General features: G+C 62.0%; 56 protein-coding genes and 1 riboswitch (1 of these 57 running past the window's edge). Of the genes, 38 read left to right on the top strand and 18 right to left on the bottom strand.

What is annotated here, in order from left to right; all coding sequences use genetic code 11:
• On the top strand, positions 1 to 679 hold the 3' portion of the coding sequence (locus VHE12_11840; GenBank protein ID HVZ81469.1) for a hypothetical protein. It extends 2 nt beyond the left edge of the window; the window shows 679 of its 681 coding nt (coding positions 3-681); the start codon is cut by the window's left edge — 1 of its three bases falls inside, at position 1; it ends in the stop codon at positions 677 to 679.
• Between the two features lie 112 nt (positions 680 to 791).
• On the opposite strand, the gene VHE12_11835 is transcribed toward VHE12_11840, so the two are convergent.
• From VHE12_11835 to VHE12_11825, 3 genes are all read right to left on the bottom strand, one after another.
• Entirely contained in the window at positions 792 to 1724 is a 933-nt protein-coding gene (locus VHE12_11835) for an MBL fold metallo-hydrolase (protein HVZ81468.1), read from the bottom strand.
• A gap of 135 nt (positions 1725 to 1859) precedes the next feature.
• Positions 1860 to 2108, bottom strand: a complete 249-nt coding sequence (locus VHE12_11830; GenBank protein ID HVZ81467.1) for a hypothetical protein — start codon at positions 2106 to 2108, stop codon at positions 1860 to 1862.
• Positions 2109 to 2181: 73 nt separating this feature from the next.
• Positions 2182 to 4170, bottom strand: coding sequence for an aconitate hydratase (locus VHE12_11825; protein ID HVZ81466.1), 1989 nt, complete (start codon positions 4168 to 4170; stop codon positions 2182 to 2184).
• A gap of 218 nt (positions 4171 to 4388) precedes the next feature.
• Between VHE12_11825 and VHE12_11820 the strand changes: the two genes are divergently transcribed.
• The 8 genes from VHE12_11820 to VHE12_11785 all read left to right on the top strand — a co-directional run bounded on the left by VHE12_11820 (position 4389) and on the right by VHE12_11785 (position 11855).
• Complete coding sequence (locus VHE12_11820) at positions 4389 to 4598, top strand: heavy metal-associated domain-containing protein (protein ID HVZ81465.1); 210 nt, start codon at positions 4389 to 4391, stop codon at positions 4596 to 4598.
• 28 nt (positions 4599 to 4626) lie between these two features.
• Complete coding sequence (locus VHE12_11815; GenBank protein HVZ81464.1) at positions 4627 to 6771, top strand: cation-translocating P-type ATPase; 2145 nt, start codon at positions 4627 to 4629, stop codon at positions 6769 to 6771.
• Between the two features lie 77 nt (positions 6772 to 6848).
• Positions 6849 to 7517 (top strand): DedA family protein, encoded by a 669-nt coding sequence (locus VHE12_11810; GenBank protein ID HVZ81463.1) that lies wholly within the window; start codon positions 6849 to 6851, stop codon positions 7515 to 7517.
• Between the two features lie 358 nt (positions 7518 to 7875).
• Entirely contained in the window at positions 7876 to 8382 is a 507-nt protein-coding gene (locus tag VHE12_11805) for a hypothetical protein (protein HVZ81462.1), read from the top strand.
• A 24-nt stretch (positions 8383 to 8406) separates the two neighbouring features.
• Positions 8407 to 8553, top strand: a complete 147-nt coding sequence (locus tag VHE12_11800; GenBank protein ID HVZ81461.1) for a lmo0937 family membrane protein — start codon at positions 8407 to 8409, stop codon at positions 8551 to 8553.
• 25 nt (positions 8554 to 8578) lie between these two features.
• Entirely contained in the window at positions 8579 to 8956 is a 378-nt protein-coding gene (locus tag VHE12_11795) for a rhodanese-like domain-containing protein (GenBank protein ID HVZ81460.1), read from the top strand.
• Positions 8957 to 9222: 266 nt separating this feature from the next.
• Positions 9223 to 10356: an ABC transporter substrate-binding protein gene (locus tag VHE12_11790; protein ID HVZ81459.1), complete on the top strand. Its 1134-nt coding sequence runs from the start codon at positions 9223 to 9225 to the stop codon at positions 10354 to 10356.
• Between the two features lie 212 nt (positions 10357 to 10568).
• The gene (locus tag VHE12_11785; protein HVZ81458.1) at positions 10569 to 11855 is read left to right on the top strand and encodes an EAL domain-containing protein; all 1287 of its coding nucleotides are present in this window, start codon (positions 10569 to 10571) and stop codon (positions 11853 to 11855) included.
• Between the two features lie 39 nt (positions 11856 to 11894).
• Here the strand turns inward: VHE12_11785 and VHE12_11780 are convergent, their stop codons facing one another.
• Positions 11895 to 13067 carry a metallophosphoesterase gene (locus tag VHE12_11780; protein HVZ81457.1) on the bottom strand — a complete coding sequence of 391 codons (1173 nt, stop codon included), beginning with the start codon at positions 13065 to 13067 and terminating at the stop codon, positions 11895 to 11897.
• Between the two features lie 254 nt (positions 13068 to 13321).
• On the opposite strand from VHE12_11780, the gene VHE12_11775 reads away from it, so the two are divergent.
• Both VHE12_11775 and VHE12_11770 read left to right on the top strand, forming a co-directional pair.
• Entirely contained in the window at positions 13322 to 14224 is a 903-nt protein-coding gene (locus tag VHE12_11775) for a branched-chain amino acid ABC transporter permease (protein ID HVZ81456.1), read from the top strand.
• Between the two features lie 33 nt (positions 14225 to 14257).
• Positions 14258 to 15217 (top strand): branched-chain amino acid ABC transporter permease, encoded by a 960-nt coding sequence (locus VHE12_11770; protein HVZ81455.1) that lies wholly within the window; start codon positions 14258 to 14260, stop codon positions 15215 to 15217.
• 143 nt (positions 15218 to 15360) lie between these two features.
• Here the strand turns inward: VHE12_11770 and VHE12_11765 are convergent, their stop codons facing one another.
• From VHE12_11765 to VHE12_11745, 5 genes are all read right to left on the bottom strand, one after another.
• Positions 15361 to 15795 carry a DUF1569 domain-containing protein gene (locus VHE12_11765; GenBank protein ID HVZ81454.1) on the bottom strand — a complete coding sequence of 145 codons (435 nt, stop codon included), beginning with the start codon at positions 15793 to 15795 and terminating at the stop codon, positions 15361 to 15363.
• A 164-nt stretch (positions 15796 to 15959) separates the two neighbouring features.
• The gene (locus VHE12_11760; GenBank protein HVZ81453.1) at positions 15960 to 16958 is read right to left on the bottom strand and encodes an RsmB/NOP family class I SAM-dependent RNA methyltransferase; all 999 of its coding nucleotides are present in this window, start codon (positions 16956 to 16958) and stop codon (positions 15960 to 15962) included.
• A gap of 95 nt (positions 16959 to 17053) precedes the next feature.
• On the bottom strand, positions 17054 to 17740 hold the full coding sequence (locus tag VHE12_11755; GenBank protein ID HVZ81452.1) for a DUF2461 domain-containing protein: 687 nt from the start codon (positions 17738 to 17740) through the stop codon (positions 17054 to 17056).
• Positions 17741 to 17840: 100 nt separating this feature from the next.
• Positions 17841 to 18056, bottom strand: a complete 216-nt coding sequence (locus VHE12_11750) for a hypothetical protein (GenBank protein HVZ81451.1) — start codon at positions 18054 to 18056, stop codon at positions 17841 to 17843.
• Positions 18057 to 18156: 100 nt separating this feature from the next.
• Entirely contained in the window at positions 18157 to 18816 is a 660-nt protein-coding gene (locus VHE12_11745; protein HVZ81450.1) for a YceI family protein, read from the bottom strand.
• Between the two features lie 145 nt (positions 18817 to 18961).
• Between VHE12_11745 and VHE12_11740 the strand changes: the two genes are divergently transcribed.
• From VHE12_11740 to VHE12_11730, 3 genes are all read left to right on the top strand, one after another.
• On the top strand, positions 18962 to 19354 hold the full coding sequence (locus VHE12_11740; GenBank protein ID HVZ81449.1) for a helix-turn-helix domain-containing protein: 393 nt from the start codon (positions 18962 to 18964) through the stop codon (positions 19352 to 19354).
• A gap of 67 nt (positions 19355 to 19421) precedes the next feature.
• Positions 19422 to 20309: an RnfABCDGE type electron transport complex subunit D gene (locus tag VHE12_11735; GenBank protein HVZ81448.1), complete on the top strand. Its 888-nt coding sequence runs from the start codon at positions 19422 to 19424 to the stop codon at positions 20307 to 20309.
• Complete coding sequence (locus VHE12_11730; GenBank protein ID HVZ81447.1) at positions 20272 to 21597, top strand: DUF2330 domain-containing protein; 1326 nt, start codon at positions 20272 to 20274, stop codon at positions 21595 to 21597. The genes VHE12_11735 and VHE12_11730 overlap by 38 nt, the downstream gene beginning before the upstream one ends.
• 55 nt (positions 21598 to 21652) lie before the next feature.
• Here VHE12_11730 and VHE12_11725 read toward each other — a convergent pair whose 3' ends face one another.
• Positions 21653 to 22642 carry a 6-bladed beta-propeller gene (locus tag VHE12_11725; GenBank protein ID HVZ81446.1) on the bottom strand — a complete coding sequence of 330 codons (990 nt, stop codon included), beginning with the start codon at positions 22640 to 22642 and terminating at the stop codon, positions 21653 to 21655.
• A gap of 222 nt (positions 22643 to 22864) precedes the next feature.
• Here VHE12_11725 and VHE12_11720 point away from each other — a divergent pair, with 222 nt between their 5' ends.
• Positions 22865 to 23326 (top strand): cyclic nucleotide-binding domain-containing protein, encoded by a 462-nt coding sequence (locus tag VHE12_11720; protein ID HVZ81445.1) that lies wholly within the window; start codon positions 22865 to 22867, stop codon positions 23324 to 23326.
• Between the two features lie 3 nt (positions 23327 to 23329).
• On the opposite strand, the gene VHE12_11715 is transcribed toward VHE12_11720, so the two are convergent.
• The 5 genes from VHE12_11715 to VHE12_11695 all read right to left on the bottom strand — a co-directional run bounded on the left by VHE12_11715 (position 23330) and on the right by VHE12_11695 (position 29813).
• On the bottom strand, positions 23330 to 24493 hold the full coding sequence (locus VHE12_11715; GenBank protein ID HVZ81444.1) for a zf-HC2 domain-containing protein: 1164 nt from the start codon (positions 24491 to 24493) through the stop codon (positions 23330 to 23332).
• Between the two features lie 112 nt (positions 24494 to 24605).
• Positions 24606 to 25295 (bottom strand): sigma-70 family RNA polymerase sigma factor, encoded by a 690-nt coding sequence (locus tag VHE12_11710; protein ID HVZ81443.1) that lies wholly within the window; start codon positions 25293 to 25295, stop codon positions 24606 to 24608.
• Positions 25296 to 25440: 145 nt separating this feature from the next.
• A complete protein-coding gene (locus VHE12_11705; protein HVZ81442.1) occupies positions 25441 to 27492 on the bottom strand; it encodes a tetratricopeptide repeat protein in 2052 nt (683 codons plus the stop codon).
• Positions 27493 to 27598: 106 nt separating this feature from the next.
• Positions 27599 to 28609 (bottom strand): trypsin-like peptidase domain-containing protein, encoded by a 1011-nt coding sequence (locus VHE12_11700; GenBank protein ID HVZ81441.1) that lies wholly within the window; start codon positions 28607 to 28609, stop codon positions 27599 to 27601.
• Between the two features lie 88 nt (positions 28610 to 28697).
• Positions 28698 to 29813: a TIGR04053 family radical SAM/SPASM domain-containing protein gene (locus tag VHE12_11695; GenBank protein ID HVZ81440.1), complete on the bottom strand. Its 1116-nt coding sequence runs from the start codon at positions 29811 to 29813 to the stop codon at positions 28698 to 28700.
• 98 nt (positions 29814 to 29911) lie between these two features.
• On the opposite strand from VHE12_11695, the gene VHE12_11690 reads away from it, so the two are divergent.
• The 21 genes from VHE12_11690 to VHE12_11590 all read left to right on the top strand — a co-directional run bounded on the left by VHE12_11690 (position 29912) and on the right by VHE12_11590 (position 51149).
• Complete coding sequence (locus tag VHE12_11690) at positions 29912 to 30364, top strand: hemerythrin domain-containing protein (GenBank protein HVZ81439.1); 453 nt, start codon at positions 29912 to 29914, stop codon at positions 30362 to 30364.
• 246 nt (positions 30365 to 30610) lie between these two features.
• Positions 30611 to 32794: a molybdopterin oxidoreductase family protein gene (locus tag VHE12_11685; protein ID HVZ81438.1), complete on the top strand. Its 2184-nt coding sequence runs from the start codon at positions 30611 to 30613 to the stop codon at positions 32792 to 32794.
• 87 nt (positions 32795 to 32881) lie between these two features.
• On the top strand, positions 32882 to 33229 hold the full coding sequence (locus tag VHE12_11680; protein ID HVZ81437.1) for a P-II family nitrogen regulator: 348 nt from the start codon (positions 32882 to 32884) through the stop codon (positions 33227 to 33229).
• Between the two features lie 109 nt (positions 33230 to 33338).
• Positions 33339 to 35030 carry a nitrite/sulfite reductase gene (locus VHE12_11675; protein HVZ81436.1) on the top strand — a complete coding sequence of 564 codons (1692 nt, stop codon included), beginning with the start codon at positions 33339 to 33341 and terminating at the stop codon, positions 35028 to 35030.
• A 119-nt stretch (positions 35031 to 35149) separates the two neighbouring features.
• Positions 35150 to 35467 (top strand): P-II family nitrogen regulator, encoded by a 318-nt coding sequence (locus VHE12_11670; protein ID HVZ81435.1) that lies wholly within the window; start codon positions 35150 to 35152, stop codon positions 35465 to 35467.
• A 19-nt stretch (positions 35468 to 35486) separates the two neighbouring features.
• A complete protein-coding gene (locus VHE12_11665; protein HVZ81434.1) occupies positions 35487 to 35963 on the top strand; it encodes a nitrate reductase associated protein in 477 nt (158 codons plus the stop codon).
• A 213-nt stretch (positions 35964 to 36176) separates the two neighbouring features.
• Positions 36177 to 37625 carry an MFS transporter gene (locus VHE12_11660; GenBank protein ID HVZ81433.1) on the top strand — a complete coding sequence of 483 codons (1449 nt, stop codon included), beginning with the start codon at positions 36177 to 36179 and terminating at the stop codon, positions 37623 to 37625.
• 90 nt (positions 37626 to 37715) lie between these two features.
• The gene (locus tag VHE12_11655; GenBank protein HVZ81432.1) at positions 37716 to 38813 is read left to right on the top strand and encodes a hypothetical protein; all 1098 of its coding nucleotides are present in this window, start codon (positions 37716 to 37718) and stop codon (positions 38811 to 38813) included.
• 215 nt (positions 38814 to 39028) lie between these two features.
• Positions 39029 to 39195: riboswitch (molybdenum cofactor riboswitch) on the top strand.
• A gap of 66 nt (positions 39196 to 39261) precedes the next feature.
• Positions 39262 to 40236 carry a GTP 3',8-cyclase MoaA gene (gene moaA, locus VHE12_11650; GenBank protein ID HVZ81431.1) on the top strand — a complete coding sequence of 325 codons (975 nt, stop codon included), beginning with the start codon at positions 39262 to 39264 and terminating at the stop codon, positions 40234 to 40236.
• Positions 40237 to 40466: 230 nt separating this feature from the next.
• Positions 40467 to 41213, top strand: coding sequence for a sulfite exporter TauE/SafE family protein (locus VHE12_11645; GenBank protein HVZ81430.1), 747 nt, complete (start codon positions 40467 to 40469; stop codon positions 41211 to 41213).
• Positions 41213 to 42157 carry a bifunctional molybdenum cofactor biosynthesis protein MoaC/MoaB gene (moaCB, locus tag VHE12_11640; GenBank protein ID HVZ81429.1) on the top strand — a complete coding sequence of 315 codons (945 nt, stop codon included), beginning with the start codon at positions 41213 to 41215 and terminating at the stop codon, positions 42155 to 42157. The genes VHE12_11645 and moaCB overlap by 1 nt, the downstream gene beginning before the upstream one ends.
• A gap of 102 nt (positions 42158 to 42259) precedes the next feature.
• The gene (locus VHE12_11635) at positions 42260 to 43441 is read left to right on the top strand and encodes a molybdopterin molybdotransferase MoeA (protein ID HVZ81428.1); all 1182 of its coding nucleotides are present in this window, start codon (positions 42260 to 42262) and stop codon (positions 43439 to 43441) included.
• Entirely contained in the window at positions 43438 to 43677 is a 240-nt protein-coding gene (locus VHE12_11630) for a MoaD/ThiS family protein (protein ID HVZ81427.1), read from the top strand. The genes VHE12_11635 and VHE12_11630 overlap by 4 nt, the downstream gene beginning before the upstream one ends.
• Before the next feature lie 56 nt (positions 43678 to 43733).
• Positions 43734 to 44171 carry a molybdenum cofactor biosynthesis protein MoaE gene (locus VHE12_11625; GenBank protein ID HVZ81426.1) on the top strand — a complete coding sequence of 146 codons (438 nt, stop codon included), beginning with the start codon at positions 43734 to 43736 and terminating at the stop codon, positions 44169 to 44171.
• Positions 44172 to 44216: 45 nt separating this feature from the next.
• Positions 44217 to 44804 (top strand): molybdenum cofactor guanylyltransferase, encoded by a 588-nt coding sequence (locus VHE12_11620; GenBank protein ID HVZ81425.1) that lies wholly within the window; start codon positions 44217 to 44219, stop codon positions 44802 to 44804.
• 372 nt (positions 44805 to 45176) lie between these two features.
• Positions 45177 to 45608, top strand: coding sequence for a PIN domain-containing protein (locus VHE12_11615; GenBank protein ID HVZ81424.1), 432 nt, complete (start codon positions 45177 to 45179; stop codon positions 45606 to 45608).
• A gap of 253 nt (positions 45609 to 45861) precedes the next feature.
• Positions 45862 to 46905: a LacI family DNA-binding transcriptional regulator gene (locus VHE12_11610; GenBank protein HVZ81423.1), complete on the top strand. Its 1044-nt coding sequence runs from the start codon at positions 45862 to 45864 to the stop codon at positions 46903 to 46905.
• A 523-nt stretch (positions 46906 to 47428) separates the two neighbouring features.
• Entirely contained in the window at positions 47429 to 48787 is a 1359-nt protein-coding gene (gene hflX / locus VHE12_11605) for a GTPase HflX (protein HVZ81422.1), read from the top strand.
• A gap of 116 nt (positions 48788 to 48903) precedes the next feature.
• A complete protein-coding gene (locus VHE12_11600) occupies positions 48904 to 49398 on the top strand; it encodes a DUF4375 domain-containing protein (GenBank protein HVZ81421.1) in 495 nt (164 codons plus the stop codon).
• 54 nt (positions 49399 to 49452) lie between these two features.
• Positions 49453 to 49899, top strand: a complete 447-nt coding sequence (locus tag VHE12_11595; protein HVZ81420.1) for a hypothetical protein — start codon at positions 49453 to 49455, stop codon at positions 49897 to 49899.
• A gap of 224 nt (positions 49900 to 50123) precedes the next feature.
• Positions 50124 to 51149 carry a hypothetical protein gene (locus VHE12_11590; GenBank protein HVZ81419.1) on the top strand — a complete coding sequence of 342 codons (1026 nt, stop codon included), beginning with the start codon at positions 50124 to 50126 and terminating at the stop codon, positions 51147 to 51149.
• A 135-nt stretch (positions 51150 to 51284) separates the two neighbouring features.
• Here the strand turns inward: VHE12_11590 and tmpT are convergent, their stop codons facing one another.
• Complete coding sequence (gene tmpT / locus VHE12_11585) at positions 51285 to 51923, bottom strand: thiopurine S-methyltransferase (protein HVZ81418.1); 639 nt, start codon at positions 51921 to 51923, stop codon at positions 51285 to 51287.
• A 100-nt stretch (positions 51924 to 52023) separates the two neighbouring features.
• Between tmpT and VHE12_11580 the strand changes: the two genes are divergently transcribed.
• A complete protein-coding gene (locus tag VHE12_11580; GenBank protein HVZ81417.1) occupies positions 52024 to 52818 on the top strand; it encodes a TIGR00730 family Rossman fold protein in 795 nt (264 codons plus the stop codon).
• A gap of 1 nt (position 52819) precedes the next feature.
• Here VHE12_11580 and VHE12_11575 read toward each other — a convergent pair whose 3' ends face one another.
• Positions 52820 to 53830, bottom strand: coding sequence for a hypothetical protein (locus VHE12_11575; protein HVZ81416.1), 1011 nt, complete (start codon positions 53828 to 53830; stop codon positions 52820 to 52822).
• A gap of 79 nt (positions 53831 to 53909) precedes the next feature.
• Positions 53910 to 54290, bottom strand: coding sequence for a PilZ domain-containing protein (locus VHE12_11570; protein ID HVZ81415.1), 381 nt, complete (start codon positions 54288 to 54290; stop codon positions 53910 to 53912).
• 126 nt (positions 54291 to 54416) lie between these two features.
• On the opposite strand from VHE12_11570, the gene VHE12_11565 reads away from it, so the two are divergent.
• On the top strand, positions 54417 to 56465 hold a 2049-nt coding region (locus tag VHE12_11565; GenBank protein HVZ81414.1), incomplete at its 3' end, for an HAD-IC family P-type ATPase.

Genomic DNA, 56465 nt, shown 5'->3' with positions numbered 1-56465 from the left:
GGAAGAGATCACGGCCGAACAATTCCTCCAAAGCACCCAAGCCTGGAAACCCGAGGGTCATTTCCTCGAGAAGGTCGAAAAGCAACTGAAAGCGGGCCATGCCCCCGCCGAACAGGTCCCCGGATTGGCGAAAGCCTTCCAGGAATGTTCCCAGGCGACCTATGCCTATATCCAGTTCATCCATGAACTGGCCACCACGAAGGTCATCGACCGCAGCAACTTCCTGCCCCAAGTGGCCCAGTTGGTGGGCCTCGTCCACGCCGTCCAGCGGGCGGGCCGCCAGTACAAAACGGTCTTCCAGGCTTACGACGAGGTGACCCGCTCGGCCCTCACCCAGGACCAGTTCGATACGGTCTATTACGACGCCATCCAGAACATCGAATTGCGGGAACTCCTGAAGAAGATCATCGAGGAAGTGGAGGTCGTCCTGCAGTCCTTTTCCCTGGTGAGCGGGGACCTGTCGGGCATCCAATGCGTGGACCTCTATGAGGCCTGCATCCGATTCCAGCTTTTCCTGCAATATTTCATGGTGAAAAAGAGTTTTTCGAACGAGGAACTTTGGTCCATCCTCTTCGACGTCTACAACCAAGTGGGGGAGATGGAGAGCCTGTCGATCGAGCCCACGGCCGATGAGCTGCGGGACCTGCACGAGAAGATTCAAAAATATAAGAACAACTGACGGGAAGAACGGGGAAGGGCCCGGGCCTTTTTGCGCCCCGGAGGTCCTTAAATGGCAAGGATAAGACCCTCGCCCATTGAGCTGCGCTCAAGGACAGAGGGGTCTTTTATACCTAAATGGTGAGGATGAGACCCTCGGCCGCGGTGATGGTGTTGGTGAAGAGGGCCTTGGCCTTCTCCTCCTTCTGGGCCAGGAAAGCGTCGTCGTGGTTGGGATCGTGATGGTAGAGCGCCAATTGCTTCACGCCCGCCTCCTTGGCGACCAGGCAGGCCATCTCGGGAGTGGAATGGCCGAAGCCCTGGGTGGAGACGGGGCCGGTGTACTGCTCCTGGGTGTATTGGGCGTCGTGGATCAGGAGGTCCGCACCCTTGGCGAACTGGATCAGCCGGCGGTCGCCGTCCACATAGCCTTCCAGGTCGGTGGCGTAAACGATGGATTTTCCCGCGTACTGGAGCTTATAGACCAGGGTCCCGTTCTTGGGGTGGTTGTAGGCCCGGTACTGGCTGATGATGACCTTGTCCTTGAAGGTGGCCCTAAAGTCGGTCTGCAGGTTCACCACTTCCGCTTCGCCCCCCTCCGCCAAAAGCACCTGGTCGAAGGGCTTCAAGGTGGTGATGCGCTTGATCGAATGGGTCTCCTTGAGGTCGATGGGGAAGAACATCTGGTCCATCATCATGGCCAGCACGTATTCCAGGCCGGTGTCCGCGCCCACGGGGCCATAGACCGAGGGGCCGAAGATGGAAAGGGCGGAGTCGCCGATGTAGAGGGGCGGGAAGAAGGGAAGCCCCATGATGTGGTCGTGGTGGGTGTGGGAAATAAGGATGGTCGCCTTGAGGCGCTTGATCTTGTCGCGGTTGGAGAAAAAGTTGCGCACCATCTGCTGGCCCGCGGCCACGATGCCCGTGCCGGCGTCCAAGAAGATGTCATGGTCCAGCACGTTGACCTGGACGCAGGAAGAATTGCCCCCGATCTTGAGCGTGGACGGGCCGGGCACGGGGATGCTCCCCCGGACCCCCCGGAAGGTGACGGTGAAATCGTGAGCCATTCGACCTCTTTTGGCGTATTACAGCGTTGCGTCGTGATTATTATTTAAGAAAAGACACCCAGTTTCAACGAAAAGGCCCGTTCTAAACCGGCGTAAAACGCTTTCAGCACCCCCATTGGTGGGGGCGTCAAGAGATCAGGGCTCCCAAAGGGCCCGGGGACCGCAGTGGGGGCATTCGGGAGCGGTTTCACCCGCCGTGAAGTGGCGGTTCATGATCCGGTCCTCGCCCGCGCAGGTCACGCAGAGATGGGGACCCGTGTAGAGGAACTTCTCGCCGGGCTTCCGGGCGGAGATGTCGATGTTCATGCGGGCCGCTTCCTTTCCCCTGGAAAGGGAAGGGTCGCTTTGGGGGTCCAAGGGCGTTCCCGAGGGCAGTGTTTCCAAGTTCCCGTTTTCCTTAGCTTCTTAAATAAAAAAGCCCCGCCCTGGAGGGGCGGGGCCGGGTTCAGCTTTTCGCTTACTTTACTTTTTCTTTTTTACCGGCCTTGGCCTTGGGAGCGCCTGCGGCGCCCTGTTGCTTGGTCCAGTTGAGGAGGCCGCCGGCCAGGATGATCTCCTTCTGCCGGGCGGAAAGACCGTGCACCACCTGGAAGGTCTTGCCGTTGGTGACATCCTTCACCGGGAAAGGATGGTCCACCTTCATGACCTGTTTGAGGTCCGGGATCTCCAATTGGTCGCCCTGGTTCACCAGATCGTATTCGGCGGCCTGCACGAAGGTCAGCGGCAGGATGCCGAAGTTGATGAGGTTGGCCCGGTGGATGCGGGCGAAGCTCTTGACGATGACCGCCTTGAGGCCCAGGTACATGGGGGCCAGGGCCGCGTGCTCGCGGCTCGAGCCTTGCCCGTAGTTCTCGCCGCCCACCACGAAGCTCTTGCCCGCGGCCTTGGCGCGGTCGGGGAAGGTCTCGTCCACCTTATTGAACACGAATTTCGAGATGGCCGGGATGTTGGAACGAAGGGGCAGCACCTTGGAGCCGGCGGGCATGATGTGGTCGGTGGTGATGTTGTCGCCGACCTTCAGGATGGCCGGGCCGGAGAGCGAATCGGCCAGGGGCTCGTTCACCGGGAGAGGCTTGATGTTCGGTCCGCGGACGACCTCCACCTTCTTGGGGTCCTTGGCGGGGGGGATGATGCCCTCGTCGTCCCACACGAACTTGTCGGGGATCTCGATCTTGGGGGCTTTGCCCAGGGTGGCCGGATCGGTGATCTTGCCGGTCAGGGCGCAGGCCACGCAGGTCTCGGGGGAGGCCAGGTAGACCTTGGCGTCCTGGGTCCCGGAACGGCCCTCGAAGTTGCGGTTGAAGCTGCGGATGGAAACGGCGCCCGAGGAGGGGGCCTGGCCCATGCCGATGCAGGGTCCGCAGGCGGATTCGATGATGCGCGCGCCCGAGGCGATGATGTCGGCGAGCGCCCCGTTCTTGGCGATCATCTCGAAGACCTGCTTGGAACCGGGGGTGACCGTCATGGACACGCTGGGGTGCACGTGCTTGCCCTTGAGCATCTTGGCCACCATCATCAGGTCGCTGTAGGAGCTGTTGGTGCAGCTTCCCACGCAGACCTGCTGGACGTCGATGTTCTTGAGCTTGGAGACCTCGATCACGTTGTCCGGGCTGTGGGGCTGGGCGATGAGGGGCTGGAGCTTGTTGAGGTCGATGATGAGCTCCTCATCATAGGTGGCCCCGGCGTCGGCGGCCAAGGGGGTCCAGTCCTTGCCCCGGCCCTGGGCCTTCATGTATTCGCGGGTGTTCTCATCCGACGGGAAGATGGAGGTGGTGGCGCCCAGTTCGGCCCCCATGTTGGTGATGGTGGCCCGGGCCGTGGCCGACAGGCTCTTCACGCCCTGGCCGGTATACTCCAAGATGCGGCCCACGCCGCCCTTCACGGTCAGCTTGCGCAACACTTCCAGGATGATGTCCTTGGCGGTGACCCAGGGCTGGAGCTTGCCCTTGAGCTCCACCCGGAGCACCTTGGGCATGGTCATGTAAAAGGGACCGCCGCCCATGGCGACGGCCACGTCCAGGCCGCCCGCGCCGATGGAGAGTTCGGCCAACCCGCCGCAGGTGGGGGTGTGGGAGTCGGAGCCCAAGAGGGTCTGCCCGGGGATGGCGAAGCGCTCCAGGTGGACCTGGTGGCAGATGCCGTTGCCGGGACGGGAGAAGTAGATGCCGTGCTTGGCGGCGACGCTTTGCAAGTAGCGGTGGTCGTCGGCGTTCTCGAAGCCGGTCTGGAGCATGTTATGGTCCACATAGGAGACCGAGAGCTTGGTCTTGACCTGGGGCACGCCGATGGCCTCGAATTGCAGGTAAGCCATGGTGCCGGTGGCGTCCTGGGTCAGGGTCTGGTCGATGCGGATGCCGACCTCCTCGCCGGCGACCATGTTGCCGGAGACCAGGTGGGCTTGGATGATCTTCTGGACCAGGTTCAATCGCTTTTCGTTCGCGGCCATGACAACCTCCGAAGGGTTTTGGGTATATATAAGAAGAAAGAGAGGCGAAATGAGGGGGTATTTTCCTCCCCGGCGCATTTCAATGCAACCCCTATGAGGTTTCATGGGGAGGGGTTGGTTTCACGTCTTCCAAAAAAGCCGGGACCCCTATGATCTGCGGGCTTTTCTTTTCAAACCCGCCTGTTTATGTTTGGAAAGAGGCCCTGGGGAGGTTTGTCATGAAAGAAACCGTTTTAAGCGTGGATGGCATGACCTGCAACCATTGTGTCCGGTCCGTCGAGAAGGCCCTGTCCCGATTGCCCGGGGTCACCCGCGTGAAGGTCCAACTGAGCCCCGGCCGGGCGGTCGTGACGACCGAACAGGACCTGGACCTTCCCACCGCCTTCCAGGCGGTGGAGGAAGAGGGATACCACGCCCACGTCCCCTGAGGCCCCGGCGGGCCCGGCCGATTCCGCCATCCTTTCCATCGAAGGCATGACCTGCGCGTCCTGCGCGGCCCGCATCGAACGCAAGCTCCGGAAGGTCCCGGGGGTGAAGGAAGCCACCGTCAACTTCGCCGCCCAAAGGGCCTACGTCCGCACCCAAGGGACCGTCGATCCGGGCCGGTTGGAAGAGGCGGTCCGCGAGGCCGGCTATTCGGCCCAGCCCTACCAACCCACGGCCAAGACCCAGGCGCTTTACGAGAACGAGAAGATGCGGCTGGGTTGGCGCCTCGGGCTCGCCGCCCTTTGTTCGCTCCCCTTCCTGTTGGAACACTTGAGGATGGGGCATATCCCCATGCTGTCCCCGGGCCTGCAACTGGCGCTGGCCGCGCCGGTCTTCCTTCTCGCCGGGTCCCCGTTCCACCGGGCCGCCTTCCGGGGCTTGATGAAGGGCGAGGTCCTCATGGACAGCCTCGTCTCGCTCGGGTCCGGGGCCGCCTTCTTCGCGTCCCTGGCCGCCTTCCTGACCCGCTCCGGGGAGACCTATTTCGACGCGGCGTCCCTCATCATCCTTTTCGTGACCCTGGGCCGCTACCTCGAGATCCTCGCCAAGCGGAGGGCCAACCGGGCGCTCGAGCTCCTGATGGACCTCCAGCCCCGCGTCGCCCATGTGATCAAGGAGACCCACCAGGAGGACCTGCCGGTGGAGATGGTGGCGCCCGGCGATACTTTGAGCGTGCGCCCGGGAGAGGCCATCCCCGTGGACGGCTATATCAAGGAAGGGAAGGGATGGGCCGACGAATCCCTGCTGACCGGGGAATCCCGTCCCGTGGAGAAACGTCCGGGCGAGCCGGTCTATGCGGGGACCGTGAACGGGAACGCCACCCTGAGCATCAAGGCCCGGGAGGTGGGAGAACATACCGCCCTGGCCCAGGTCATCCGCATGGTGGAAGAGGCGCAGGGGTCCAAGGCTCCCGTCCAGCGCTTGGCGGACCGGGCGGCTTCGATCTTCGTGCCGATCGTGCTCTTTTTGGCACTCTTGACCTTCGGGGCCTGGATGGCCTGGGGCCATTCCACGACGGCCTTTGCCCTGCAGCGGGCCGTGGCGGTGCTGGTGGTGGCCTGTCCCTGCGCGCTCGGCCTGGCGACCCCCATCGCCCTCATGGCCGGGTTGGGCGTGGCGGCGCGGCGGGGCATCCTGATCCGCCGGGCGGAGGTGCTGGAAAGGACCCAGACCCTGGACGTCCTGCTTTTCGACAAGACCGGGACCTTGACCGAGGGTAAGCCCCGCCTCGTGGACCTGCTGGTCTTCGAGGGCGCGGAGGAGGAGAAGATGCTCCGCTATGCCGGGGCCCTGGAACTGGGGAGCAATCACCCGCTGGCATCCGCCGTCCTGAAGGAGGTGATGGTCCTGGACCTCATCCTTCCCAAGGTGGAGGGCCTGGAGGAGGTCCCCGGGGCGGGTTTGAAGGGGATGGTGGAAAGCCACGAGGTGGCCATAGGCACCAAGGCCTTCGTCGAATCGCTCGAAGGGGTGGTGCCCTCGGCCCAGGTGCGGTCCAATGTGGAAGCCTACCGGCAGGGGGGCCAGACGGTCTCCTTGATGGCGGTGGACCGGAAGATCATGGCCATCCTGGTGATGGAGGATCCCCCCCGGTCCGATTCGAAGGAAGTGGTCCAGGGCCTGAAGGGCCTGGGGCTCCAAGTCCACCTCTTGACCGGGGATGGGGAAGTGGTGGCCCGGCGGGTCGCGGAGCGGGTCGGGGTCGATGTGGTGAAGGCGGGCATGGCCCCGGAAGGCAAGCTCCAATACCTGCGGGAGCTGCAGGCCAAGGGCCTCAAGGTGGCCATGGTGGGGGACGGTTACAACGATGCGGCGGCCCTGACCGCGGCGGACTTAGGGATCGCAGTGGGATCGGCGGTGGACGCGGCCAAGGAAGCGGGGGACATGGTGCTCACCCAAGGGGGACTGCATAAGGTCATCGAGGCCATCCAGCTTTCCCGGGGCGTCTTCGCCGTCATCCGCCAGAACCTCTTCTGGGCCTTCGCCTATAACCTGCTGGCCCTGCCCCTGGCGGCCCTGGCCCCGGTCCCTCCGGCCTTGGCCGCGGGGGCCATGGCGATGTCCTCGGTCACGGTGGTGTTGAACGCCTTGAGGCTTTACGGGAAGAAATTTTAAGACCTCCCGCCTGTCCTGTTTCCCTGGGTGGAATGGTAATTTAGTCCCAGGTCCATAATGCCCGGAAAGGGTCCCCGATGTTCCATTGGTTCCAAACCATGCTGGCCCAATATGGTTATGGGGCGGTCTTCCTGGTGGTGTTCCTGAACAACCTTCTGCTCCCGATCCCCGGGGATTCCACCTTGGTGGGAGCCGGCTTCCTGGCCCAAAAAGGGGTCCTCGCCTTCTGGGGCGTGGTGGCGTCGGGTACCGCGGGGTGTTTCCTGGGAGGGTGCGGGGGCTATTGGATCGGTTTTCGGTTCGGCCGGAGGTTCTTGGCCCGGAACCGGTGGCTTCCCATCACGCCGCGAACGGCCAGGCACTGGGAACTTTTCTTCGAAAGGTTCGGCCCCAAGTTCGTCTTCTTCGCCCGTTTCGTGGCCCTGCTCCATCCCGTGACCGGGCTTTTGACGGGCATCTGGCGGACACCCCTGCGGCCTTTCCTGGTCTACAACCTCGCCGGGGCCTTCGCCTATTCCACGCTCTACGTCCTGTTGGGATATTTTTTCGGGCAAAAATGGGAGTTGTTCAAGACCTGGATCGGTCCCGTGGCCCTCTACGGGATCCTCATCGTCGCCGCCTTGGGGATCCTGGGCCTGTTCCTGCGCGGATCCCTCAAGAGTTTTTTCGGCGGACCCGCTCAACGGGGACTGGTCCGGAAAAAAAGACGACCCATTCGATCCCGCCGGCCCGCCCAGAGCAAGTGAGCGGGAGAAGGCCGTTGTTGATCCTCGAGATGGCCGGGACTTTATTTTGCGCCAGCCCTTGAAAAGCCGATTAGTCCGGTCGGCGGGAAAAGGCACCGCGACAAGGCTCCGGATAAAAATAAAACTATTCCCCTTTTGACGCCCAATCTCGAGTAGGGTGGAAGCGTTCAGTCGGTCCATAACCGCTGTCCCACGGCCGGGGAGAATGTCCTCCTCGAATCCGAACCAAGATCCAACCCCTATTTGGTTCAACCCACCCGGCCCCTTCAAAAAACCATCCAAATCCATTTGTTCTCCATCCAAAGGGCCCTTGAGGGCCGTTTTGAATGAATTCGTACTCGAAAAGGGAGATCTGTCCATGACGATGAAAAAATGTTTTTTGTTCGGTCCGATGCTGGTCGGTCTGTTGTCGTTGCCGGTCCTATCCAAGGCGGATACGGGATATCATCCCACGAACGACGGGGGTAATTTCGGCTTGGGGCTTGAGGTCGGTGAGCCGGGTACCTGGGGAGCGACCGGGAAGATCTGGGTCGACCGGGCGAATGCTTTCCAGCCGGCCGTGAAATTCACCGCCGCCAACGATGCTCTCCTGCAGTTGGATTATTTATGGCACAACTTCGACATCATCCGGATGAAGGGGACCGACGGTGAAATGCCGCTTTATATCGGATTGGGGGGCGACCTGCTCCTTCAAAACACGGTCCAGATCGCCGGGCGGGTGCCCGTCGGCATTTCCTACATTTTCGATAAGAAGAACGTCCCGGTGGACATTTACCTGCAGGCGGTCCCGACCCTTTGGTTCTTCAGCGGCGGGCTGACCTCCTTCGATGTTTACGGTGAATTGGGCGCCCATTATTACTTCTGATAAGCGGGCCGAAAGGAAGAGCGAATGTTCTACACGATAGCGGCAGTCCTATTGATCCTCTGGGCCCTGGGTTGGGTGAGTTCCTATACCCTGGGGGGCCTTATCCATCTGGTCCTTGTGGTCGCGTTGATCGTCCTGGTCGTTGGTTTTCTCCAAGGTCGGCGGGGCTGATCCGGACCCCGGAAAGAAGGTTTTGATGTCACTGAACCAACAAGATGTGCTCGAGATCATGAAGAACCGCCATGCCGTGGCTTTGAACGTCCTGCCCAAGGAAGAGTTCCAACGTCTTCATATTGAGGGGTCCAAGAACGTTCCTTGGACCCTGGACCGAGGGGCCTTCGTCCAGGAAGTGGAAAAACAGTTCGGTAAGGAAATGTTTTTAATCGTTCATGGTTCCAATATCACCAGTCGCGCGGGGATCGACGCGACGGAGGCTTTACGCAGGGACGGCTTCAAGGGCGATGTTTTCCTGAGCGGCATGAAAGGCTGGGTCGAGGCGGGCCTCCCCACGGCGGGGACCCAATCCCGGCCGCCCCTATCGACCAGGCCTCAAGCCGTTGTTCGCGATCCTTGAACTGGAGAAAAACGGTCGGGGGAAGATGGGGCTCCATTCCCAAGAGGGTTCTTGGATCCGCTGGGGAGGGCCAAGGGTCTGGGATGTTCCCAGCGGAGTGTTGTTCCATCCTCTTTCCTTGTCCTCTCCTAGTACTTCCATCGCCCTTCCCGTGCGTTGGTGGCGTCCCCATGGACCATTCTTGACGCTCCCCGTAACCTTGCTATCCTAACTGCCGGCCCGCGGCTTCATGGCCCCGGCCCATCCCGTGCTTTTAGGAGAACCTCATGCGTAAGAATTTCTGGACCGCCACGGTCCTGGCGACCCTTTGGCTTTTCGCGTCCTGCGGCCCCAAGCTCGATCCCAACGAGATCCGCGTCGGGGTCTACGGCTCCCTCACCGGCGCCCAGGCCACCTTCGGGGTCTCCACCCAGAACGGCGTGCAGCTCGCCATCGACGAGGCCAACGCCGCGGGGGGGGTGAACGGCAAGAAGCTGCGCGTCATCGCCCTGGACGACCAGGGAAAACCCGAAGAGGCGGCCCTGGCGGTGACCAAGCTCATCACCCAGGACAAGGTGCAGGTCGTGTTGGGCGAGGTGGCCAGTTCGCTTTCCCTCGCCGCCGCTCCCATCTGCCAGGAACGCAAGGTCCCCATGATCTCGCCCTCCTCCACGAATCCCAAGGTCACCCAGATGGGCGACTATATCTTCCGCGTGTGTTTCATCGACCCCTTCCAGGGACAGGTCATGGCCGACTTCGCCATGGGCCACCTGAAGGCCAAGAGGGCGGCGGTCCTGCGCGACCAGAAGAGCGATTACAGCATGGGCCTGGCCGAATTCTTCATCAAACGCTTCCAGGAAAAGGGCGGGACCATCGTGCTGGACCAGAGCTATGTGGCGGGTGATGTGGACTTCAAGAGCCAGCTCACCACCATCCGGGAAAAAAAGCCCGACGTCATCTTCGTGCCGGGTTACTACGGTGAGGTCGGCCTTATCGCGAAGCAGGCCCGGGAACTGGGGATCAAGGCGCCCCTCTTGGGCGGCGATGGTTGGGATTCCTCCAAGCTCTACGAGATCGGTGGAAAGGCCCTGGATGGTTGCTACTTCTCCACCCATTATTCCTCCGAATCGAACGATCCGAAGGTGAAGGATCTTGTTGGTAAGTACAAGGCCAAGTACGGTGAGGTGCCCGACGCCTTGGCGACGCTCGGCTACGACGCGGGCGGGGTGCTGGTGGCGGCCTTGAAGAGCGCCAAAAGCCTGGGCGGAGCCGATATCCGGGACGCCATCGCGGCCACCAAGAACTATCCGGGCGTCACCGGTTCCATCAGCCTGGACCAGGACCGCAACGCCGTGAAGCCGGCGGTGGTGCTCAAGATCCAGGGCGGCAAGTCCTCCTTCGTGACCACCGTCAATCCTTAAGTTGACCGGCTTTTTTATCGGACTATATTTAGGCTTTTTTAAGAGGCCCGGGCATCCCGGGCCTTTTTCTTTTTGGCGGGTTCACGTTCGTGGACCTATCATGAGGGGCCCGGAACCAAGGGTTTAAGCCCCATTTAACTTGCACGGACCCAAGATCGATGGATTATCCTGATTCCCCGGTCCTCCGTCGGGACCGAAAAAGCGGAGCACGAATGAAACCAGGACCTTCATCCCGGAACACCCCCAAGCCATCTTTCGACCTGCGGGAGATCCTGCTCAACGAGAGCGTCCTGGCCTATTTCCAACCCATCGTTTCCATCGACCGGCGCACCATCGCCGGCGTCGAAGGCCTCAGCCGGGGCCTCCTGCCCGGGACCCAACAGATCATCCCGCCCGTGGATCTTTTCCATCAGGCGGCCATCGAAGGTTATTCCCTGGAGTTGGACCGTCTTTGCCGCAAGAAGGTCCTGGAGGGCTTCAGCCGTGCGCGGGCGGAGAATCCCGACCTGTTCCTGACCCTCAACCTGGATTCGGCCAATTTCGACCCCGGGGTCGTGGGGTCCGGTTACCTCAAGACCCAGGTGATGGAACTGGGCCTGGAGCCCCGGCATGTGGCCCTGGAGGTCATCGAATCGGCCGTGCGGGACCTGGACGAACTGCGGCGCTTCGTGGACACCTACCGGGGCCTGGGCTTCCTCATCGCGCTCGATGACGTGGGCGCCGGCCACTCGAACCTCAACCGCATCCCCCTCATCAAGCCCGACATCCTCAAGGTGGACCGCTACCTGGTGCAGGGCATCCAGGATGATTCCTACAAGCAGGAGGTCCTCCGGTCGCTGGTGAACATGGCCCGGCGCCTGGGCACCCTCATCATCGCCGAGGGCGTGGAGGAGGAGAGCGAGGCCCTTTGCCTGTTGGACATGGACGTGGACATGATCCAGGGCTATTACTTCTCCAAACCCTTCCCCTTCGAAAAGATCGAGCGCGAGACCATCCATGGACAGGTGGAGGGGCTGGTGAAGTCCTTCAAGGAGAAGCGCCTGAAGAACGTGGGGATCCGGCGTTCGCGCATCTCCCGCTACTACGCGGCCCTGATGGAGATCCAGATCGAGCTGGCGAAGAAGGACGAAGAGGCCCTGGACGAGGGGTTGAAGGCGGTGGCCGCCAAGTTCCCCGGGGTGGACAGTTTCTACGTATTGGACGAGGGGGGGCTCCAGGCCTCCGAGTGCCTGACCCAGGCCCTGGGGCGGTCCCACCGCAACGCCATCGTCTTCCGGCCGCCGCCGAAGGGGACCGACCATTCGATGAAGGACTATTATTATTTCCTCACCGAGCCGGGCCAGAACAAGACCAGCTTCGTGACCGATCCCTACCTCTCCATGGTCACGGGCCGAAGCTGCGTGACGCTCTCGGCGCCCTTCAAGGGCAAGGGCGGGAAGAAGTACATCCTTTGCCTGGACCTCAGCACCGAGGCGCTCTCCCAGGAATCTGTCGAATGACCAAAGGTCATTCGACAATTTAGAGTTCTAAATTCTTAATTATTGAGCTGGAACCTGCAGCTCAATGAGGGAAACCTCGGGGCTTATCCCGAAGCGCACCGGCAGGGCCCAATAGCCCGTGCCCGGCGTCACATAGAGATGGCTTTCCCCTTCCTTGAACAATCCCATGTGGTATTCCATGAAGAGCTTGGCCAGGGACCAGTCCAGGGACTTGAAGCCCACTTGTCCCCCGTGGGTGTGGCCGCTCAAGGTCAGCTGCACGTTCCTTTTCAGGGCTTCCTGGAAGCCTTGGGGCTGATGGCACAGGAGGACCACCGGAGCCCCCTCGGGTTTCCCCTCCAAGGCCTTGTCGAAATCCGGGGCCATGGAGCCCCATTTGCCGATCCGGCGCGCGCCCGCGTCGCCGACCCCGGCCAGCCAAAGCTTGGCTTTCCCCCGTTCGATCGTCATCCCCTCGTTCACGAGCATCTGGAGGCGGCTGTCCTCCAGGACGTGCAGGGTCTTTTCGGGATCGGCGTAGACGTCGTGATTGCCCAGCACCCCTATGGCGGGCAGGTAGGGGTCCAACACCTCCAGGCTCTCCAGGTATTTGGGCAGATAGATGGGGTCGTCATCCGTGATGTCGCCGCAGACCACGAAGAGGTCGGGCTTCGCTCCTTGGGCCGCGCGGGCGAATTGCTTCAGGCGGGACCGCCGGGAGAAAAGGCCCACGTGCAGGTCCGAGACCATGGCGATCCTGAAACCGTCGAATTCCTTGGGGAGGCCGGGGATGGGCACTCGGACGTGTTCCAACTTGAGGGTGAAAAGGTTCTGGAACAGGCCCCAAAGGGTGACGGCCCCGATGAGCCCCAAAAAGACCGTGGAGGGGATGATGGCGAAAGAGGTGAAGGGCACCCAGCGCCAGGCGAAGGCCAGGGCCCAGAGGACGACCAGAAGCACCATGAAGGAGGAGTAGAGGAAGATCAGCAGGTTCCAGAAGACCCAGAAGGGGGCCAGGACCGCCCGGGCCAAGCGGAAGGGTCCGGAGGAGTGTCGGGTGAAGATGACGGGGATCAGGAGCCAGAGCAGGTTGCCCAGGATGGCGGAGGCGAAGAGGACGAAATGCCATTGGGAGGGATAGATGGAATAGCCCGCCCAGATGAAGACCACGTTCATCAGGAAGAAGAGGCTCAGGACGAGGTTGACGACGAGGACGGTGCGCCGGGTTGCCACGGTTATCCTTTCAAGGCCAAGGGGCTCGGGATCTTTAGTTTAAGCCACCCTCTGCCGGGAGGGGAGAGGGCAGGGTGAGGACGCCGTTTTAGTTCATGGCGGGAAAAGGAAACATCACCCTCATCCCGACCTTCTCCCTCGAGGGAGAAGGCGAGAGCGACCTCAATATTCAGGGGGAGAAAGGGGAAGTCAAGGGCGGGGGTCATGCTTGTTTTTGTGTTTAGCGCTTTGGGGTCCTTGGGTAGAATCGCCCCATGGAAGGTTTTTTCCAACTGCTGCTCAACGGCACCGCCCTCGGGTCCATCTACGCCCTGATCGCCCTGGGTTACACCATGGTCTATGGCATCCTGAGGCTCATCAATTTCGCCCACGGCGACATCGTCATGGTGGGGGCCTATGTGGGCCTCTTCGCGGCCCTGGGCTTGAACGCCCCGGACCATCCCAACGTCCTTACCTTCCTGCTCGTCCTCCTGGCCGCCATGGCGGCCTCGGCCCTGCTCGGATACGTCATCGAAAGGTTCGCCTACCGGCCCCTGCGGGATGTGCCGCGCCTGAACCTGCTCATCACGGCGGTGGGGGTCTCCCTCCTTTTGGAGAACCTGGGCCAGGTGATCTTCGGGGCCACGCCCCGGGTCTTTCCCGACATCCTGCCCAGCGTCACCCTCTTCCGAACGGGCGACGTGTCGGTCACGAACCAGCAAGTGACGGTGTTCGGGACCTCGATCTTCCTCATGGTGGTCCTGGAATGGATCGTCCAGAGGACCAAACTGGGACGGGCCATGCGGGCCGTGTCCCATTCCCACGAGACCGCCGCCCTGGTGGGCATCCCCACCAACCTCATCATCAGCTTCACCTTCGTCCTGGGCTCCGCCTTGGCGGCCGCCGCGGGGATCCTGGTGTGCATCTCCTATCCGAAAGTGGAGCCCCTGATGGGCGTCATGATCGGGATCAAGGCCTTCGTGGCGGCGGTCCTGGGGGGCATCGGCAGTATCCGGGGGGCGGTGGTGGGCGGGTTCCTGATGGGCATCTCCGAATCCATGGTGGTGGGTTACGGCTCCTCCACCTACCGTGACGCGCTGGCCTTCGGCATCCTGATCCTCATCCTCATCTTCAAACCCGCCGGATTGTTCGGCAAATACCAGCCGGAGAAGGTCTAAGGCAGTCAGGAATTAGGAGCGAGGAGTTGGAAGTTGAAAAACAACCTTAAATGGACCCTCATTCTCATCGTCGTTGCCGGAGCGGCCCAAGGGCTCTCCATGGTCCTGCCCGATTATTTCTCCCAGATCCTGGTCTATGGCTGCATCAATGCCATCCTGGCGGTGGCGCTCAACTGGGTGAACGGCCTCTCGGGCCAGTTCTCCCTGGGGCCCGCCGGGTTCATGGCGGTCGGGGCCTATACGGCGGCCTCGGTGAACGTGTTCCTGCTCTCCGGCCTTCACGGCACCTTCCTGGGCGACCAAACGGCGCTGGTGATCTCGCTCCTGGCGGCCGCCTTGGTCAGCGCCGGGGTCGGCTACTTGGTGGGCCTCCCGACCCTCCGCCTGCGGGGGGATTACCTGGCCATCGTGACCCTGGGGTTCGGGGAGATCATCCGGGTCGTCATCCTCAATATCCAGTCGGTGGGCGGGGCCAGGGGTTTCATCGGGATCCCGGGCACCACCACGGCCTTCCTGGTGATCTTCATCCTGGGGCTTTGTGTGCTGGCCACCCACCGCTTCATCCATTCCTCCCACGGGCGGGCGCTCTTGGCGGTGCGGGAGAACGAGATCGCCGCGGAGGCCATGGGGGTCAACACCACCGCCTTCAAGGTGAATATCTTCGTCATTTCCTCGGCGGTGACCGGGGTGGCCGGCGGGCTCTTCGCCCACTACCTGCAATACATCAATCCCAGTTCCTTCGATTTCATGAAATCGGTGGAGATCGTCATCATGGTGGTCCTGGGCGGGATGGGGTCCATCTCGGGTTCCATCCTGGCGGCCTTCCTGCTGACCCTTTTGCCGGAGGCCTTGCGGCCCCTGCAGAACTGGACGGGCGTGGACCTTCGGATGGTGATCTATTCCTTGGCGCTCATCCTCATGATGATCTGGCGGCCGAAAGGGTTGTTCGGACGTAAGGAATTGTGGGAGATGGTCCAAAAGAAAAAGGCCTAGTTGTCATTGCGAGGAGCGAATTTGGCTCCGAAGCAATCTCAGTTCCTGGGTGGGTTCAGGTGTATGGGGAAGATGCATATTAAGACTGGGATTGCCACGTCGTAACCGTCCCGCATTCGCGGGCCACTCCTCGCAATGACATCCTACTTCGTGTTGCTCACATGGTTGTTGAAATGCATCCGGTGGAATTGGGCCCATTGGGTCTTGGTCAAGGCCCCCAACAAGGGATGGTCGCTCCAGGGGCCATGGTGCCTCTCGAAATCCTCCAAAGCCTTCCGTAACCGCGCGACGGCGACCGCCGCGTCCCCCTCGATCCTCTCGGGCGGGCGCCCCTTGATGCCCCGGGGGATGTAGCCCCGAAGCACGAAGAAGAAGTGGGCCAGGGGCCCGACCAGGCGTTTCTTCCACCAAGGCATTTCCCGTTTCACGCCCTTCATGCTGCCTTCCACGGCCTGGGCCAAATGGTCGATGATCTGGAAATAGGACCAATTGCCGGTGGTCTCCACGACGCCGGTCCCCAAGCGGTCCAGCTCGGCGCGGATGTCCTGGATGTTCTTACAGCGCAGGTCCCGGGGCATGAGAGTCCTTTTAGGTCTTTCTGTCATTGCGAGGAGTGGCCCGCGACTGCGGGACGTTTACGACGTGGCAACCTCAGTCCAAATAAACATCTTCCCCGAACATCGCAAACCCACCCATGAACTGAGATTGCTTCGCCGCAAGATTCGCGTCTCGCAATGACAGCTTAATTCTTGCTACTTGGCACAAAGGGTTCGGGGGCTTCCACGCTCTTCAGCTTCGTCAATTTGGCGACGAAGAAACCTTCCATATCCTGATTGGGAAGCACCCGCAGCGAACTTAGCACCTGCGGGTCGAAATTCAAATCCCCCCAACGGGCCAGCCCTCCGGTCATGGCGGGCAGGGGCATGGATATCTTCTCCAACTTCAGGGCGTCGCCGTAGGTCTCCAGGGCCCATTGGAGGACCATTTCGTTCTCCTCGGGAGCGAAGGTACAGGTGGAATAGACCATGGTCCCGCCGGGTTTCAGGGCGAGGAAGGCGGACTTGAAGAGCCGCCGCTGGTCCTTGGCCATCTTGCGGTTGGTGTCCTCCCGCCAGTAGCCGTAGGTGGAGGGAACCTCCACCAGGAACCGGCCTTCCGAACTGCAGGGCGCGTCCAAAAGCACCTTGTCGAAGGCCTCGAAGCGCTCCTTCCAGACCAGGCCCCCATCGCCCGCGGGCAGGACCTCCACGTTGGAAGCGCCCTGGAGGGCGGCGTTGGCCTTGAGCTTCTCCACCCGGATGGGGTTGTTGTCGTTGGCGGTCACCGAACCCTGGCCCTTCATCAGGGCCGCCATCTGGGTGGTCTTACTGCCGGGCGCGGCGGTGAGGTCCAGCACCCGGTCGCCGGGTCTCGGGTCCAGCACCAGGGGCGGGATCATGCTGGAGAGGCCCTGCACATAGATCTCGCCGTTCTTATAGAAGGGGGTCTTTTCCAGGTCCTTTTGTTCCCCTTTGCGAAGCAGGAAAGCGTCCCGGTACCAGAGGACGTTCTCGACCTTGAAGCCCAGGGGTTCCAGCCTTTCCTTGAGCGAAGAGGAAGCGAGCTTGAGGGCGTTCACCCGGAAGGTGCAGGGTTTTTCCTGGGAGAAGGACTTGAGGACCTTGGACCAGTGAGGGGCCGGAACAAGGTTTTTCAGCTTTTCCGTGAATTCGCCGGGAAGTTCGCGTTTTGGTTTGTTCATGGGGAAGGACCGGAATTTTTATTTTTGAATGTTAAATTCTTAATGATCGAAGTTTTCGGCATTAAAAATTAAGAACTAAGAATTGAGAATTGCCTTTACCACGCCACCATCAAGGCTTGGCAGAGGAACTCCATGTAGGGCGCGGCGGCGGCGCAGGATTCCACATAACGCTCCATGAAATCCGGGGAACCCGCCTGTTTCTCCGTGAACTGCGTGAAGAAGATGTAATCCTTGTATTTGACGTATTCGATGAGCTCATGGTCGGGGTCGTAGCCCTTGGGCGGGCGCACAAGCTTCTCTCCCTCGATCTTGCAGTGCTTGTTGAACTTCTTGTCCTTCAGCACCGCTTTCCAGGCGGCGGGGTGGTGGACCAGGTAATCGCGGATTTGGCCCAGCACGGGGGGCTCGGGGCGCCAGATGCCGCCACCGGCGAAGACCTCGTCGGGGGCCAGGTGCAGGTAAAAGCCCGGGGTATGCACGTCCTTGGAGCGGCCGAGGCGGAATTGGGCGGCCACGTGGGTCTTGTAGGGGGATTTGTCCTTGGAGAAACGGGTGTCCCGGTAGATGCGGAACATGGAGCCGCCCGAGGGACTGTTGTCCACGATGAGGTTCTTGCTGATCTTCCTTAACGAAGGTCCCAGGTCGCCGATGAAGTCGAGCAGTGGGTCCCGGACCTCGCGCTCATAGCGTTCCTTGTTGGCCTGGAACCAGGCCCGGTTGTTGTGGGTCTTGAGCTGGCGCAGGAACTTGAAGAAGGGCGGTTGGAAGTAGGAACGTTTCATAGGTCCGATCTCACCGCGAAGATCGCGAAGTTAAAGGATCTTGATGGAACGACAGGAAGATCTTCCTGAAACCTGGGACCTGACAGCTGACACCTGCTTTTCATTCTTCCACCATCATCCTTCGCTGGCGGTTCCAGAGGCAGGTCTCGTCCTCGCTCCAGATCTCATCGGGAAGGTGGGGAAGGATATGGACCCGGACGTAGCGCTTGCCCCGGGCCACGGACGAGGAGATCTCCTTGGCGTTGATGACGACCCCCACCTTGCGGGTGAGGATGTTGAACACTTCGTCGTTCGCTTTGTACTGTGATTCCGACATGACCGCTCCTTTCCCTCCGCCCATAGTTTATCGCAGGAGGGGAGGACCCCAATAAAAAAAGGCCGTGGCGGTGGCGCCACGGCCTTGAGCGGGTTTCTTGTTATTTTTTCTCGTCCTTCTTCTTGCCCATCATCTTCTTCATGCCGTCCAGGCTGGCCTTGTCCATGCCGGCGATGTCCAATTGGACGTTGACCTCGTTGGCGACCATCAGGTTCCCGGCGGCGGTCAGCTTGTCCTGGCCCCAGGACAGGCCGAAATCCCGGCGGTCCAGGGTGGTGGTGGCGGAGAAACCGGCGACCTTGGCCGTGGGGCCGTCCTTGCCCATCTGCATCTTGTCCTCGCCCATGTAATCCACGTCCAGGGTGACGGACTTGGTCACGCCGTGCATGGTCAGGTCCCCGACGACCTTGTAATGGTTGTCCCCGGTCCCCTTGGCGACGCTGGTGCTCTTGAAGGTGAGGGTGGGGTACTTCTCCGCGTCGAAGAAGTCCTTGGACTGGAGATGGTGGTCCCGCATCTCGTTGTCCGTATTGATGCTGGAAGCCTGGATGGTGACATCGATCTTCGAGGCCTCCGGCTTGGCCGGGTCGAAGCTGAAGGTCCCATCGTAATCCTTGAACTCGCCCGGGACCTTGCTGAGGATATGCTTCACCGAGAAACCGATATGGGTATGGGCTTTATCGAACCCGTACTCGGTGGCGTTCACGGCGGAGGCGGACAGCAGTGCGGCGGCGGCCAGACCCAACAGTATCTTCTTCATGGCGAAGCTCCTTATTGATTTGTAAGCGGACCAGGTCTATATATACGAACGTGATTACCAAAAGAAAGTAGATACCTTTTGGTAACCAGTTGCCGGTTGGTCAACCCAGGACGGGGTTTGGACGCCCCAGCAAAGGAAACTTCCCATGATCCGCCATCGCGCCAACAAATCCGGGCCCGTCCCGCAAGGCTGTCCGCTGGAATCGAGCCTCAAGCTCCTCGCCGGGGCCTGGACCCCCCAGATCCTCTGGTACCTACGGGTGGAACCGCGCCGCTTCGGCGACCTGAAAAGGGACTTGGGGAACGTGTCCGCCAAGGTCCTGACCACCCGCCTGAAAGAACTGGAGAAGCGGGGGGTGCTGACCCGCGAGGTGAAACACACCTCACCCCCCACGGTGGAATATGCCCTGACGCCCCTGGGCCTCAAGCTGGACCCCATCCTGAAGTCCATCGCCGACGTGGGGGTCGAACTCCAGCGCCATTCGGTCTCCAAGCGCGGCTCCGAACCCGCCCGTTCCGAGGCCCTTTCCCTGGGCTGACCGATGACCTGATTTTCCGGGAACCGATCCCTTCCGCCCGTGTCCTAAGGGCGAAAGGAAGGTTCCCGTGGATATCATCCCCAAGCCCCGCTCCAAAGACCCCAGGGTCTACCAGATCCTCTTCCTCGGCATCCTGCTCCTCTCCGGGGCCCTGCTCAGGGATTTTTCCATCGGCTTCCCGCAGGTCCTGCTGACCTTCGCGGCGGGCCTCGCCACCCAAGGCCTTTTCCTCCGCCTCCTCAAGATCCCCCAAGCCGGTTATCTGAGCGCCTTGGTCACCTGCCTGGGCGTCGCCACCCTGCTACGGGCCGACAACCTTTGGGTCCATCCGCTGGCCGTCTTCCTGGCCCTCTCGGCCAAGTTCCTCCTTCGCGTCCGGGGCAAGCACGTTTATAACCCCACCAACCTGGCGGTGATGCTGGGTCTCACCCTCCTTCCCGGGGCCTGGGCCTCGGCGGGGCAGTGGGGCAACGACATGGCGCTGGCCGCCTGGATCCTCACCCTGGGCGGCACCGTGGTCAATCGCGCGGGAACACGGGACATCAGCTGGACCTTCCTGGGCTTCTATTTCCTCCTCCTAAGCGCGCGGGTCCTCTACCTGGGCCAGCCCGCGTCCGTCCTCCTGCACGCCCTGGAGACGGGCTCGCTCATCCATTTCGCCTTTTTCATGATCTCCGACCCCGTGACCAGCCCCAACCACCGTGCCGCCAAGGTCCTCCATTGCCTGCTGGTGGCGGCGGGGGCCTTCCTTTGGCAATACGGCCTCTACCGCGTCAACGGCCTCTATTGGGCCCTCTTCGCGGCGACCACCCTCGTGCCCCTGTGGGACCTGCTCCTGCCCGGGCCGAAATATCAGTGGAAGAAGGAGAAGGAAGATGGAAAGGTTCAGGAAAGGCAAAAGAACGTGGGGGGCGGTCTTGTGCCTGCTCCTCTTGGCGGCATCACTCCCCGATAAAGGGCGGGCTTTCTGCGGTTTCTACGTGGGGAAGGCCGACGGAGCGCTGTCCAACGAGAAGTCCCAGGTGGTGCTGGTGCGCAAGGACAACCGAACCGTCATCAGCATGCTCAACGAATTCAAGGGGGACCTGAAGGACTTCGCGCTGGTGGTGCCGGTCCCGGTGTTGCTCAAGAAGGACCAGATCCATATCGGCGACCGGGATCTTTTCGAGAAACTGGACGCCTACAGCACGCCCCGGCTGGTGGAATATTTCGACCCGGACCCTTGCGGTGTCCGATATGACGGGTTCGATATGAGGCTAGGGGCCGCCGCGCCCAAGGCCCAAATGGCCAAGGAATCAAGGAACGAGGAGAGGGACAAGGCCCTGGGGGTCTCCATCGAGGCCAAATACACGGTGGGGGAATACGACATCCTCATCCTCTCGGCCAAGCAGTCCGACGGCCTGGAGACCTGGCTCCATGAGAACGGCTACAAGCTTCCCAGCGGCATCGGCGGATCCCTCAAACCCTTCATCAAGCAGGACATGAAGTTCTTCGTGGCCAAGGTGAACCTGGGCGAACAAGCCAAGACCGGGGCCAAATACCTGCGGCCCCTTCAATTCGCCTTCGAAAGCCCCCGTTTCGGCCTGCCCATCCGCCTCGGCATGGTGAACGCCCATGGGCCCCAGGACCTGGTGGTCTACGCCATCACAGCAGGAGGGCGGGTGGAGACCACCAACTACCGCACCGTGAAGATGCCCAGCGGCATGAACATCCCCGAGTACGTCCAGGGGAACTTCGGGGACTTCTACCGGGACACCTTCCTTCGCCAATGGGAGAAGGAAGGGCGCAACACCGCCTTCACCGAGTATTTCTGGAACATGAACTGGTGCGATCCTTGCGCGGGAACTCCCCTGACCCCGGAGGAGCTCCAAAAGCTGGGGGTCTTCTGGCTGGGCGACGCCCAGACCAACGCGAGCTACGGTATCGCGGGCGGCAGCCAGGAGGTCTTCCTCACCCGCCTGCACATCCGCTATAGCCGCGCCACCTTCCCCGAGGACCTGGTCTTCCAGGAGACCAAGGACCAGGAGAACTTCCAGGCCCGTTATATCCTCCAGCACGCCTTCAAGGGCCGCGAGGATTGCGCCGAGGCCAAGGCCTACTACAAGCAAGTGAAGCAGCGGCAGGAGACCGAGGCGGTCACCTTGGCGGGTTTGACGGGCTGGGACCTGGACAAGATCCGGGACAAGATGGGCCTGGAAAAGGGGCAGGGCCACCAGTGGTGGAACAAGATCTGGACGGAATGAGCGAGGAACAAAAAAAGGCCCGCCTTTCGGCGGGCCTTTTTTATTTTCGGAAGGATCAGTGGGTGGGCTTGAAGGCCTCCACCCGGTGGTTGCCCGAGTCGGCCACGAAGACCTGGCCGTTGGGGATGAGGGTGATCCCGGTGGGCTGGAGGAGCATCTGGCCCTGGGTGGGATCCCCGGTCCATTGGGTGACGAAGGCGCCCGCGTTGTCGAAGACCTGCACCCGGCGATTGCCCTGGTCCACCACATAGAGGTTGGCCGAGGCGTCGGTCGCCACCCCGTAAGGCCAGTTGAACTGCCCGGCGCCGGTCCCCGCCCCGCCGATCTGGCCTTGGTAGGTCCCGCTGGTCGTGAAGTTTTCCACCCGGTTGTTGCCTGCGTCCGCCACATGGACGGTGTTGTTCTTGTCCACGGTGATGCCGATGGGCTCGTGCAGTTGGCCGTCGCCGCTCCCATTGCCGCCCCATTGGGCCTGGTAGGTCCCGGTGGCATCGAACTTCTGCACGCGGTGCAGGGTGAAGTCGGTCACATAGGCGTTGTTGGAGGCGTCGAAGGCGACCCCGTAGGGGTAGCCGAACTGGCCGTCGCCGGATCCCAGGGAACCCCAGGCGCCCACCAGGGTCCCGGTGGGGGAGAAGGTGATGATCAGGCCCCGGGCCCCGTCGATGGCCACCACGTTGCCGTGGGCGTCCACCGCGATGTTGCTCAGGTTCACGAACTGGCCCTCACCGGTGCCGTAGGAGCCCCATTGGGTGAGGAAGGTGCCGTCGGACGAGAACTTCTGGATGCGGCTGTTCAGACAGTCGGCCACATAGAGGTTGCCGGAGGCGTCGGAGGCGATGCCCCAGTTGCCGTTGAACTGGCCGGCGGCGGAACCCGCCGTGCCGAATTGGGCCTGGTAGACGAAGGTCAGGGGGCCGGTCGGGGTCGGTTCGGGGGCCGCCGGGGAAGGGCTGGTCGGGTTCATCTGTTTCCCGCACCCCGACAGGACCAGGAAGGCCCCCATCAGGATCCCCGCGTGCATTTTGAGGGAAAGGTTCGTCATGGCCAGCCTCCTTGGATGATCTGGCATTGAATAAGGCAGGAGTGGTGCCAAGAGGGGGCCGGAAAATCCCTTTGTTCAGGCGGGTTTTAGGGGCGGGAAAAAGCGGGAAGTGGGTCGTTCGGGACAAGTGGGTAAAAAGGGAACGGCCCATGACCCGGGTCATGGAGGCGGTCCGGGAGGACCCCTAGGGTGGGAGCGTGGGATCCCTGAAAGGAGGCCATGATGAAAGCCATCGCGACGGTGTTGAACGACAACCCGGTCTTGAAGGGGATGACCCCCCGCAGTCTCGAGATCCTGGGCGATTGCGCCCGGAACGTTTCCTATGAGGAAGGGCAGGTGCTTTTCGGCCCGGGGGAGGAGGCGGACAGCTTCCATATCCTACGGGCCGGGGAGGTCGGATTGGTGGTGCCCTATGAACACGGCGCCATCGAGGTCCAAAAGCTCTACCAGGGGGATCTTTTAGGCTGGTCCTGGATGCTCCCACCCTACCGTTGGGTGCTGAAGGCCCGGGCCCTGACCCATGTGGATGCCGTGAAAGTGGACGCGAAGCGCCTTCGGGGACTTTTCACGACCCATCCGGCCTTCGAGCACGAGGTCCTGAAGCACCTCATGCCCATCGTGATCCAGCGCCTGAACGCGCTCCAACTGCAATTGGTGGATGTCTATAAAGCCCAGGCAGAGTGACCGTCAGTCCTTCTGGAAAAGCACGGGCAAGGAAGGCTTGGGGATGACCTGGAGGCTCCAGGGATGGGTCAGGACTTGGGTGGCCCGACCCACCGGGGGCTCGATGCGATAATGAAGCAATAGGTCATTCCCCTTGTCCTCCATTTGGGCCAGGGAGACCTTGTAGCCGCCCGTCGGTTCCTCCCCCGCCTCCAAGAGAACGACCGCCTGGGTGGTGAAGTCCACGGTCGGCACCGTTTCATTGGGCCGTAGGGTCTTCCAAAGGGCCTCGAATTGGGCCGCGTCGGTGACCAATCGGCCGCCCTCGACCGAGGAGGGCCCGTTGTCCCCCGACCAGGTGGAAGCGGTGATCTGTTTTGAGAAGGCGATGTTGGCCATGGAGCCTTCGGTCGGGACGGGGGTGGGAGGGGCCAGGGCGGATCGGGCTTCCGGCGCCGCTTTCGCCGGGGCTCCCGCGCTCATCAGACCCAGGTTGGCGGATCCAGTTTCCGACAAGGTTTTCTTGAAGTCGGCCTGGGTCGAAGGTTGGGCTTCGTCCCTTACGTTGTTTTCGACCGCCATGGCCCTTGGCGCTTCAGACTTCTTTACCCGCTTTGCCGATGCGAAGGGTTGGGGTGGGGGCAGTCCAGGTTTTTCCTCCGCTTCTTTCATGGTGTCGGAGGCGTTCGAGTAACCGTAATTGGCCGTGACATGGTCGAGGTTCTTGTCCTTTTGGGCCACCGAGGTCCGGGCGGCCTTTCCAACTTCCTGGGCCGGAGCGGGGGCGTTGGCGGACGCGACGATCTCATTCTTCAGGGCTTCCTGGTTTTTTTCGGTCGCGGGAGGATGCCCCAGCCTCATCAACTCGGGGTTGGCCACCAGGACATAGAGCACCAGGCTGGCCGCCACCACGAGGGTGGCCATGGGGAAGTTCAGGAAAGGCCGGTGGGTCTTCAAGGGACGGACCTTGCCCGTGACCCGGCCCATGATCCTTTCGTGAAGGTCCTTGGGATAGGCGGGCTCCGGCAGGGCCAACAGGGCCTGGCGGACCTTGCGATGTTGCTCCAGTTCCCGGCGCGCGTCGGCGCAGGAGGCCAGATGAGCCTCCACCTTTTTGGCCTCGGCGGGCGTGAGCGCCCCCTCGGCGTAAAGGGACAGGAGAGGATGTATCTTTTTACAGTCCTTCATTTTTTGGCACCTTTTACCACGAAGGGGCGAAGGGGCGAAAAAACCCGTTCCCCCAAAGTCGAGGACCTCGGACCCATTCGCTTCTTCGCTTCTTCGCGGTGAGATCCCGTCTTCATACCCATTCCTTCAGTTCTTCCCGCAAGAGGGCCCGGCCCCGGGCGATGCGGGACTTCACGGTGCCCACCCCGGTCTTCAGGATGACAGCGATCTGCTGGTAATCCAGGTCCTCCAGATCGCGCAGGATGACCGCCTCCCGGTAATCCTCCGGCAGGGCCCGCACGGCCCGTTGGATGGCGGATCCCAGGTCCTTGCCTTCGGCCCCCTGGTGGGCGGTGGTGCCCCGGGGGTCGGCCACCCGGTCCCAAAAGCCGGACCCCTCCTCCTCTTCCTTGGGCGCCAGCACCTGCACCTTGGAGCGGTTCTTCCGGGACCTTAAGGCGTTGCGGCTGAGGTTGGCCGTGATGGCGTAGATCCAGGTGGAAAGGGAACTGTCGCCCCGGAAATCCTTGAGGGCCTTGTGGACCCTTAGGAAGACCTCCTGGGCCACGTCGCAGGCGTCGGTCTCGTCGGAGAGGAACCGGAAAGCCACCCGGAAGACCATCTTTTCGTAGGCGCGCACGAGCTTTTCGAAGCCGTTCTCATCCTTCAAGGCCGCCTCGATCAAGGCACGGTCCTCTTCCCGGTCCGCGGACCTCTCGCCGTCCGTGACCGCCCGCCAAAGCAGGGCCCTTTCTAGGAGGTAGGACACCCAGGAGGGGAAAAGGTTCCATATATAAGGAAAGGGAAGGGTCTGGGCGGACATGGCGGCAGTTTATCACGCCGGATGTCCTGCCCCAAATGGATGGGTTCCAAACGGAAGGGGGCATAACCGGCGAAGATCCCGATCGAGCATCGCCTGGGTGGATCCTGCGGTCCCTGGAGACCCTGAGCGACCAGGACGGCCAGGGTCATTTTGAGGATCCCGGGTCCCCTTGGGCCGAATCCAACTCCTTGGATAGCCGGTCATACTCGACCGCTTTTTTCCTTTGGCCCAGGAGCCGATAGGCTTGGGCGAGGCCGGCCGCGATCCGGGAGTTGTGCTTGATCTCCCAGGCCGCTTCCAAGGCTCCCAGGGCTTTCTTCCCCATCTTCACTCCCAGGTAGGCTTCCCCCACCCGGCAGGGGACGGTTTCGGACCCGGGGAATTTCCGAAGGGATTCCTCAAAGGTCCTTTCGGCTTCCGTTTCCTTGCCGGAGTCCAAGTAGGCCTCGCCCAGGTTGAGCAGGTAATCGGGATCGTCCGGGTCCAATTGCAGGGCCCTTTGGAAGGCCGGCACCGCATCGGCGTAACGGCCCAGGGACCCATAGCTGGACCCCACCATCTCCCAAAGCAGGGCCGAATCCGGATCCTGCTGGACGGCCGCCTTGATCCCCTCCAGGGCTTCCACGTGACGGTCCGTTTCGGTCAGGGCTTTCCATAGGTAGATCCAGACCTGGGGGTCGTGCCCATTGAGCGACAAGGCCTTTTGGAGGTTCGGGACGGCCTCCGCGAACCGGCCTTCCCGCATATCCACCACCGCCAGTCCCCGGTAGGCGGTGGGAAGGTTGGGCCTTCGCGCTTGGACGAACTCGAAGTCGCTACGGGCTTCCTCGAGGCGGCCCTGGTTCAAGGCGATGTTCCCCAACTCCAGGCGGATCAGGGCCGAGTCGGGATAGGACTTCGCGGCCCCGGTCCAAAGGGACGCTCCGTCCTTCCAGAGGGAGGCCTGGGACAGGGTCAAGGAGCCGAGGCCCCCGATCATGGCCAAGGCAAGGATGGGACGGGTGCGGGGCGCGAGTTTCCCCACGGCCCAGGCGCTCAGGGGGACGAAAAGCCCCAAGAGGGGCAGGTAGGTGTAATGGTCGGCCGCGGCGATCCCCTCGTGCCCCGATTGGAGCAGGCTGGCCAGGTTGGGCGCCATGGTCACCAGGTAAAAGAGAAGGGCCGCCAGGAGTTCCGGCCGCTCCCTCCGTGACCGGAAGGCGGCCCAACATGCGCCCAACAGCAAAAGGCCCAGGAGGCAGGTGCCTCCGATGTAAACGGGGGTCAGGGCCGGGGAGGGGTAGAGGGGGGACAGGCCGAAGGGGACGATGGCTTTCCAAAGATAGAAGAAAAGGGCGAACAAGGGCTTCAGGAGGGCCCGCAACCAGGGAAGACCGGCCGACCCTTGATCGTGGGACAGGATGGAAAGCATCCCCACCCCAAGGGCCGCCAGGAAGAACGGGATCTTTTCCAGGAGAGGTCTTTTCCAACCCACCCTTGGGAAGCGTCGAAGGGGCCAAAGGTCGAGGCCCAGCAGGAGGACGGGCAGGGCCACGGCGGCGGTCTTGCTCAGGGCGGAACAAAGGAAAAACACCAGGCAAAGGACGTAGCGCCGCAAAGGATGGTCCGCGCGGGTGCCATAACGCAAGTAAGCCAGGATCGTGGCCAGGAAAAAAAGGCCGTAGAGGACGTCCTTGCGTTCGGTCACCCAGGCCACCGATTCCACATGGAGGGGATGAAGTCCGAAAAGGATGGACGATAGGAAGGCCGTCCAATCCTCCTCGGCGGACCGCGAGGCCGGGGAGGGATCCTGGGTCCTTCGGGAGGACCGCAGGAGCGCCCGGACAGCCAGGAAGACCAAGACCGAGTTCGCCGCGTGCAGGAGATCGTTGGTGAGATGGTAGATCCAGGGTTGGTGGCCGGCGGCCAGGTCGTTGAGCGCGAGGGAAAGCCAGGTGAGGGGCATCCAGTCGGCGGCATGGAAGGTGGTGAACATCCGGCCCAGGCCCGACGGCGAAAGATCGTGGATGAGGGGATTGTTCAGGACGACCTGCGGATCGTCCAAGTTGACGAAATCGTAGGTGAGGGTGGGCAGGTAAAAGAGGAAGGTCGCCAAACCAGCGGCCAAGGCGAAGGTCCAGGGCCGGGGACCGGGGATCCCGGCGGCCGCGTCCGGGCCTGCCTTCGGCTTTTCGGCTGGGGATCCGTGGTTCGCCATGGGACCTCTTGAAGGAACGGCAGGAGGATTTTAGTGGCGTCCGGGAAGCCGGTCTAATGAATTGAGCGGGCGATCGAAATCGACCCGACGGGGCCCGGACGTCCTTTCAACGCGGGCCGGGGACGACCACCGGCTCCAGCTTCTCGGAACGGCGGATCACCTCCAGGCGCGTCCCCACGCCCACCCGTTCCTCGGTGAGGAGTCGGTGCAGGTCGTCCATGCCCTCCACCGGCTGGCCCTCCAGCCCCACGATGGCGTCGCCTTCCCGGATCCCCGCCTTCTCGGCGGGTCCGCCCGCCTCCAGTCCGACCACCAGGATGCCCTTCTCCACCCTCAGGCCGAAGTGCCGCACCACCCGCCGGGGGATGGCGATGGTCTGGCCGGCGATGCCGATGAAACTGCGAAGGACCTTCCCGTATTTCAGGATCTGGGTGGCGGCCCGCTGGGCGGTCTCGATGGCGATGGCGAAGCAGAGGCCCTGGGCCGAGGGGATGGTGGCGGTGTTGACGCCCACCACCTCGCCGCGGCTGTTGACCAAGGGCCCGCCCGAATTGCCGGGATTGAGCGCCGCGTCGGTCTGGATGATGTTGTCGATCAGCCGCCCGGATTGGGACCGGAGCGACCGGCCCAGGGCCGAGACCACGCCGGCGGTCACCGTGGCCTGGAAACCCAGGGGGCTCCCGACGGCCGCCACCAGCTGGCCGGGCCGAAGGGCGCGGGCGTTCCCCAGCGCCGCGGGGGGAAAGGGTCCGCCGTCGTCCACCTTGAGGACGGCCAGGTCCGAATCCGGGTCCTCGCCGATGAGCCGGGCCTGGTGGGATTGGCCGTCCAGGAGGGTGACCTCCAGTTCCGCGGCCCCATGCACCACGTGGCTGTTGGTCAAAAGGAAGCCGTCGGGCGTGAAGAAGAACCCGGAGCCGCTCCCGGCGCGGGTCGATTCGTTCCTTACCTTCTTATAGACATCGATGTTCACCACCGAGGGGGAGATCCTCTCGGAGGCATAGATGACCGCGCTGGAATAGGCGTCCAGCAGGCCCTCGTTGTCATAATAAGTGATCTCATGGGTGCCCATTTTGGCGGGCAGGTTGTCGGAAACGGTCCAATGGAAAGCGGGCATGGGAAACCTCCTGATCAAGGTTCCCATGACCATAGGAAGGAAGGGGGGAAAAATCAGGGTCTCGAGTTGCCCGCCGGGGCAAGTGGGATCAGAACAGGGCCACGGGTTCCTGTTCCTGGGGCTGGTAGGAACAGTAGGGGTCGGCGCCCATGACGTTGCCCGTGAGGGCGTAACCCCTCGCCCGCGACCCGCCGCAGAACTGGCGGTAGTCGCACCGGCCGCATTTGCCCTGCAGGGAATCGGCGTCCCGCAGGCGCTGGAAGAGGGGGCTGTGGCGGTAGATGTCGGAGAGCGGCAGGGACTTCACATTCCCCCCGGAGAGCGGCAGGAACCCGCTGGGGCACACGTCCCCGGTATGGGAGATGAAGACGAAGCCCCGCCCGTCGGACACGCCCCGGGCGACCCTTCTTAACGGGACGTCATGAGGGGGGATATCCCCACGCATCAACTGTTCAGGTGTCACCCCGCGCCGTTGGAGGATGATGCGGCGGAAGTGGTGGGCCTCGGTGGTCTTCACGTCGAACCAACCCTTTTCCATCACATCATAGAGCTGGTTGAGGATGATCTCGGTGTCGGTGGCGTTCAGGGCCTGGTCCCGTTGGGCCCGTCCCGTCGGGACGAGGAAGAAGACCGACCAAAGGTCGATGTCGAAACGGCGGATGAGGTCCGCCATGGCGGGCACCTGGAAGCGGTTGTGGCGCCCGATGGTGGTATTGATCTGAAGGCGGATGCCCAGGTCCCGGATCTGGTGGGCGGCGTCCAGGAAGCGGTCGAAGGTCCCGGGCACTCCCCGGAAGGCGTCGAAGGTGGCCGGGTTGGAGCCGTCGAGGGAAAGGGAGATGCGATGGACCCCGGCGTCCTTCAACTCTTTCAGGCGCTCCCGGGTCAGAAGGGGCGTGATGGAGGGGGCCAGGGCGAAGTTCATCTTGAGCCGGGAACATTCGGCCACCAGGGTGGAAAGATCCGGGCGTTTCAGGGGATCGCCCCCGGTCATCACGAAGAGTGGCACCTTCCATTCGGCCACCTGGCGGATCAGGTCGAGCGCCTGTTCGGTGTCCAACTCCCCCGGATAGGCCCGGTCCTGGGCCTCGGCACGGCAATGCACGCAAGCCAGGTCGCAGGCCCGGGTCACTTCCCAAATGGCGATATAGGGCCGGTCCCGATAAAGGTCCTGGGGCCGAAGGGCTTGAGGGTGGTCGTGCATGGAGGGTCCTTTGGTTTTATTCCTTGCCGCCTTAAAGTAGGGGACGCGGGGACGCCTCTCTATGAGGTGGGTCATCATGCGGCTCTGGGAGAGGATCCATGAAACGTGAGAAATTCCTTTGGCCCCTGACCCAGTCCCACCACCGGGGCCTGGTCCTGGCCAAACATATCCGGGAAAAGCTGGTGGACTGCCCGAGGGGGGAAGAAGGGACCCGGGTGAAGGCCGCCCTGGAGGAGGTCCGTGGGGCCTATGAAGGGGAATTGCGCCAGCACTTTTGGGACGAAGAGAGGATCCTGGCCCTTTATGAGGCCCAACTGGGGACCGGAGAACCCATGCCCGAGAGGATCCGGAAGGACCATCGGTCCTTGGAAATGCTGATGAAGCAAGGGGACCGGGAAAGCCTGCTGGCTTTCGCCGAGACGCTCACCGCCCATATCCGCTTTGAGGAGGAGGAATTGTTCCCAGGATGGGAGAGGGTTTTTGGCGACCCGGACCGGGGTTCAGTGGAAAAGATCCTCCGAGATGCGGCGGGGAAATCCTGCCCTTCTTAAGGCGTCCTGTTTTTAAAGCGTCCAAGGTCACAGTTTAGTTTCGACAGAACCATATTGTTTCTACATATTTGTATCCACCTTGGTCTCTTCTTCCGCGCCGTGAGGGGTTCGAAGGCCTGGACCGAACCTTTCCTCGGCTTTTGCTTCCTCAAGAGCTGACTTTTGCATTTTCCATTCCGGTTCTCGTCTCTTTCCCTCTTGGTACAGGTTTTGCTCTACATGGTCCGAAGATGATCGAGGGCCACCATGACACTCTCCATGCAACCGGTCTTACCGGGATGGGAACAGGGACTTAGCCGCTTCAACACCCATTGCAGTTATTGCGCCCTCCAATGCGCCCTGCGCATGAAGGTGGACCAGGAAAAGAACCGGGTGGTCAAGGTATGGGGAAGGCGGGACTTCCCGACCAACCGGGGCCTCAGCTGCGTCAAGGGCCAGACGGCCCACCAGCAGTTGAACCATGCCGACCGTCTGACGCGGCCGCTGGTGCGCGACAGCCAGGAAGGCCCCTTCCGGGAAACGTCCTGGGACGAGGCGCTGGACCTGGTCGCCCGTCGGCTCGGGGAGGTCCAACGGGAACACGGCGCCGATTCGGCTGCGGTCTATGGGGGCGGGGCCCTCACCAACGAGACGGCCTACCTGCTGGGCAAGTTCGCCCGGGTCGCCCTGAAGACCCGCAACATCGACTACAACGGCCGTTTCTGCATGTCCGCCGCCGCCGCCGCCCAGAACGCCACCTTCGGCGTGGACCGGGGCCTCAATTTCCCCCTTTCGGACCTCTTCGAATCCCGTTGCATCCTGTTGGTGGGCGCCAACGTGGCCGAATGCCTTCCGCCCATCCTGGTCTTCCTGAAAAGGGCCCAAAAGCTCGGCGCCAAGCTCATCGTCGTGGACCCGCGCCGTTCCAAGACCGCCGAGATCGCCGACCTGGAGCTCCGGCCCCGGCCCGGCACCGATTCGGCCCTGGGTCTGGCCCTGTTGGGCGAGGTGCTGGCCGAAGGGGGCGTGGATTACGACTATCTGGCCCAAAGGGTCAACGGGTTCGAGGAGGTCCTGGAGTCGGCCAAGGGTTTCAACGCTTCCTGGGGCGAGTCCATCACCGGGGTGCCCGACGTGCTCATCCGGCAGGTCGCCCGCTGGCTCATCCGTTCCAAGCCCGCCCTGATCCTCACCGGTCGGGGGGCCGAACAGCACAGCAAGGGCGTGGAGACGGTGCAATCCTTCATCAACCTGGCCTTGGCCCTGGGGCAGGTGGGCAAGATGGGCGGGGGATTCGGCACCCTCACCGGCCAGGGCAACGGCCAGGGCGGGCGGGAACACGGCCAGAAGGCCGACCAACTTCCCGGCTACCGTTCCATCGAAAGCCCCAAGGACCGCAGTTGGGTGGCCCAGGCCTGGGGCATCCCGGAGAAGGAACTGCCAGGGAAGGGCCTTTCCGCCCAGGAGATCCTGCAGGCGGCCGACGAGGGAAGCATCAAGGCCATGTGGGTGATGGGTTCCAACCCGGCGGTATCCGCCGCCAACGGGAACCGGGTGGCCCGGGGACTTTCCAAGCTTTCCTTCCTGGTGGTCAGCGATTTCTTCTTCTCCGAGACCTGCCGGACGGCCCAGGTGGTCCTTCCCTCGACGCTGTTCGCCGAGGAGGACGGCACCATGACCAACATCGAGGGCCGCTGCGTACTGCGCCGCAAGGGGGTGAGGCCCCCGGGCGAGGCCCGGCCCGATTGGATGGCCCTGCGGGGGGTCGCCGAGCGCCTCGGCGCCGGCCGGTTCTTTCCCTTCGCGGACAGCGAGGCCATCTTCGCGGAGTTCGCCCGCGTCACGGCCGGGTCCCGGGCGGACTACAGCGGGATGAACTACAGCAAGTTGGAGCGCAACAAGGGCCTTTTTTGGCCCTGCCCGGAGGTGAACCACAGCGGCACCCCCCGCCTCTTCGAATATTCCTTCTTCCACCCGGACGGCAAGGCCCGCATGAAGGGGGTCGCCTATCACGACAGCGCCGAAATGCCCGACGACCAATATCCTTACCGGCTCACCACCGGCCGGGTGCTGGAGCATTACCTGTCGGGGAACCAGACCCGCCGCATCCAGCCGTTGAAGGAGGCGGTCCCCGAACCCTTCGTGGAGTTGAGCGAGAAGCTGGTGAAGCGGTTGGGGCTCGAGCCCGGGCGGAAGGTGAAGGTGGCCACCCGCCGGGGCGAGGTGCTCTACGACTGGAAGTCGAACCCCGAACAGGAGGAATCCACCCTTTTCGTGCCCTTCCATTGGGGGGGCGACCTGGCGGCCAACCTTCTGACCCAGGAAGCCCTGGACCCGGTCTGCCGCATGCCCGAGTTCAAGGTCTGCGCCGCGCAGTTGAGCCAGGATGGGAAGGATTTGGACCGTGAAGATGCGGCGAAAGGCGGTTTTGCCACCAATGAACACCGATAAACACGGATGGGAAAGGTCGTTGAAGTCTCGGAGCCATCGGAGTCCATCCCCTTCGTCGGTGGCTAATTCTCTTAAAGGAACCACATCATGATCAAAGAGATCGTCGCCATCATCCGGCCCGGGAAATGGGCCGAGACCCTGGTGAAGCTCGAGCAGATCGGTATCGCGGGGTTCACCCGCCAACGGGTCTATGGCCGGGGCAAACAGCGCGGCCTGCGCTATTCGGCGGAGGGAGAGGAGAACCGGGGCATCAGCTTCCTGCCCAAGTGGATGGTGACGGTGGTGGTGGAGGATTCGAAGGTGGACGCGGTGGTGGCCGCCCTGATGGCCTCGAACAAGACGGGGGATATCGGGGACGGGAAGATCTTCGTCTGCCCTGTTTCGTCCTCCATCCGGATCCGGACCAACGAGAGCGAAGAGTACGCGTTGAATTGAATTACGAACCACAGAGGACACAGAGGGCACCGAGTAAGGCTTGAGGAAGTCGGGGAATATTTTCTCTGCGTTCTCCGTGATCTCTGTGGTTAAAGGATTTGGAGGATCTATGGCGCCTGGGATCGACATTGAAAAAGTGAAGCGGGAAGGGCTGATGGTGGACCTGGACAGGTTCGCCCGGGAGGGATACCAGTCCATCCCCAAGGACGATCATTACCGCCTGAAGATGCACGGGGTCTGCGCCCAGAGGCACGAGGGTTTCTTCATGCTGCGCTTCCGGGTCTTCGGCGGGCGGATGAACCCCGAACAGATGGAAAAGGTGGCCGAACTGGCCAGCCGCTACGCCAGCGGCTACGTCCACCTCTCGACCCGCCAGAACCTGGAGCTCCATTCGGTCAAGATCGAGAACATCCCCGAGATCCTGCGCCAACTGCAGGGCGTGGGCATCACCACCCGTTCCTCCTGTGGCCATACCTTCCGCAACATCCTCGCCAGCGCCTGCGCGGGGACCTGCCCGGATGAATTGGTGGATACGCGGCCCTGGGTGGAGGCCCTCTCGAGAATGGTGGTGGCCCAGTCGGACCACTACAACCACCGCCTGCCCAAGCGGCTGAACGTCTCCCTGGCGGGCTGCACCTCCTGCGAGAACCCGGCCTTGGTCAACGATATCGGCCTTTCCGCCGTGAAGAACGCGGAAGGGCAGACCGGGTTCTCCCTCCATATCGGCGGGAGCATGGGGGTCACCCCCAAGATGGGCTGGCTTTTGGAGGAGTTCCTCCCCTTGGCCGACGGGCTCCCGGCCGTCAAGACCGTCGCCCAGCTCTACATCCTCCATGGCGACCGGTCCTCGCCGGCCAAGGGACGCCTGAAGTTCCTGGTGGAGGCCTGGGGCCTGGAGAAGTTCCGCGAGGAGTTCCGCAAGATGCTCCCCTCCATGCGCAAGCCCGACAAGGACCTGCCCAAGGGGTTCCTGCCCGATCCCTGGCCCGAGTTCGATCCCCCGGGCGGGGTGGTGATGGACTCGGTCCCCGAGGGCGTCGAGGTCCAACGCCAAAAAGGTTTCTACCGCATTCCGCTCCTGGTGAGCCTGGGGGAGATCCACCATTCCCATTTCCGCCGGGTGGCCGAATGGGCCCGGGACAACTGTTTCGGACGGGTCCACGTGACCAAGGAACAGAACCTGGAGCTGCAGTGGGTGCCGGGCAACCGGGTGCAGGAGCTCTGGAGCATGGCCGACAAGATGGGGCTCCACGCCTATGGGGTGCGTTCCATCGTGGACATCCAATCCTGCCCGGGCACCAGTTTCTGCGCGCTGGCCATCACTTCCTCCCAGGGCGCGGCGGGCAGCCTGCTGCAGTACCTGCGGGACAAGCGGGCCCTGGCCGATCCGGACCTGAGGCCCCTGAAGCTCCACATCTCGGGCTGCCCCAACAGTTGTACCCAGCACCAGGGCGCCGACATCGGCTTCTCCGGGGGCATGGTCAAGGTGGGGGAGGACCAGCGTTTCGCCTACCAGCTCTGGCTGGGAGGCCGCCTGGGGACCAACGCCCAATTGGGCACCATGGCCAAGAAGGCCATCGCCGACGAAATGGTGGTGCCGGTGGCCGACGCCCTTTTCACGGTCTTCAAGCGGGACCGGCAGGAAGGGGAGGGGTTCCAGGGGTTCCTGACCCGCCTGACCATCCCCGAGACGGTGAAATGCCTGGACGCCCTGCTGGTCGAGCGGGGCCTGAGCCCCAACACCTACAACCGGGTCAGTGCCTCGCCCATGGAGGGCCTGCGCATGATCCCGGGAGGTTAAGACCGTTCGAACCACGGAGAACACGGAGAGCACAGAGAAAATCCCTTGGGATCTGGCGGAGAAAAGCCTTCTCCGTTCCCTGGGCCCGCTGTGGTTGAAAATCTCAAAGGAGCCTTGAAATGAAAATGATCCGATGCATCGTCCGGCCCGAGAAGGAAGCGGATGTGGTGAAGAACCTGGAAAAGTCGGGTTTCACCGCCCTGACCAAGATGGACGTCCTGGGCCGGGGGAAACAGAAGGGCATCCAGGTGGGATCGGCCAAGTACGACGAACTGGCCAAGACCATGTTCATGCTGGTGGTGGAGGACGAGGAATATCCACGGGCCCTGGACGCCCTGAAGGTGGGCGCCCGGACCGGCAATCCAGGGGATGGGAAGATCTTCGTGACCGAAGTGGACGAGGCCATCACCATCCGCACGGGTGAAAAGGCGCTTTAACGGCCGCGAAAGGGTCGCCATGTTCCGCCAGTTCAAGTTCGAGGAAGCCCTCTACGGGCCATTGGACCGCATCCCGGTGTCCACCCAGTTCAAGCTGGACAGCCTGGGGGTGTCCCTGCCTTTGGAGGCCTGGAAGGCCCTGGCCCTGCCGGAGCGATGGGTCTTCTGTCATCTTTCCATCCGCAGCCGGGGGGAAAGGGAATGCTACCTCCAGTACCTCACCTATGTGCTCCAGCGCGATCGGATCGCGCTCCCGGCCCCCGCCGGAACGGCCGGTCCGAAGAAACCTTGGGAGGACATCAGCCGGCTCCCGGCCGAGGTCGCCCAGAAGATGCGCGACATGGACCTTCCCCTCTTCTGGCCCGAGTGGATCAAGTTGGACGACATGGAACGCTACACCTTGTTCAAGCTCTGCAAGGAGAACGCGGACAAGGAATCCATCCGTCAGGCGGTCCAGGAATTCCTCGGGCTTTCCCCCTCCTCCGCCGGCGCCTGATCCCTTTTCTTCCACGACGAAAAACATTTTCATGTCCTCCACGCGCGAAAAGCCCGCTGAACGGGACCGTGTCGCGGGAGCCCTTTGGTCGGAATGCGGCGCCACCGTTGCTACACTTTTGAACCCCGGATGTTAAATTCACGAAACAATTCGATGGCATGTCTTTTGCTTTGAAGGGACCTGTCTCGCATCAAATCTTTTTTGGAGGCCGTCATGCCATCCCTTTCGGAAGAGAAAGCCCTCCCGTTGGGCAAGCGCATCACCGCATCACCCTCACCTTACACGATCGAACATTGGGAACCGGAGGATGAGACCTTTTGGAGGACGAAGGGGAGCAAGATCGCCCGCCGGAACCTGGTCTTCTCCATCCTCGTCGAGTTCCTGGGTTTCAGCGTCTGGCAGGTCTGGAGCGCCGTCGCCGCCCAACTGCCCAACATCGGTTTCAATTTCAGCGTGAACCAGCTCTTCTGGCTGGCGGCCCTCCCCGGGCTCTCCGGGGCGACGCTCCGCATGCCCTACGGGCTGGCGGTCTCCTGGTTCGGGGGACGCAACTGGACCCTGGTGAGCGCGGCCCTGCTCCTGATCCCGGCGACCGGCCTGGCGCTGGCCATCCAGGACCCCACGACCCCCTACGGGCTTTTCCTCTTCCTGGCCTTCGTGACGGGTTTCGGCGGCGGGAATTTCGCTTCCAGCATGGCCAATATCCAGTTCTTCTATCCCCAGAAGAAGAAGGGCCTGGCCCTGGGGCTCAACGCGGCGGGAGGAAACATCGGGGTCAGCGTGGTGCAGTTCCTGGTGCCCATCGTCATCACCGGGTCCCTGTTCGGGGCCCTCGGCGGCAACCCCCAGACGGCCATGGTGAACGGGGTCGCCAAGACCCTCTGGCTCCAGAACGCGGCCCTGATCTGGATCCCCTTCATCCTCATCTCCCTGGTCACTTCCTGGTTCTTCATGAACAACCTGCATGTGGCCAAGGCCACCTTCGCCGACCAGCTCCCCATCCTCAAGAACAAGCACAACTGGATCATGAGCTGGATCTACCTGGGGACCTTCGGCTCCTTCATCGGTTACTCCGCCGGGTTCCCCCTGCTCATCAAGTCCCAGTTCCCCGGGGTGAATCCCCTGCAATATGCCTTCCTGGGGCCCTTCGTGGGATCCATCATCCGGCCCGTGGGGGGCTGGCTGGCCGATAAGATCGGCGGCGCGGTGGTGACCTTCTGGAACTTCGCCGCCATGGCCGTGGCCCTTTCCGGGGTCATCTACTTCGTGGCCCACAAGGCGGACCCGGGCGCCTTCACCGGCTTCTTCGTCATGTTCCTCATCCTGTTCTTCTGCTCGGGGATCGGGAACGGCTCCACCTTCCGGATGATCCCGGTCATCTTCCGTACGCTCAAGATGCGGGGTTTGAAAGGGGTCAAGGAAGGGTCCGCCGCCCACAACGAGGCCTTGAAGGAAGCCAACAAGGATTCCTCAGCCATCATCGCCATCGTCTCCTCCATGGCGGCCTACGGCGCCTTCTTCGTGCCCAAGAGCTACGGGACCTCCATCAGCCTGACCGGCAGCCCGCTCCTGGCCCTCGTCACCTTCCTGGTCTTTTACGGGACCTGCCTCTACGTGACCTGGTGGTATTACTCCCGCAAGGACGCCGAAGTTCCCTGCTGAAGTCCGCCGTCAAGCCGTTCTTCCGCCGAAAACAAAAAAGGCAAGGCTCCCGGGCGGAGCCTTGCCAAAAACGAGAAAGAAAGGTCGAAGATGAAAAAGCAATGGATCGTCGCGATGGCCGTGGCCGGGTGGATGATCGGATCCCTCGGGAAAGGTTCGGCCGAAGAGGCCGCCCCCACCCCGGCGCCCACCGCTCCGCCGGTGAAGATCAACGGGTTCCTGCAGGCCTGGATGGGGGCCGGGAATTCACCCACCACCGCCCCGGGCCATGATTACAACCTGGCCGGGGATTACCTGAAGCATTTCCGCATCAAGATCCAGGCCGAACCCTTGCCCGGGGTGCAGGTGGTGATGGTCCCCGAACTGGCCGGCGCCTTCACCCTGTTGGACGGCTATGCGTGGCTGGACCTGAACCAGGCCTTCTTGAAGGGCGAGGCGCCCGGGGAATTGTCCCTGACCGCCGGCCAGTTCAAGACTCCTTTCGGCCTGGACCGGATGTACCTTCCCTCCCAGCTCACCGGGGTGGAGTATTCCATCATTTCGGGCGCGGTCTTCGGGGATAAAAGTTCCTGGGACGACGGCTTGATGGCCACCTACAAGGGCAAGGACCTGCGGGTGGACCTGGCGGTCGTGAAAGGATTGGGGCCCAACCTCTTCACCGCGGCCTACGCCGCGACCACCCCGCTGGGTCTTTCCACCTCCAACCAGGACTACCTGGGCCGGGTGGAGGTCCCGCTCTTCGAGGGCCAGTTGGCCCTGGGCGCTTCCTATTACTATGGCACCCATTTCAGCACCCCCGGTACCCAGGGGTTCCTGGCGCCCAAGAGCTGGTTCGGGGTCCACGCCAAGTGGAAAGGCGCCCCCAAGACCTATGAGGTCGAGGCCGAATTCATCGGGCGGGAGACCGGGACCCTTTCCGCGGGCGAGGCGGCGGGTGTGAACATCCAGGCCGATGCCTGGGCCGTGCCGGACCTGCAACCCTTCGTTCTTTACGATTACTTCGAGAACCATTTGACGCCCGCCGCCAGCGCGTCCCGGATGGGAGGCGGGGTGAACTGGTATCCCCGCACCCTCCCGGCTCTCCGGTTGACCCTGGAGGTCGTCGGGGAAGGCACCGGGTTGGTCTCGGCCGACCCCTCCCACCTGACCAGCGGGAAAACGATCCTCCAGACCCAGGTCACCTTCTGAGCGGGAAGGACCCCCAAAATGGTGCAATGCACCATTTTGGTAAGGGACATCCGCCGGAAAAAGGCCAAACCCCGGGGTGTTGAGTTGGCACAGGGGTTGCAAAAGACAGTCCTGAAGGAAGGTCTTTCTTCTTCCTTCTCTCTCCGGGTCCCCGGGCCGCCCCAAACGGTCCGGGGGCCCGCTCCTTTTTATGGCGAGGTGCAGCGACCGAAAGACCAGATCGAATTCTCCGAGTCCGGCCGGCCTAAACCCAAAAGGGCAAGGCTTCCGGACCGCGCCCTCAAGCCGCGAGGCCCACGGGCGGTACGGCCTTCGGGCCGTGAAGGGTGCCGGCCGAAAGACCGACGCCTCCCTTTTGGAAAGGAGGACAGGAACCCGCGACAGGCGGAGCCTACCCTTTTCCCCAAGGTGGACTCCGCCTTTTATTTTGTGGCAGGAAGCGGGCCCCATGCCGGACATCCAGTTCCAACCTTTTCGCTATCTTCGCCTTTCCCTGACGGACCGATGTAATTTCCGCTGTGTCTATTGCCTGCCCGAGGCGGTCCAGGCCTTTCATCCTTCCGAAAAGACCCTCCAGTGGGCGGACTGGAACAGGCTCGTCCCCCTGATGAGGACCCTGGGTATCCGGAAGGTCCGGCTCACCGGGGGCGAGCCCACCCTCCATCCCCGAGTGCTGGAGATGGTGGAACTCCTCGCTCAAAGCGGTTTCGAGGAAACGGCCCTCACCACCAACGGGTTCCGCCTGGAAAAGATGGCGCCTGAAATGAAAAGCCGGGGCCTGACCCGGGTGAACGTGCATTTGGATTCCCTCGACCCGCAAGGGTTCGACCGGGCCTCCCAGACCCAAGGGCTTTTTGAACGGGTCTTGGCGGGGATCCGGGCGGCGAAAGCCGCCGGCCTTTCCCCCAAGGTGAACGTGGTGTTGATGCGGGGCGCGAACGACCAGGAAGCCGAGGACTTCATCGGCTTCTCCGATCGGGAAGGGGTCGAGGTCCGTTTCATCGAGCTGATGCCTACCGGAAGCAACGACGCCTATTTTCGGGATCATTTCATTCCCGTCATCGAGGTCCAGCGCCGTTTGCGGGATGCCTTCGGGTTGGAACCCGTCGAGAGGGACCCCCTGGGCGGGCCCTCGCGCCGCTTCCGGGTGACGGGAAGCCGGGCCCGGGTGGGCTTCATCGGGGCCTCCTGCGAGGGATTCTGCGATTCCTGCCAGCGCCTGCGGCTGACCTCGGAGGGTTTCCTGAAACGCTGCCTCTTCGAGCCCGGCGGGCTCGACCTGAAACCCCTCTTGAGAAGGGGAGCGCCCATCGGGGAGATGACCGAAGTGATCCAAGGTTTCCTGTCGCAGAAGTGGACCTTCAACCCCCATGTGGCCGGGCCGGTGAAGGAACCCTTTCCGTTAGCTCGAATTGGGGGGTAGGGGTTAGGTGTCATTGCGAGGAACGAATTTCGCGACGAAGCAATCTCAGTTCATGGGTGGTTAAGATCCTTGGTGAGAGGTGTATTTAAACTGGGGTTGTAATGGGCCTGCGGCCCATCACGCTTGTCATGAACGCCTGGCCTACCCCCACATTCCTTTGATCCTAAAAAAGGACGATGTGGGGATCGGCAGGCATTCCTCGCAATGACAACGTAAGAAAGGATCTGCATATGACGCTCGGACTGTTCTTCGGCGCGGTCGCTTTCCTCTACGCCATGGTGGGCCACGGCGGAGCCTCCGGTTACCTGGCGGTCGGATCCCTCGCGGGTCTCGATCCGGGCGTGCTCAAGGGCCAGGCCCTGGTCCTGAACCTATTGGTGGCCGCTTTTTCCTCCTATAGTTTCACCCGGGCCGGGTTCCTGCGGCCCAAACTCCTCGTTCCCCTCGTCGTCTTTTCCATGCCGGCGGCCTATTGGGGGGCCAAGCTGCCGCTCCATCCCGCCTTGGCCAAGCTCCTCCTGGGTGCCTGCCTGGCGGCGGCCTCTTGGCGGATGCTCTTCCATTTTTGGCTGGTGAAGAAGGCGGAAAGCGCGGACCGGAAAGCCCCGCCGCCCGGGGTCCTGGCCCTGGTGGGTTCGGGCCTGGGGTTCCTTTCGGGGCTCACGGGCGTGGGCGGCGGCATCTACCTGAGCCCCCTCCTGCTCTTGGCCGGGTGGGCCTCGGTCAAGGAAACGGCCGCGGCCTCGGCCTGGTTCATCTGGCTCAATTCGGCCGCGGGGCTCCTGGGACTTTCCACCGGGACCTCCGGTCTTCCCCACCTTCCCTGGGAATGGATCCTGCCCTCCATGGCGGGCGGGTTCCTGGGGGCGAACGTAGGGGCGAAGCGCCTGGGCGAGGTACGCCTGCGGCAGGCCCTGGCGGCGGTCCTCCTGATGGCGGCCTGTAAATTGATCCTGATGGGCGCGAAAGGCATCTGATGATCTCCATCGAGCACAAGATCGAAACACACCGGACCGCCAAGGCGGAAGGCTTCGTCAAGATGGCCCCGGGGACGGTGAAAAAGGCCGTGAACAACGAAGGCCCGAAGAAGGACGTCTTCGTGACCGCGAGGGTCGCCGGCATGATGGCGGCCAAACGCACGCCGGACCTGATCCCCGATTGCCATCCTCTCCTTCTGGAAAAGGTCGAGGTGACCGTCGATCCCTTAGAAGATTCGGTGAAGGTGACCGCCGAGGTCGCCTGCACCTCCAAGACGGGCGTAGAGATGGAAGCGCTCGCCGCGGTATCGGCGGCCTGTCTCACCATCTACGACATGCTCAAACCATTGGATAAGAATATGGAGATCACCGGCATTAAACTCCTGGAGAAGACCGGCGGTAAGTCCGACTTCCGGCACCAGGTCCCCGCGGGATTCCGGGCGGCGGTGGTCACTTCCTCCGATCGCTCCCATCAGGGCCTGCGCGAGGACGTCTCGGGCCCTTACCTGGTCGAAGTGCTGAAGGGCCTGGGGGTCGTTGAACCTTCCTATGACCTCCTGCCCGACGACAAGACCCTGCTGGTCTCCAAGCTCACCCAGCTTTGCGAGGCGGGGGTGGACCTCATCCTGACCACCGGCGGCACGGGGTTATCGCCCCGGGACGTGACGGTGGAAGCCGCCCAAGCGGTCATCGAGCGGGAGGTTCCCGGGGTCATGGAAGCGGCCCGGGCCTTCGGGCAGAAGAAGACGCCCTACGCCATGCTGTCGCGCGGCGTGGCGGGACAAAGAGGCAAGACCCTGCTGGTGACCCTGCCCGGCTCCCGGTCCGGTTGCGAGGAGACGGTGCAGGCCCTCTTTCCCGCCCTGCTCCATGCCTTCAAACCCATGAAGACCGGCAAGCCCCGGCCCACCGCCGTGGATGGGAAAGGGGAGAAATGTGATTGAAGTGTGCTTTGGGAAAAGGCTTATCTGAACTGGGGTCGCCGCGTCGTGATCGCCCCGCTATTCGCGGGGCACTCCTCGCGATGACGGAAAAAGGGATCAAGAATGAATCCTAAAGAAGCGCTCCAAAAGATCCTACAAGGCGTGAAGCCTTTGGGAACGGAACGGGTCCCGTTGGCCCAGGCCTTGGGCCGGGAAGCGCGGGAGAAGCTCAAGGCCCCTTACGACTATCCCCTGCGGGACGTCTCCGCCATGGACGGGTTCGCTTTCCGCTTCCGGGACTGCGGGGCGGGAAGGCCCCTGCGCATCACCGGGGAAAGGTCGGCGGGGGACACCGCCGGAAAAGGGGTCGGGAAAGGCCATGCGCTGCGCATCATGACCGGGGCACCCATTCCCCCGGGGGCCGACAGCGTGGTCCCCAAGGAAAAGGTCCGGGTCGAGAGGAACCTTCTATATATGGAGCGCCCCGAGAAGGGGGGGCACATCCGCTACCGGGGTGAAGGTGTGCGAAAGGGCCGCCGCTTGACCCTGCCCGCCGGCCCGCTCTCCGCGCGGACCCTGGGATTCCTGGCTTCCCTGGGAGTGCCTCGAGTGGGGGTCATCCGACCTCCCCGGGTGTCGGTGCTGGTCACGGGCGACGAACTGGTGGCGCCGGGGGACAGGCCGGGCGACGCGGGTGTCTTCGAGTCCAATGGATCGATGCTCCAGGCCGCCCTCCGTGAAGAGGGGCTCGAAGCCCCGGTCGAGTGGGTGGGCGACCGGCCCCATCGCCTGGCGTTGGAGGCGGTGGCGGCCCTGCGGGACAGCGATCTGTTGATCGTGACGGGCGGGGTCTCGGTGGGGGACCATGACCCGACCCGGGAAGCCCTGCGCCAGGCGGGCGTTCGGCAGGTCTTCTGGCGGGTGGCGCAAAAGCCGGGTGGGCCGCTCTATTACGGACGCCAGGGGAAGAAGCATGTCTTCGGGCTTCCGGGCAATCCGGCGGCGGTCTATTCCTGTTTCCTGCTCTATGTGCTCCCCCTCTTGATGAGGCTCCAGTGTCGCCCCGCCCCGCGCCCGGTCGCGGCGGCCCTTCGGCATCCCTATAAGCCCTTGGGCCGGAAGACCCATTTCGTGAAATCGAAGCTGGATGGAAAGGGAAGGGCCCGGGTCCTGGGCGGCCAAGGTTCCCATTTGTTGGAGATGATGGCCTTGGGGGATGGGCTTCTGGAAGTCCCGCCGGGAAAAAAAGTTTTACCCGTGGGAACCCGCCTGAACTTCCACCCGTTCCCTGGGACGAAAATATGAGGGTCAAGGTCCTCCTATTCGCGGGGCTCCGGGAAAGGGCCGGTCGGGGCGAGATGGACCTGGAACTGGAACCGGGCGTGACCGTCCGGGAGGTGCCGGGCCGCGTGTTCGGGGCCGAGATGGTCATTCCGCCGAAATCCCTCCGATACGCGGTGAACCAGGATTACGTGTCCGAGACCCAAGCCCTCCGCGAGGGGGATGAGGTGGCGCTCATCCCGCCGGTGGCGGGGGGATAGAAGGGATCCACCACGGAGACACGGAGCGCACGGAGAAAAACCTTGAAGGCATCGGCATGATAGAGATAACCCAGGAACCGTTAAAAACCACCGAGCGGCAAGCCAAGATCGCCGACGTGACCTGCGGGGCGGTGGTCGCCTTCGAGGGACGGGTGCGCGACCACCACGACGGCAAACAGGTGGCCGAACTGCGCTATGAATGTTACGGACCCATGGCCCTGAAGGAACTGGGACTTATCCGGCGGGAAGCCCTGGAACGATGGCCCCTTCACGACCTTTGGATCGCCCACCGGGTGGGGGTGGTGCCCTTGGGCGAGGCGGCGGTCTGGGTGGGAGCCTCTTCGGTCCACCGGAAGGAGGCCTTCGAGGCTTGCGCCTGGGCCATGGATGAGGTCAAACTAAGGGCTCCCATCTGGAAGAAGGAGACCTATGCGGATGGGACCCGGACCTGGGTCGAGGACAACTGCGTTCCAGGACACCGGCATCATCTTTGAAAAGCCCGAGGCCCTGACCTGTCCAGCCAAACGAAAACCCCCTTATTGCCCCTTTCCGTCGCCGTCCTCATGGGCGGGAAGAGCACCCGTTTCGGTTCGCCCAAGGCCTTCCTGCCCTTCCGGGGCGCCAGCCTGGCCGCCCATCTTTTGCGGGAAGCCTCCCAGTTCTCCGCCGACGCCTTCGCGGTCTGCCGCCAGGCCGACCAGGTGCCGCCCGACGCGGCCGTCGAATTCCGGATCGTGACCGACCAATGGGAGCAGGAAGGTCCCCTGGCGGGCCTCCACGCGGCCCTGACCTCGGCCAAGGAACAGGTCCTCTTCCTCACCGGGGTGGACATGCCCTTCCTCAAAAGGGAAGCGGTGGAGGGCCTCTTCCACCTTTGGAGATCCGAGGGATGCCCGGACGCGGTGGTCCCGCGCTATGAGGGCCGTTGGGAACCGCTCTGCTCCATCTGGAGCTACCAGGCCCTGCGCAAACTCGAACCCGGCGCCTATCGGGGCTTCCAGGACCTGATCAACGAAGGTCCCCTGCGGGTGAACCCGGTCCTGCCCGGGGAACTGCGGAAATTCGACCCTTCCCTCTGGTGCCTGGCGGGTTTCAACACCCGCACCGAATGGGAACGGTTCGTTTAGGGGGCGTGGGACCGGTCGTCCGCGACGGGGGTCCTGGGCGGACAAGGCAAACCGGAATTGTGTACACAATTATTGACATAATAATGAGAACTCCCATAGGATGAGGGGTGTCGAAGGTCATTACGAGCCGTAACGAAGGTGGATTTATGCGAGTCGCGGGAGTAAGGGAATTTAGGGATCACGCGCCGGAATTCCTGAGCGGCGGCGACCTCGTGTTTGTGACCAAACACGGGAAGGTGGCCAGTCTTTTGGTCCCGATGTCCAAGTCCCAGGAGCTCCCCCTGGAATTGCGCAGGGAACTTTTATCGAACCTGGGTTCGGCCATTTCCAATCACCTCAAAAAATCAGGCGTCACTGAGCGGACGGTAACACATGACTTTGAAACATGGAGAAAACGCCGCCGGACAAATCGCCGCGGACGCTAATGTCCTTCTTTCCGCCGCAACCGGAAGGGCCGCCCTCAAAGTTTTCACACATTCCCACCTTGAAGTCGTGACCACGTCCTTGAATATCAAAGAAGTTCGGGAATACCTCCCCGTAATGGCCGGGAAATATGGAATAGCCGTTGAGCTCTTGGAAAGCCAATTTCAACTATTGGCTGTCCGGGAGTATGAGCCCAAGGAATATCACGGCTCAATGGCCATCGCCCGGAGGAAGATCGGCAAAAGAGACCCGGACGATATCGATCTGTTGGCTTTATCCCTTGAGCGAAAAATACCTATTTGGTCGAACGATGGTGATTTTTCGGGGACCGGCATTGAATGGTATACAACGGCTCGACTTCTTAAAAAATTGGGGCTTTGATCGGGCTTTTAGCTGTCCACGGCGGGGTGCCCCTGAAGTGTGCCCCGTAAAAGCGGGGCTCGACTTCAAGTGGATGCCCATTCGAAAGGCGTCCACGGGGGACCCGGAAGGAACGATCCATTTGGAGGGAGGCGTCCACCGCCAAGGGGGGGACGTATAATGAGAAGCCAATTGACCGGCGATGTTGCAGGGAGAGGACGTCCGTGAAATTCGGGATAATAGGCGATGGACCGACCAAGAACCGGCGAAATAATTGAAAAGTAAAAAGAACCCCAAATCAACCATTTATGATGTCGCCGCCAGGGCGGGCGTCTCCATTTCGACCGTCTCCCGCACCTTGAACAATAGATCCAACCTGACGGATTTAACACGCCAAAAGGTGTTAAAAGCCATCGCGGACCTGGATTTCAAGACCGACCCCTTCGCCCGGGGCTTGGTGGGAAAGCAGTTCAACCTGATCGAAGTTTGTTTTTCCTGGTCGAGCATCAAGATCAACCTGGAAAATGAATGGTACCTCGGGCTTTTGAACGGCATTAACGATGTCGTACAGGAAAAACAGTACGGCCTTTTGATCAATACCATCTCGGGTGTTTTCGACCTGCAGGAAGTCGAAAAACGCGTCTCCCGCAACACGGTCGACGGAGTTTTGATGGTTTCCCCCTACCTCAAGGAAGAGGAGGTGAACCAGCTCAAGGACTTCCGGGTTCCCTTGGTCTTGATCGGATGCAGGGCCAACGATCCTTCCGTGGATTTCGTGGATTGCGACAACGCGAAAGCGGTGGTTGAAGTGGTGGATCACCTGGTCAAGAAGGGGCATCAAAAGATCGCCTGCATCACAGGAGAAGTAAAAATTTCAGCCGACGCGGCGGACCGTTTAAGGGAATTTAAACAAGCGATGGAACGGCATGGGCTTTCGGTGCCGGATCCTTACATCGTCGGGGGGGATTTCAGCAAGGGTTCCGGCGCGAAAGCGATGAATAAGCTGTTAGCCCTCAAGGACAGGCCCACCGCGGTTTTTGCCTCGAACGATCTCATGGCCCTGGGCGCCTGGGACAGCATCGTGGAAAAAGGCATGAAGGTAGGAAAAGATATCGCGCTGGTCGGCTTTGACGATATCCCACAAGCCTCGGTCCCTCCCTATTCCCTCACCACCAACAAACAGGACTATCGGGAAACCAGCACCCAGGCGGCCCGGTTGCTCATCGAGAAGATCGAGAACCCCACCGGTTGGAAAACCCGCCAAATACTCGTGCCAACCCAATTGGTCGTGCGCCGTTCCTCCAGGGTAAAATACTAACAACTCTTTTCCGGAATTTTGGTCCTTGAAACGGCGGCTATGGGAAATTGGTGCCCGGGCACATGTTCATTGGACGGTGCGGGGTTTTAGTTCGAAATAAAATCGAAGGCTGATCAAGAAAACGGATGGGAGGTCTTTATGGGTCGGTCAGTTGAGTTGTTGCTAATTTTGGGATCCGGATTTTTTATAGTCGGCAAGGCTTTCCAATACCTTCTTCAATATTGGATGGGCCATTTCCAGAAAAAAATCGTGAAGGTTCCATTCTGGATCTGTGGGTTTGCGGGGATCATTCTAAGTATTATTTTCATTGGTTGGATTTTGGTCGTTTGGGCGTTGATCCAATATCTTGTGCTCAAGTTCAGTAAGTCGGCCCCTAAATGAAATGGGTTTTGGATGTCCGCGAGAGGGGGACTCTTCCGACGGGCTCAGGGCTGGGCCTCGATCTTTAATAACGGTAAGCTAACTTTGCCGACCGGATAAGCCGAGCCAATAAAAAGTTCATAGAATTCGATCGAGGCTGGCAATGGAATCCACGCAGACAAACACGCATCCGAGAGCGCTCCTGTTCTCCGTCCGAACGCCCAAAATGACCGATGCCGAAGCGACGGAATCGATGACCGAGCTCGAACGGCTGGTGACGACCTTGGGTTACGAGGTGGCCGGGACCATGTCCCAGCGGCAACCCAGCACCAAAGGGATCGCTGTGGTGGGCGAGGGAAAATTGATGGAGATCGCCCAACTCACCGCAGGAAAGGGTTCCCGGGATAGGGTCCAGGGGGACCCGGATGCGCCCCAAACCCCTCGTTCGGGGATCTCGCCCCTTTCAGGGACTCAACAGGCGCCAGTCCCGGCCGTAACTCCTGAAGGACCGGCGACCGTCGTCATTTTTGACTGTGAACTGAGCCCGTCCCAGATCCGCAACGTCGAAACGGCCGTGGGGGTTCCGGTGCTCGACCGGACCGGGGTGATCATCGAGATCTTCAACCGGCACGCGAAGACCCGGGCGGCCCGGCTCCAGGTCGATATCGCGCGCCAAACCTATCAGGCGCCCCGTCTCCGGGATACGGGGGTGGGAAAGGGTCACCAGTCCGGCAAAGGGACCGGGGAGACCGTCATCGAGACGGAAAAGAGAAAGGTCCGCGACCGGCTGGCCGAGCTTAGGCAGGAGTTGGAAGCGGTCCAAAGGGAAGAAGAGCATCGCCGGATGAAACGCGCCGAACTGCTCGGCGTCGCGCTGGTGGGCTACACGAATGCTGGGAAATCCTCCCTCATGCGGGCGTTGACCGGCAGCGAGGTCCTGGTGGAGGACAAGCTCTTCGCGACCCTGGATACGACGGTGCGCGCCTTGCAACCGGAGACCCAGCCGAGGATCCTGATCACCGATACGGTCGGGTTCATCCACAAGCTTCCGCACGATCTGGTGGCGTCCTTCCGCTCCACGCTGGAGGAAGCCCGCGGCGCCTCCCTGTTGCTCTACGTGGTGGATGCCGCCGACCGCAACTTCCGTTCCCAACTGGCGGTGGTCCGGGAAGTCTTGGGCGATATCGGCGCCGACACGATCCCGCATCTTCTTATCCTCAATAAGGCCGACCGGTTGAGCGAATGGCAGAAGCAGGTCCTCGGGGCGGAGTATCCGAACGCCGTTCTGACCTCGACCCGTAGTCCCGAGGACATGCGGGTCGTCAGTGAACGCATCGTCCAATTTTTCGAGAAGGACATGATCGAAAAGGAGATCCTCGTTCCCTATAAGGCCCAAGGGGTCATGAGTGAAATGCGTCCGAATATGAAGATCTTGAAGGAGAGCTTTACCGAAGAAGGCGTTCGACTGCTTGTTCGCGCCCGTCCGATCGACCTTCAGCGACTGGGTAAAATGATGAAGTAATGCCCTAGGGGAAGGTCCGGGCCGAAAAGATCTGCCCGTGAAGTGGGAATTTGAGTGCCGCCCTGGGGGATCGAGAAAAGGGTAAGGCTTGTCCACGACGGGGAGGTATTTAAAAAGTGACATTTTGGCAATTCAAGCAGTGGTTAAAATTTAAATTTGGAAAACCAAAGCCCGGATATATTCGTGAGATAGTGATTGAATCCACTTGGAAAAGAGTAAGCATTTATAAAGGCGCGAAGGTATATAGGGAGCAGGCCGACAAAGTGAGTGAAATTGAACGAAACCTTTTTGCTGCCCGTTGGTTGGAAGCGGAAGTAAAAAACGGAGGATTTGGTCAATTTTATAGTAACCCAACAGGGGTGGTTGTTCATGACGCCATTAAGGGTTATGAGACCATTGGCATGAAAAAAACTTCAATCCTCATTGCGTCGACAAAGGAAAAAAAGTCGGGTGCCAAGGGGGCGGATGATGAATTTTACGGTCTAATTGACAAAGAGAACGGTGGTTTTGACAAGGCGGCAGATCAGTATGTCCTGGATAATCTAAAGGCGTTAAATCCGTTTTTACGATGGCGAGTTAAACGGATCGCGCGCGGATTAAAACTTATCTAAGTTTGTCCACGACGGGGTCCCGCATTGGACAGGTAACATGATGGGGAGGCAATAATGCCAAGTTCGGGTTTAAAGCATGAGGACCCCCTTAATCCCTCGTTGACCCCTTTGGAACAAGCGGTGATGGATCGGCTTTTAGCTGGTGAGCATCCCATCCTTACAGCTTTAAGAAAACAACTGGAGAACGCCACCATTTCATCCCGGCAATTTTCCGGAGTGGGTTTCTTCACCTATTTCAGAGTGCCTGAAACGGTTCCGCATGTGCCATCTCCCAATGGACGGTTAATATTTGGTGACGTGAATGGCGAAATTAAAGGCGTCAAACATGGAGCCGGTTTTGTTCTGTTTTTGGATCAAACGGGATACCTCGACATGTTGGAAGGGTACACCTACGACGATAATTGGCCGGAAGACACCAGTGATTTTAAATTGAGTTATAACGATCCAACGAGAAAGAAGCTGATGGATTACCTTGAAGAAGAACAAAAAGGCAAAGGCTGAGGCTGTCCACGACGGGGACCCTTCGATGTGCTTCGCTTACTCAGGGCAAATGATAGGTCGTCCAATCTGAGGAGCCGTCGTGGACAATGGTTTCGGATAGGCCCCCGAAAGCAGCGCGAAAACGAAACGTTATATATAAATTATGGGATTCTCTTGTGATGTTTCCGGTGTAGGTTATTTTGGAGATTCTTGGACATTGAATTTTTATTGCTAGGAGGCATTGAATGGATCGTTCGATCGCGAAGATAGCATCCCATGTTTTTTTCCTGACGGTGATGGCGGTTGGAGCAGGACAGGTACACGCGGCGGAATTGACCCTTTTCGCGGGCCAGTTGGGCGTGGCCGGTTCCAAGGACGGAAAGGCGGCTCAAGCGACATTCAATTTTCCTTCCAATGTGGTGGTGGACCCCCAGGGGGACGTCTATGTGGCGGATTATGCCAATCAGTTGATTCGAAAGATCGATCCCGATGGGACCGTGTCTACTTTGGCGGGGAAGGCCCTGGCCCAAGGAAAGACCAATGGAAGAGGGGCAAAAGCCCGCTTCAATGGTCCTGGATGCCTAAGCCTGGACCCTTACGGGAATCTTTTCGTCCGGGACGTCTCCGATGGCAGGATCCGCAAGGTCGCTCCCGACGGGACAGTCTCGAATTTTCCGGGTTCCGGTACGGTCTCCTGGCCCGATGCCTATGGGAATGCCGTTGGTGTCACTATGACCGGCCCGCTGACATCGGACGGGAAGGGAGGACTTTTCGTCGCAGACAATGTCTCCGAGGTCATTCGACGGGTCTCTGCGTTAGGGGACGCCGTTGTCCTGGTGGGTTCGGGAAAGCCTAATGCCGAAGATGGTACCGGAACGGATGCCTCCATCAGCCAAATCGAGGCCATGACGACAGACGCGGAAGGGAACCTTTATTTTGTCGACGGTGGCAATAATTCCCTGCGGAAGTTGAATACCTCGGGAAAAGTGACCACCCTGTTCCAGGGGGGGGATGCGATAAAGTATGCCCAGGGCTTGGCGATGGACAAGAAGGGTAATTTCTATGTTTCCTGCCAGTTGAGCGCCATCATCCAGAAGATCACGCCGGAAGGTGTGTTGTCCACCTACGAGGGGCCTATCCTGTCGGCGGAAGGGCAAAAGAAGAATCCGGACTCCAAAGAGCCGACCATGCTGGGAGGGATCGCGATCGGCCCGTCCGGCGACATCTACGTCGCCGATTCGCTCAACCAAGTCATTTGGCGCATCCACTGACCGGGACCTTTAAAGGATCGTCCCCATTATCCCGATTTTATGGCCTCGACTGAAAATCACCTTAATCCTCAGTTCCAGAAATCCGGCAGGTCAAGGTAGCGGGGCCTCAAAAAGAAGACGCGCATCCGCCCGCCCTTAGGGCTTCTTCAACAGCCAAACATTCTCCCGGGCGGGGAATTGCCCCCGCAATCCGCCGGGGACCTCCAGGCTGGTAACGAGCAGGGGCTCATAGACATCCTGGTAATGCCGGAGGACCTCCTCGTCGCTGACCGAGAAGGGAGGGCCGGCGGCCAGGGCCTGGTCGTAGGCGTAGCAGATGAGCAGTTGCGGGGCCTTGCCGGTGATCCCCATCAAGTGGCCGGTGTAGCGGGAGCGCATTTCGCCCGGGAGCGCGACCAGGGCCGCCCGGTCGTAGACCGCGTCCACGGGTCCCAAGGTTTCCCGGGACAGGGTGAAGATGTCCCCGACGAAGAGGTCGATGTTCTGCGCGCGGTAATGGACCAGCTCCCCGGCGCCCGATATCTCCGGCGCGACCCCCAGTTCCCGGAACAACTGGTCGACGGCTAGGCGGCTCAATTCGGCCCCCGCCACCCGGTAGCCCTGGGCCAGGAGCCAATGGATGTCCAGGCTCTTGCCGCAAAGGGGCAGGAACACGCGGGCCCCCTTGGGGAGCGAGAGCCTTTCGAAATGTCCGACGAGGAGCGGGTTGGGAACGCCGCCGTGAAAGCCGATCTCGTTCTTTTCCCATTTCTGGTACCAAAAACTTTTGTCCATGGTCGGATCCCCCGGATCCCGTCCCATGCGGTTCGACGACGGCCGGGCGGGAAGCCTGCGGTATATTAGGGGACCCTAGGCCGGGGAAGGAAGGCGAGCCATGAAAAACAAGCGATCGACCTCCCGCTCCCTCTGGGGCAAGTCCACTCCCTCGCCCCGGGAGAGCCGCTTCCTCTCCGGGCCCCTGTCCCGCCTGGAGGAACTGCGCCAGCTTTTGCTGGTCTTCTTCGAATGCCTCAAGGGCTTCCGCAAGCTCCACTTCGTGGGACCCTGTGTGACCATCTTCGGGTCCGCCCGCTTCAACGAGGGCCACCGCTATTACGCCCTGGCCCGGCGCGTGGGGGCCGAGATGGCCAAGCTGGGATTCACCGTCATGACCGGGGGCGGCCCGGGCCTGATGGAAGCGGCCAACCGGGGGGCCCAGGAGGCGGGGGGGCGGTCGGTGGGCTGCAACATCGTCCTGCCGAAGGAACAAAAGCCCAATCCCTACCTGGACCTTTGGCTGGAGTTCCATTATTTCTTCGTGCGCAAGCTGATGCTGGCCAAGTATTCCTACGCCTTCATCGCCATGCCGGGCGGGTTCGGGACCACCGACGAATTTTTCGAGATCGCCACCCTCATCCAGACCGGCAAGACCCAGGATTTCCCCATCGTCCTCATGGGGAAGGGCTATTGGGGCCCTTTGCTCCGGATGCTCAAGGGATCCATGTTGAAGGAAGGGGCCATCGACCCGGGGGACATCGACCGCATCCTGGTCTCGGATTCGCCGCGGGAGGTCACCGCCCATATCCGCAAGCGCGCCATCGGCCATTTCGGCCTGCGGTACCGGCCGAAGGTGCGGCCCCGGCCCCTTTTCCTGGAGCGCTGGTGGACCCCGAAGTCCCGAACCCCCTAGTTCAGCCCTTCTTGGCGAAGGCCTTCAGGTAGCCCAGGATCGAACCTTCCTCGTCCCCCTCCAGGTTCGCCTTGTACTTCATCTTGGTCATGATGGCGTCCCAGGACTCCGGCGTGAACTCGCCCGGGTCGTGGAGCTTGTGGCATTCCTGGCAGCGGGCTTCGTAAAGGGATCGCCCGGCCTGGAATTCGGCGGGGACCGAGGCGGAGGCCGCCGGACGCTCGGGCGAGCCGCCCAGTTCCAGCGAGAAGGCCACCTGCACCTGGTGGCGCTGGCCGTTCCCGTAATCCAGGCCGCTCCCCTGCAGGTTCGCCAGTTGGGGCAGGTAGGTGACCGCCGCCCACCAGCCCTTGCCCGTATAGGCCAGCACGGGCCCGGCGGAAATCATGGAGGCGGTCTTGCCCTGGTCCAGGTCCTCCCAGGCGTTGAGGTATTGGGCCTCGATCCCGACGAAGAACTTCTCGGGGACCAGGAAGAACCCGGCGCCGGCCGAGGGGGTGAGGGAGAAGCCCACGGTGTTGTCGATGAAATGCACCTCGGGCTCGGCCGTCAGGTTGAAGGTCCAGAGGAAGTCGCCCATCTGCTTGTCGACGATGACTTTGGTCTCCAGTTCGTACTCGTCGGGTTTGAAGCCGTTCTCGAAATAGAGGCCCAACCCCAGGGCCTCGGTCCAGCGGTCGGAGAGCTTGAACTTCCACTCGTTGGAGATGCCGTCGGCCAGGAACTCGGTGCCGATGGCGCCGGTGCCGTCGTCGGCCATTTCCTGCTCGAAGTTCAGGTAAAGGGAGGACTGCACGCCCCCGCCCAGGCCCCACTCCAGTTCCAGGCGCTCGTCCAGGGCCGAATAATAGAGGTCGCGGCCGAACTTGAAGTCCGAATAGGTCTCCAGTTCCTTCTCGCCCTCGCCCAGGACCGACGATTCATAGCTGAAGGTGAAATGGCGTTCGCTGGCCAGGGCCGGCGCGGCCAACAGCGCCAGGCAGAGGATCGCGGCTTGGGTCCGACGTTTCATGGGAGGCCTCCCCGATTGGAATGGCGGGGAGTATATTGATAATGATTATCAATATCAACAACCAAAGTTCAAAAAAAGATCAGGCCCCGCCCCGGCTCTTCATGGCTTTGTTCAGGAAGGCCTTCAGGACCCGCACGTCCTCCCCGTCCATGCGCAGGAAGTGGAGCCCGCCCGTGTTCCCGTCGGCCCACACCACTTCGGCGGTGGCGGGAAGGGCCATGGGCAGGCCGGGAAGGGAGATCTCCATCTCCAGCATATCCCCCGACCTCAGGGGTTGGGCCGCCAGGACCTGGAGCCCGCCCAAACTCAGGTCGATGGCCTTTTCCCCGCGGGCCTTCTTGTGCTGGTCCCGGATGGCCTGGACGGCCTGGGGATCCTCGAGCAGGCCGAATTGGATGGGGATCTCCACCTTGGTCCGGGGAGAGATCCTTCTTTCCTTATACAAGTAGCCTTCAGGCATGGGTCCCCCAAAGATGGCCGATCGACCTTAACTCTACCCTAGATCCGTCCCGGATGCTGGACCCGGGTCATAAAACTCCTGTAAAAAAACGCCTAAGATCAAGGGAGCATCCCTGAAAGAGGCCCCATGCCCCCGACCGGTCTGACCAATTCCCAAGCCCGCGAAAGATTGCGCCGCTATGGACCGAACCTCCCGGTCCCGCCGGACCCCCATGGGCGGCTCAAGGAACTGGCCCGACTCCTGGCCGATCCCATGGCCCTCATGCTCCTGGCGGCCGCCGCCGTCTATTTCTTGCTGGGGGAGCCGCGCGACGGGTCCATCCTTTTGGCCGCCCTCGTTCCCGTGCTGGGCGTGGACGTGGTGTTGGAAGCCCGTAGCCGGGAGGCCCTCAAGAAACTGTCCCAAGCCTGGGAGCCGCGCGCCCGCGTCCTGCGGGACGGGGTCGAAAGCTCCATCCCCTCGGAAGAGGTGGTCCCGGGCGACCTCCTCCTATTAAAGGAAGGGGACCGGGTGTTGGCCGATGGGGTGCTTTGGGAAGGCGCGAATTTCTCGGTCGATGAAAGCGCCCTCACCGGCGAATCGGAACCTGTGGCCAAGACGCCAAGGACAGCCCCCGTCCCTGGGAAGGACCCGGAAAGACCGTACGGCGATGGACCCGGCCCTGAAAGCCGTTTCTTCGCCGGGACCACGGTGCTGACCGGGCAAGGCATCGGCGAGGTGGGGGAGACCGGCCCCCACACCCGCTTCGGCAAGATCGCCCAACTGGTCGCCGGGGAACCGATGGAGCAGACCCCGCTCCAGCGCAAGGTGGGCGCCTTGGTGAAACGGCTCTACGGGGTGGCGCTCCTGGTCTCGGCGGCGGTGGTGGGACTGGAACTTTCCCGGGGCCAAGCCTGGGGGCCCGCCTTCCTGGCGGGGGTCAGCCTGGCCATCGCGGCCATCCCGGAGGAATTCCCCCTGGTCTTCACCCTCTTCCTTTCCCTGGGCGCCTGGCGCCTTTCCCGCCACGGGGTGCTGCTCAAGCGCCTGGCCAGCGTCGAGACCCTGGGCTCCACCACCGTGCTCTGCGTGGACAAGACCGGCACCCTCACGGCCGGGCAGTTCCAACTGGAATCGCACCTTCCCCTGACCCCCTGGGCCAGCGAGGAGGCGGTGCTGGAGGCGTCGGTGCTGGCCTGCGAGAGGTCGCCGGCGGACCCGATGGAGAAGGCCATCCTGATCCATGCCCGGTCCCATGGGGTCAGGACGCGGACGGTGCAGGAGCGGTGGGAACTGGTCCACGACTACGACTTCGATCCGGTGGGCAAGCACATGTCCCACGTCTGGCGGAAGGCGGCCGACCCCCAGGCCTGGCGGCTGGCGGCCAAGGGGGCGCTGGAGGGGATCCTGGAGCATTGCGACATTTCCCCGGAGGAACGCCGGGCGGCCGAGCGGGAGAACGAGCGCCTGGCCTCCCACGGCGCCCGGGTGCTGGCGGTGGCGGGGCGGGACGGGGGCCCCTTCACCGGCGACCGCGCCCGGGACGAGCGCGGCCTCAAGCTCTTCGGCCTGCTGGCCTTCCGGGACCCCTTGCGCCCCGAGGTGCCGGCGGCGGCGGCCCAATGCCGGGAGGCGGGCATCCGCCTGAAGATCATCACCGGGGACCACCTGCTCACCGCCCACGCGGTGGTGGACGCCGCGGGCATCGACCACCGGCCCGAGGAACTGCTCAACGCCGCCGGGCTGGACCGCCTGCCGCCGCAGGAATTCGCCCGCAAGGCCCGCGAAGGCGTGGTCTTCGCCCGGGTGCGGCCCGAGCAGAAGTTCGCCCTGGTGAAGGCCCTGAAAGAGGCGGGCGAGGTGGTGGCCATGACAGGGGACGGCATCAACGACGCGCCGGCCCTGAAAAAAGCCGACATCGGCATCGCCATGGGCCTCCAGGGGACGGAGGTGGCCCGGGCCTCGGCCCATCTGGTGCTTTTGAACGACAGCTTCGCCGGCATCGTGGCCACCATCGCCGAAGGGCGGCGCATCTTCGGCAATATCCAGCGCTCCTTCCTCTTCCTCATCGCCTTCCACATCCCCATCGTGGGGCTGGCCCTGCTCTGTCCCCTGCTGGGCATGCCGATCTTCTACCTCCCGGTCCACCTGGTCTGGCTGGAGCTCATCGTGCATCCGGTCTCGGCGCTGGTCTTC

Source organism: bacterium, assembly GCA_035549195.1.
In the GTDB taxonomy this organism is placed as follows: domain Bacteria; phylum Oederibacteriota; class Muellerivitia; order Muellerivitales; family Muellerivitaceae; genus DASZRK01.
Note: the sequence above shows the minus strand (reverse complement) of the source record. Positions and strands in the feature narration are given on the sequence as shown.

Coding starts and splice junctions, on each gene's coding strand:
- VHE12_11760 (HVZ81453.1), bottom strand. CDS start 16,958: ATGAACAAACCAAAACGCGAACTTCCCGGCGAATTCACGGAAAAGCTG.
- VHE12_11810 (HVZ81463.1), top strand. CDS start 6,849: ATGTTCCATTGGTTCCAAACCATGCTGGCCCAATATGGTTATGGGGCG.
- VHE12_11645 (HVZ81430.1), top strand. CDS start 40,467: ATGACGCTCGGACTGTTCTTCGGCGCGGTCGCTTTCCTCTACGCCATG.
- VHE12_11695 (HVZ81440.1), bottom strand. CDS start 29,813: ATGCACGACCACCCTCAAGCCCTTCGGCCCCAGGACCTTTATCGGGAC.
- VHE12_11715 (HVZ81444.1), bottom strand. CDS start 24,493: ATGAAGGACTGTAAAAAGATACATCCTCTCCTGTCCCTTTACGCCGAG.
- VHE12_11655 (HVZ81432.1), top strand. CDS start 37,716: ATGAAAAAGCAATGGATCGTCGCGATGGCCGTGGCCGGGTGGATGATC.
- VHE12_11625 (HVZ81426.1), top strand. CDS start 43,734: ATGATAGAGATAACCCAGGAACCGTTAAAAACCACCGAGCGGCAAGCC.
- VHE12_11670 (HVZ81435.1), top strand. CDS start 35,150: ATGAAAATGATCCGATGCATCGTCCGGCCCGAGAAGGAAGCGGATGTG.
- VHE12_11705 (HVZ81442.1), bottom strand. CDS start 27,492: ATGGCGAACCACGGATCCCCAGCCGAAAAGCCGAAGGCAGGCCCGGAC.
- moaA (HVZ81431.1), top strand. CDS start 39,262: ATGCCGGACATCCAGTTCCAACCTTTTCGCTATCTTCGCCTTTCCCTG.
- VHE12_11595 (HVZ81420.1), top strand. CDS start 49,453: ATGCCAAGTTCGGGTTTAAAGCATGAGGACCCCCTTAATCCCTCGTTG.
- VHE12_11805 (HVZ81462.1), top strand. CDS start 7,876: ATGACGATGAAAAAATGTTTTTTGTTCGGTCCGATGCTGGTCGGTCTG.
- VHE12_11685 (HVZ81438.1), top strand. CDS start 30,611: ATGACACTCTCCATGCAACCGGTCTTACCGGGATGGGAACAGGGACTT.
- VHE12_11720 (HVZ81445.1), top strand. CDS start 22,865: ATGAAAGCCATCGCGACGGTGTTGAACGACAACCCGGTCTTGAAGGGG.
- VHE12_11570 (HVZ81415.1), bottom strand. CDS start 54,290: ATGCCTGAAGGCTACTTGTATAAGGAAAGAAGGATCTCTCCCCGGACC.
- tmpT (HVZ81418.1), bottom strand. CDS start 51,923: ATGGACAAAAGTTTTTGGTACCAGAAATGGGAAAAGAACGAGATCGGC.
- hflX (HVZ81422.1), top strand. CDS start 47,429: ATGGAATCCACGCAGACAAACACGCATCCGAGAGCGCTCCTGTTCTCC.
- VHE12_11660 (HVZ81433.1), top strand. CDS start 36,177: ATGCCATCCCTTTCGGAAGAGAAAGCCCTCCCGTTGGGCAAGCGCATC.
- VHE12_11680 (HVZ81437.1), top strand. CDS start 32,882: ATGATCAAAGAGATCGTCGCCATCATCCGGCCCGGGAAATGGGCCGAG.
- VHE12_11750 (HVZ81451.1), bottom strand. CDS start 18,056: ATGTCGGAATCACAGTACAAAGCGAACGACGAAGTGTTCAACATCCTC.
- VHE12_11675 (HVZ81436.1), top strand. CDS start 33,339: ATGGCGCCTGGGATCGACATTGAAAAAGTGAAGCGGGAAGGGCTGATG.
- VHE12_11835 (HVZ81468.1), bottom strand. CDS start 1,724: ATGGCTCACGATTTCACCGTCACCTTCCGGGGGGTCCGGGGGAGCATC.
- VHE12_11700 (HVZ81441.1), bottom strand. CDS start 28,609: ATGCCCGCTTTCCATTGGACCGTTTCCGACAACCTGCCCGCCAAAATG.
- VHE12_11665 (HVZ81434.1), top strand. CDS start 35,487: ATGTTCCGCCAGTTCAAGTTCGAGGAAGCCCTCTACGGGCCATTGGAC.
- VHE12_11790 (HVZ81459.1), top strand. CDS start 9,223: ATGCGTAAGAATTTCTGGACCGCCACGGTCCTGGCGACCCTTTGGCTT.
- VHE12_11580 (HVZ81417.1), top strand. CDS start 52,024: ATGAAAAACAAGCGATCGACCTCCCGCTCCCTCTGGGGCAAGTCCACT.
- VHE12_11765 (HVZ81454.1), bottom strand. CDS start 15,795: ATGCCCCGGGACCTGCGCTGTAAGAACATCCAGGACATCCGCGCCGAG.
- VHE12_11820 (HVZ81465.1), top strand. CDS start 4,389: ATGAAAGAAACCGTTTTAAGCGTGGATGGCATGACCTGCAACCATTGT.
- moaCB (HVZ81429.1), top strand. CDS start 41,213: ATGATCTCCATCGAGCACAAGATCGAAACACACCGGACCGCCAAGGCG.
- VHE12_11825 (HVZ81466.1), bottom strand. CDS start 4,170: ATGGCCGCGAACGAAAAGCGATTGAACCTGGTCCAGAAGATCATCCAA.
- VHE12_11630 (HVZ81427.1), top strand. CDS start 43,438: ATGAGGGTCAAGGTCCTCCTATTCGCGGGGCTCCGGGAAAGGGCCGGT.
- VHE12_11725 (HVZ81446.1), bottom strand. CDS start 22,642: ATGACGAACCTTTCCCTCAAAATGCACGCGGGGATCCTGATGGGGGCC.
- VHE12_11745 (HVZ81450.1), bottom strand. CDS start 18,816: ATGAAGAAGATACTGTTGGGTCTGGCCGCCGCCGCACTGCTGTCCGCC.
- VHE12_11800 (HVZ81461.1), top strand. CDS start 8,407: ATGTTCTACACGATAGCGGCAGTCCTATTGATCCTCTGGGCCCTGGGT.
- VHE12_11755 (HVZ81452.1), bottom strand. CDS start 17,740: ATGAAACGTTCCTACTTCCAACCGCCCTTCTTCAAGTTCCTGCGCCAG.
- VHE12_11740 (HVZ81449.1), top strand. CDS start 18,962: ATGATCCGCCATCGCGCCAACAAATCCGGGCCCGTCCCGCAAGGCTGT.
- VHE12_11615 (HVZ81424.1), top strand. CDS start 45,177: ATGACTTTGAAACATGGAGAAAACGCCGCCGGACAAATCGCCGCGGAC.
- VHE12_11710 (HVZ81443.1), bottom strand. CDS start 25,295: ATGTCCGCCCAGACCCTTCCCTTTCCTTATATATGGAACCTTTTCCCC.
- VHE12_11635 (HVZ81428.1), top strand. CDS start 42,260: ATGAATCCTAAAGAAGCGCTCCAAAAGATCCTACAAGGCGTGAAGCCT.
- VHE12_11575 (HVZ81416.1), bottom strand. CDS start 53,830: ATGAAACGTCGGACCCAAGCCGCGATCCTCTGCCTGGCGCTGTTGGCC.
- VHE12_11775 (HVZ81456.1), top strand. CDS start 13,322: ATGGAAGGTTTTTTCCAACTGCTGCTCAACGGCACCGCCCTCGGGTCC.
- VHE12_11795 (HVZ81460.1), top strand. CDS start 8,579: ATGTCACTGAACCAACAAGATGTGCTCGAGATCATGAAGAACCGCCAT.
- VHE12_11690 (HVZ81439.1), top strand. CDS start 29,912: ATGAAACGTGAGAAATTCCTTTGGCCCCTGACCCAGTCCCACCACCGG.
- VHE12_11590 (HVZ81419.1), top strand. CDS start 50,124: ATGGATCGTTCGATCGCGAAGATAGCATCCCATGTTTTTTTCCTGACG.
- VHE12_11785 (HVZ81458.1), top strand. CDS start 10,569: ATGAAACCAGGACCTTCATCCCGGAACACCCCCAAGCCATCTTTCGAC.